The 41,102-nt window shown below is 55.6% G+C and carries 41 protein-coding genes; 10 read left to right on the top strand and 31 right to left on the bottom strand.

The annotated features are described in order from the left end of the window. Positions 1–48: 48 nt before the first annotated feature. Positions 49–381, bottom strand: coding sequence for a hypothetical protein (locus CW354_RS12385; protein ID WP_104830365.1), 333 nt, complete (start codon positions 379–381; stop codon positions 49–51). Here CW354_RS12385 and tnpB point away from each other — a divergent pair. Continuing rightward, positions 380–736 (top strand): IS66 family insertion sequence element accessory protein TnpB, encoded by a 357-nt coding sequence (gene tnpB, locus CW354_RS12380; protein ID WP_104829984.1) that lies wholly within the window; start codon positions 380–382, stop codon positions 734–736. The two genes, CW354_RS12385 and tnpB, sit on opposite strands and share 2 nt — an antisense overlap. 52 nt (positions 737–788) lie before the next feature. Then, a complete protein-coding gene (tnpC, locus tag CW354_RS12375) occupies positions 789–2,423 on the top strand; it encodes an IS66 family transposase (protein WP_104828937.1) in 1,635 nt (544 codons plus the stop codon). Between the two features lie 141 nt (positions 2,424–2,564). Here the strand turns inward: tnpC and CW354_RS12370 are convergent, their stop codons facing one another. The 7 genes from CW354_RS12370 to CW354_RS12340 form a co-directional block, all read right to left on the bottom strand. Beyond that, the gene (locus CW354_RS12370; protein WP_104830411.1) at positions 2,565–2,891 is read right to left on the bottom strand and encodes a non-heme iron oxygenase ferredoxin subunit; all 327 of its coding nucleotides are present in this window, start codon (positions 2,889–2,891) and stop codon (positions 2,565–2,567) included. A gap of 3 nt (positions 2,892–2,894) precedes the next feature. After that, on the bottom strand, positions 2,895–3,290 hold the full coding sequence (locus CW354_RS24080; protein WP_104830414.1) for a 2Fe-2S iron-sulfur cluster-binding protein: 396 nt from the start codon (positions 3,288–3,290) through the stop codon (positions 2,895–2,897). Positions 3,291–3,379: 89 nt separating this feature from the next. Continuing rightward, positions 3,380–4,300 (bottom strand): catechol 2,3-dioxygenase, encoded by a 921-nt coding sequence (locus tag CW354_RS12360; RefSeq protein WP_104830410.1) that lies wholly within the window; start codon positions 4,298–4,300, stop codon positions 3,380–3,382. A gap of 1 nt (position 4,301) precedes the next feature. Continuing rightward, on the bottom strand, positions 4,302–4,715 hold the full coding sequence (locus tag CW354_RS12355; protein WP_165793687.1) for a Zn-ribbon domain-containing OB-fold protein: 414 nt from the start codon (positions 4,713–4,715) through the stop codon (positions 4,302–4,304). Next, on the bottom strand, positions 4,712–5,905 hold the full coding sequence (locus CW354_RS12350) for a thiolase family protein (protein ID WP_133162297.1): 1,194 nt from the start codon (positions 5,903–5,905) through the stop codon (positions 4,712–4,714). The genes CW354_RS12355 and CW354_RS12350 overlap by 4 nt, the downstream gene beginning before the upstream one ends. A gap of 55 nt (positions 5,906–5,960) precedes the next feature. After that, positions 5,961–6,449, bottom strand: a complete 489-nt coding sequence (locus CW354_RS12345; protein WP_104830407.1) for an aromatic-ring-hydroxylating dioxygenase subunit beta — start codon at positions 6,447–6,449, stop codon at positions 5,961–5,963. 65 nt (positions 6,450–6,514) lie between these two features. Beyond that, positions 6,515–7,777, bottom strand: coding sequence for an aromatic ring-hydroxylating oxygenase subunit alpha (locus CW354_RS12340; RefSeq protein WP_104830406.1), 1,263 nt, complete (start codon positions 7,775–7,777; stop codon positions 6,515–6,517). A 212-nt stretch (positions 7,778–7,989) separates the two neighbouring features. Between CW354_RS12340 and CW354_RS12335 the strand changes: the two genes are divergently transcribed. The 5 genes from CW354_RS12335 (at position 7,990) to CW354_RS12315 (ending at position 15,034) form a co-directional block, all read left to right on the top strand. Next, positions 7,990–9,030, top strand: a complete 1,041-nt coding sequence (locus CW354_RS12335; RefSeq protein WP_104830405.1) for a LysR family transcriptional regulator — start codon at positions 7,990–7,992, stop codon at positions 9,028–9,030. Beyond that, the gene (locus CW354_RS12330) at positions 9,031–9,798 is read left to right on the top strand and encodes an SDR family NAD(P)-dependent oxidoreductase (protein WP_104830404.1); all 768 of its coding nucleotides are present in this window, start codon (positions 9,031–9,033) and stop codon (positions 9,796–9,798) included. 257 nt (positions 9,799–10,055) lie between these two features. After that, a complete protein-coding gene (locus CW354_RS12325) occupies positions 10,056–12,326 on the top strand; it encodes a TonB-dependent receptor (protein ID WP_165793686.1) in 2,271 nt (756 codons plus the stop codon). Between the two features lie 88 nt (positions 12,327–12,414). Next, entirely contained in the window at positions 12,415–13,989 is a 1,575-nt protein-coding gene (locus CW354_RS12320) for a class I adenylate-forming enzyme family protein (RefSeq protein WP_104830402.1), read from the top strand. Between the two features lie 130 nt (positions 13,990–14,119). After that, complete coding sequence (locus CW354_RS12315; protein ID WP_104830401.1) at positions 14,120–15,034, top strand: alpha/beta fold hydrolase; 915 nt, start codon at positions 14,120–14,122, stop codon at positions 15,032–15,034. 12 nt (positions 15,035–15,046) lie between these two features. Here the strand turns inward: CW354_RS12315 and CW354_RS12310 are convergent, their stop codons facing one another. From CW354_RS12310 to CW354_RS12285, 6 genes are all read right to left on the bottom strand, one after another. Continuing rightward, positions 15,047–16,252, bottom strand: a complete 1,206-nt coding sequence (locus tag CW354_RS12310) for an acetyl-CoA acetyltransferase (protein WP_104830400.1) — start codon at positions 16,250–16,252, stop codon at positions 15,047–15,049. Next, positions 16,249–17,742 carry a 3-oxoacyl-[acyl-carrier-protein] synthase III C-terminal domain-containing protein gene (locus tag CW354_RS12305; RefSeq protein ID WP_104830399.1) on the bottom strand — a complete coding sequence of 498 codons (1,494 nt, stop codon included), beginning with the start codon at positions 17,740–17,742 and terminating at the stop codon, positions 16,249–16,251. The genes CW354_RS12310 and CW354_RS12305 overlap by 4 nt, the downstream gene beginning before the upstream one ends. Before the next feature lie 42 nt (positions 17,743–17,784). Then, complete coding sequence (locus CW354_RS12300; RefSeq protein ID WP_165793684.1) at positions 17,785–18,219, bottom strand: MaoC/PaaZ C-terminal domain-containing protein; 435 nt, start codon at positions 18,217–18,219, stop codon at positions 17,785–17,787. Positions 18,220–18,235: 16 nt separating this feature from the next. Beyond that, a complete protein-coding gene (locus CW354_RS12295; protein WP_104830397.1) occupies positions 18,236–18,679 on the bottom strand; it encodes a MaoC family dehydratase N-terminal domain-containing protein in 444 nt (147 codons plus the stop codon). Between the two features lie 15 nt (positions 18,680–18,694). Beyond that, positions 18,695–19,594 carry an SDR family oxidoreductase gene (locus CW354_RS12290; protein ID WP_243396396.1) on the bottom strand — a complete coding sequence of 300 codons (900 nt, stop codon included), beginning with the start codon at positions 19,592–19,594 and terminating at the stop codon, positions 18,695–18,697. Between the two features lie 99 nt (positions 19,595–19,693). After that, complete coding sequence (locus CW354_RS12285) at positions 19,694–21,955, bottom strand: TonB-dependent receptor (protein ID WP_104830395.1); 2,262 nt, start codon at positions 21,953–21,955, stop codon at positions 19,694–19,696. A gap of 264 nt (positions 21,956–22,219) precedes the next feature. Between CW354_RS12285 and CW354_RS12280 the strand changes: the two genes are divergently transcribed. Continuing rightward, positions 22,220–23,869 carry a class I adenylate-forming enzyme family protein gene (locus CW354_RS12280; protein ID WP_104830394.1) on the top strand — a complete coding sequence of 550 codons (1,650 nt, stop codon included), beginning with the start codon at positions 22,220–22,222 and terminating at the stop codon, positions 23,867–23,869. Between the two features lie 58 nt (positions 23,870–23,927). Next, positions 23,928–25,088, top strand: coding sequence for an acyl-CoA dehydrogenase family protein (locus CW354_RS12275; RefSeq protein WP_104830393.1), 1,161 nt, complete (start codon positions 23,928–23,930; stop codon positions 25,086–25,088). Between the two features lie 39 nt (positions 25,089–25,127). On the opposite strand, the gene CW354_RS12270 is transcribed toward CW354_RS12275, so the two are convergent. From CW354_RS12270 to CW354_RS24075, 16 genes are all read right to left on the bottom strand, one after another. After that, complete coding sequence (locus CW354_RS12270; protein WP_104830392.1) at positions 25,128–26,297, bottom strand: CaiB/BaiF CoA transferase family protein; 1,170 nt, start codon at positions 26,295–26,297, stop codon at positions 25,128–25,130. An 87-nt stretch (positions 26,298–26,384) separates the two neighbouring features. Then, on the bottom strand, positions 26,385–27,617 hold the full coding sequence (locus CW354_RS12265; RefSeq protein WP_104830391.1) for an NAD(P)/FAD-dependent oxidoreductase: 1,233 nt from the start codon (positions 27,615–27,617) through the stop codon (positions 26,385–26,387). Positions 27,618–27,717: 100 nt separating this feature from the next. Then, complete coding sequence (locus CW354_RS12260) at positions 27,718–28,848, bottom strand: bifunctional 2-methylcitrate synthase/citrate synthase (RefSeq protein WP_104830390.1); 1,131 nt, start codon at positions 28,846–28,848, stop codon at positions 27,718–27,720. A 207-nt stretch (positions 28,849–29,055) separates the two neighbouring features. Then, positions 29,056–29,880 carry an alpha/beta fold hydrolase gene (locus CW354_RS12255; RefSeq protein WP_104830389.1) on the bottom strand — a complete coding sequence of 275 codons (825 nt, stop codon included), beginning with the start codon at positions 29,878–29,880 and terminating at the stop codon, positions 29,056–29,058. A gap of 4 nt (positions 29,881–29,884) precedes the next feature. Next, positions 29,885–30,145 carry a 2-hydroxymuconate tautomerase family protein gene (locus CW354_RS12250; RefSeq protein ID WP_243396398.1) on the bottom strand — a complete coding sequence of 87 codons (261 nt, stop codon included), beginning with the start codon at positions 30,143–30,145 and terminating at the stop codon, positions 29,885–29,887. Then, a complete protein-coding gene (locus CW354_RS12245) occupies positions 30,111–30,881 on the bottom strand; it encodes a 2-keto-4-pentenoate hydratase (RefSeq protein ID WP_104830387.1) in 771 nt (256 codons plus the stop codon). Before CW354_RS12245 ends, CW354_RS12250 begins: the two co-directional genes overlap by 35 nt. Next, complete coding sequence (dmpG, locus tag CW354_RS12240) at positions 30,882–31,925, bottom strand: 4-hydroxy-2-oxovalerate aldolase (protein WP_104830413.1); 1,044 nt, start codon at positions 31,923–31,925, stop codon at positions 30,882–30,884. 5 nt (positions 31,926–31,930) lie between these two features. Continuing rightward, the gene (locus CW354_RS12235) at positions 31,931–32,872 is read right to left on the bottom strand and encodes an acetaldehyde dehydrogenase (acetylating) (protein WP_104830386.1); all 942 of its coding nucleotides are present in this window, start codon (positions 32,870–32,872) and stop codon (positions 31,931–31,933) included. 17 nt (positions 32,873–32,889) lie between these two features. After that, the gene (locus CW354_RS12230; RefSeq protein WP_104830385.1) at positions 32,890–33,672 is read right to left on the bottom strand and encodes a 2-keto-4-pentenoate hydratase; all 783 of its coding nucleotides are present in this window, start codon (positions 33,670–33,672) and stop codon (positions 32,890–32,892) included. A gap of 13 nt (positions 33,673–33,685) precedes the next feature. Continuing rightward, entirely contained in the window at positions 33,686–35,155 is a 1,470-nt protein-coding gene (locus CW354_RS12225) for a 2-hydroxymuconic semialdehyde dehydrogenase (RefSeq protein ID WP_104830384.1), read from the bottom strand. 24 nt (positions 35,156–35,179) lie between these two features. After that, positions 35,180–35,611, bottom strand: a complete 432-nt coding sequence (locus tag CW354_RS12220; protein WP_104830383.1) for a GlcG/HbpS family heme-binding protein — start codon at positions 35,609–35,611, stop codon at positions 35,180–35,182. A gap of 30 nt (positions 35,612–35,641) precedes the next feature. Then, on the bottom strand, positions 35,642–36,586 hold the full coding sequence (locus tag CW354_RS12215) for a catechol 2,3-dioxygenase (protein ID WP_104830382.1): 945 nt from the start codon (positions 36,584–36,586) through the stop codon (positions 35,642–35,644). Positions 36,587–36,616: 30 nt separating this feature from the next. Next, positions 36,617–36,934, bottom strand: a complete 318-nt coding sequence (locus CW354_RS12210) for a 2Fe-2S iron-sulfur cluster-binding protein (RefSeq protein WP_104830381.1) — start codon at positions 36,932–36,934, stop codon at positions 36,617–36,619. Positions 36,935–36,997: 63 nt separating this feature from the next. After that, positions 36,998–38,257: an aromatic ring-hydroxylating dioxygenase subunit alpha gene (locus tag CW354_RS12205; protein WP_104830412.1), complete on the bottom strand. Its 1,260-nt coding sequence runs from the start codon at positions 38,255–38,257 to the stop codon at positions 36,998–37,000. A 14-nt stretch (positions 38,258–38,271) separates the two neighbouring features. Then, on the bottom strand, positions 38,272–38,754 hold the full coding sequence (locus CW354_RS12200; protein WP_165793683.1) for an aromatic-ring-hydroxylating dioxygenase subunit beta: 483 nt from the start codon (positions 38,752–38,754) through the stop codon (positions 38,272–38,274). Then, positions 38,744–39,088, bottom strand: coding sequence for a non-heme iron oxygenase ferredoxin subunit (locus CW354_RS24075; protein ID WP_104830379.1), 345 nt, complete (start codon positions 39,086–39,088; stop codon positions 38,744–38,746). The genes CW354_RS12200 and CW354_RS24075 overlap by 11 nt, the downstream gene beginning before the upstream one ends. A 746-nt stretch (positions 39,089–39,834) precedes the next feature. Here CW354_RS24075 and CW354_RS12190 point away from each other — a divergent pair. Further along, the gene (locus tag CW354_RS12190; protein ID WP_104830378.1) at positions 39,835–40,680 is read left to right on the top strand and encodes an IclR family transcriptional regulator; all 846 of its coding nucleotides are present in this window, start codon (positions 39,835–39,837) and stop codon (positions 40,678–40,680) included. A gap of 30 nt (positions 40,681–40,710) precedes the next feature. Here the strand turns inward: CW354_RS12190 and CW354_RS12185 are convergent, their stop codons facing one another. Then, positions 40,711–40,941 carry a hypothetical protein gene (locus CW354_RS12185; RefSeq protein ID WP_104830377.1) on the bottom strand — a complete coding sequence of 77 codons (231 nt, stop codon included), beginning with the start codon at positions 40,939–40,941 and terminating at the stop codon, positions 40,711–40,713. Between the last annotated feature and the right edge of the window lie 161 nt (positions 40,942–41,102).

Here is a 41,102-nt window from a genome sequence, read left to right as displayed (position 1 = left end):
GTAAGCGACGCCCGGACCCCACCTGTTCTTGACGGTCGGCGTGGGCCATCATTGTCTCATTGATGAATTTCCGCTTTGAGGCATTTGATTTTGACCAGTGATAGAACGCATTCCGACCATGAGCGGAATCCCGAACGTGACCATCGCCGCCGCGCGCGGCGTGAAGATTTTGTTGAGGTCGTTGTGGATGATGACGCCGGCGACCAGCCGCGGGGCGAAGATCGTTATCGTTCGGGGCGTGCGCGCCGTTTTGACCGTGATAACAGCTCGCCGATTGAGATAGAGGTCGGCGGGGCGACGGTGCGGGTTCTCCCGCGGACGGACCGGGTGCTGTTGAATATCGTGCTCGATGCGCTGCGCGGGCGGCGCTGACCAGCCCATGATCAACGGACATGCGCCGAAGCGCTTTTATCTCTATGCGAAGCCGGTCGACTTCCGCAAAGGCCATCAGGGCCTGTCGGTGATCGTCCAGGAAATCACCAAGATTGATCTGTTCTCCGGCGCGGCGTTCATCTTCCGGCCGAAAAACGCACACGCGGTGAAGATTTTGACCTGGGACAGCTCCGGGCTCGTGCTTGTGCATAAAAAGATCGAAGACCGGTCGTTTCGCTGGCCGCCGATTAATGACGGCGTGATGTCGCTGTCGCCGGTTCAGTTCAGCGCGCTTGTGGAAGGCATTGACTGGAGAAAAGTGCATACGGCGCGCCGAACGAGAAAGCCTAAAATTATCGCTTGAGTTTATCAAAAACTTGTTGGGAAAGAAAGCGAAACAGCGCACATTAATGTGCATGGATTTTCGCCTTGATCAGCTTCCTGACGATGCAGATGCGCTGAAGGCGATCATCGCTGCGCTGACGGTCGAAGCGCAGGCCGAAAAGGAAAAACTCACATCGGAAATCGCCGATCGCGACTGCAGCCTTGCGGAACGCGACGAAGAGATCGCCGGCCTGAAACATCGCGTCCAGTCACTGCAGGAATTAAACGACCGGCTCGACCATCATGTGCGGGTCCTCAATCGCGCCCAATATGGACGGCGTTCCGAAAAGCTCGACGCCGATCAGCTGGCGCTGCTGCTTGAAGACACCGCACAGGCGATCGGCGAAATCCAACAGGCGCAGGAAGCGTTTGAGCCGGCGCTCGCCGAAAAGCGGGCGCGCAAGGCCAATCTCGGCGCCTTGCCGGCGAGCCTGCCTCGTGAAGACCAGGTCATCGAGCCGGTAGCGAACGTCTGCGCCGATTGCGGCTGCGCCCTGCACGTCATCGGCGAAGACGTCTCCGAGCGGCTCGACATCGTGCCGCAAAGGCTGCGAGTGATCCGCACCCGCCGCCCGCGCTATGGCTGCCGCAAATGCGAGAACGCGCTGGTCCAGGCGCCGGCGGCGCCGCATATCATCAGAAGCGGCCTGCCGACGGAGCGGTTGATCGCTAATGTGGTGGTCTCAAAGTTCGGCGATTATCTTCCCGCCTACAGGCAAGCCGATATTTTTGCGAGGAGCGGCGTCGATCTTGACCGGTCGACGCTGTGCAACTGGATCGGGCGCGCGGCTTATGAAGTGCAGCCCGTCTATGATCGCCTCGTTATGGACATCAAGCAGTCCGAGCCGCTCTTTTGCGACGAAACGCCGATGCCGGTGCTTGCGCCCGGCAATGGCGAGGTGAAGAAAGGCCAGCTTTGGGCGCTGGCGCGCGATCCGCGGCCTTACGCTGGCGATGAGCCGCCTGCAGTCGCCTATTTTTATAAGCCGGGCCGCTGCAAGGGGAGCGCGGCTGAAGTGCTCGAAGGCGTGAGCGGCGCCGTGCAGGTCGACGGGCTTAGTTCTTACAAGGCGGTCGCCAACGACACTCAAAAGAACAGCCCTATCGCGCTGTCATTTTGCATGGCGCATTTGCGCCGCCGGTTCTTCGACGAGATCAAGGACGGATACGGATCGATCGCCAAGGAAGCGGTCCAGAAAATAGCCAGGATCTATGAGGTCGAAGACCCGATACGCGGCAAGCCGCCAAATCACCGGCGCGATGTGCGACAGGAAAAGGCCAAGCCCCTGATGGAAGAGTTCCATAAATGGCTGAAGGCGCAAAGCGAGATTCTGTCCCAGCGTTCAACGCTGATGGAGGATATCAATTACGCCTTCAATCATTGGGAAGGCCTGATGCGCTATCTCGATGACGGCAGGCTCGAAATCGACTCGAATTTTGTCGAGCGTTCGATTCGTCCGATTGCAATATTGCGCAAAAACAGCCTGTTCGCCGGCAACGCCGAGGGCGCTCACAGCTGGGCCCGGTTCGCCTCGCTCCTGACAACGTGCAAACTCAATGATGTCAATCCGGAAGACTATCTCACCGACATCTTCACCAAAATCGCCAACGGCTGGCCGCAGGCCCGCATCGACGAACTCTTGCCGTTCGCATACGCTGCAAAATAATTTACAATGTCAAAGAGCCAAGCGCGCAGATCATAGCACGCGTCAATCACCGCGTAACCGTGGGGTCCGCGCACCGCTTACGAGCTCACCTCCCGCACCATCCTCGAATGGCCATTGAAGACCACTTGACCGGCTGCGTCGTTAAGCTGAATGATTCGGCATCTCAATGCACACAATTCCATCGATAACTTGCACGGGATATGTCGTCAGAGGTTTTGAACACGGCAAATTCACCGCCTCTCCGGTTTTAATTGAAAAAGAACCACCATGGAACGGACATTCTATCTCGTCTCCATCCTGAAAACCCTCGGTGAGATCTGCATCTCCATGCGTGCAAGTACGGTCAGTAACGTATATTTCGTCATTGATGCGATAAACCGCAAGCGGGGGAATATTATCTAACTCAACTGACACAGGAACTCCCTCAACGACTTCCGACTCCGCACACAAACGCAACATTGTCTTCATTTTTTATCCTTTTGATCTCGCGAACTTTTTTTGCACACCTCCACACGTTTCACTGTTCTGGCAATTCCGAGCAGGCTGCTCTTGGCGTCTTATTTCTTGCGCATTCTCACCGAGCGGTGCCAACTTCACTCTCAGATCGGAACGTGGATAAATGCAGCAGGCAAGCGCGTAGTTTTCTAGTTCGTCCGCAGCAGAAACTTTCGCACGACTCATTTTTGCTCGCACAACCTCGCCGTTGAGAATTTTTACCCGACAGACCCCGCATCCGCCCCTTCGGCAGCCTATCGGAATCTCTTTGCGCCCCGCCCGCTCCAAGGCGAATAACACGTTAGAGTCAGCCGGACATGCGAAAGGGGATGCATCCTCCACACGAATCTGAAACGTCGCGGAGCTCTCCATTTCCACCGCATAATTACCAGTCATTCGAAGTATTATTTCCATTTGTGCCGACCAGTGTCCGTCGCCTAAGTTGAACGATGGTGCTGAACTCACGTCAGCACAGATGTGAAGCGGGCGTGAACTTCCTTTTCATAATAGAATATGGCTTTCCCCAACTGATCCACCGTCCATTCCCGAACGGGATTGTCAGGATAGTGTTGATAACCTCCAGCAAAACATTCATTGCGGTTCCCTGACGGGTCGAAAAAGTAGACCGTTTGACCGCGCGTAATTCCATGACGGGTCGGCCCAATATCAAGTGAAATATTCCGCTGAGCGATCAAATCGCACGCATGCCCCACATCATTCCATGACTCCACAAGGAAAGAAGCATGATGTAGTTTCGCGTCAACGGGGCCTGCCAAGAATGCGATATCATGCGCCTTGTTTGAGCAGGTAAGAAAAATAGCGACGGGATTTCCTTCGGGATCAATTGCACGCTCAGTGACGACAAAATCGAGAGCTTTTTCGAAAATTTCCGCAGAAGCCGCAATATCCACGCCCAGAACGGCACAGTGGTCGAATCGTGAGATGCGCATGCCACGCGGCTCTTCCCGCCAGATGTCCGGATTTTTCGTCATTGGTCCGTTATCGGATAGCTCCATCTCCGCATAAAGATCTATCACGTGACCGGTGGGAACCGAAAAACGAACGCGTCGCCCAACGCCGCAATGCTCGCCAGCGGCTATATCGTCTGTTTTGACCCCCATTTCATTCAAGCGTTTAGCGAAATCGGCCAGAGCGGCGTCGCTAATGATCTTGAACCCAAGAACATCAAGCCCTGGCTCTTCCGCTTGTCTGAGCACGACTGAATGCCGGTCGAATTCGTCATACGCTCTCAAATAAGCAAAATCATCTTTTTGCCTCACGAGGTCCAACCCCAGATTATCGCGGTAATGAACAATAGCTTCGTCAAGGTCCATAACGCGAATCTGAACGAAACCGGGCCTCAAAACTCCTGTTACGGCCATTTCAATTCTCCTTTTTCCGGCCTGTATCATCGACCACGGCAAACCTTAGCGCCGGACATTGCGCTGGCGTACTCAACCAAACGGCTTCAACTATATTGCCGACCTGCAGTCTATCGCTACCGTCCACCACGGAAACGATCCGAGGCCCTTCCTCAAGTGCAATTATCGCAACGTTGTAAGGCGGCGTCTCGTTCTCGCTGAATGCTCGGTGGTAAACCACAAAGCTGTGAACCATACCACGTCCCGACGCTTTTATGGCCGTTAACTCGCCGGACCAGCACTCCGAGCAGAACAGTGCGCCTGGGGAAAGAACAATGCCGCATGCGTTACATTTCTTTATCCGCAACTCGCTCCGGGCGATTCCATCCCAGAAGGAAATATCCTTATCATCACGAAATGCATCTTTTTTAGTCAACGGGTCTTCTCCGGACTCAGAATTAGGCATGCATGATAATCCATTCGCCCGCCCTGCGCCGTGACGAGCGACCACCCATTTTTTTCAACCTGCCGATCACCGGCGCGACTGGCAGCCTGGAGATAACCTTCTGAGACCTGCGTCATGCCCTGGAGATAATATCCAGAAAGTTGACCGCCACCGGTATTAACCGGCAAACGCCCACCTGGCGCCAAGGCGCCATCCGCAACAAAATCCTTGCCCTCCCCGCGCCCGCAGAACCCATAGCCCTCAAGGCCAAGCAACGTGGTTACCGTAAATGCATCATAGATTTGGGCATGATCAATATCACGCGCGGAAACTCCCGCCATTTGATAGGCTTTTTCCGCCGCGACCGAGGCCGGGGTTTCGGTCTCGTTTTCGTAATCGGCATAGGCGAGATAGCCGCGGTGTGCTTGGCCCATGCCCCAGATATAGGCTGCGCCATTTTGTTCACCGCCTTCGCCGTCCGGGGCAGAAACGATGACGGCGCCGGCGCCGTTCACCGGAAACGCACAGTCAAACATACGCAGCGGATCGGCGATCATTTTAGAATTAAGATAGTCGCCCATTGACATCGGTTTGGTCAGGAAGGCAAGCGGACTGCGCTGCGCCCATTGACGCGCCGTGATCGCTACTTCTCCGAACGTCTCGGCGCCAGCCCCGAATAGCTCCATATAGCGCCGCATTGCCAGACCGTAGGCGCCCACTGCGCCGTAAAGACCGTACTGGCGCTCCCAACCAGAAACATTCGTCAACGACAAATCTATAGCATAGGCATCGCCTCCTCTGCGCTTTGGCAAAATCGGCGTATCGGCAAAAACGCAAACAACATTTTTCGCCATCCCATGCGCGACTGCCATCGCCGCATACTGGATCATCTGAACGCCGCATGCCGCTTGCGATGCGAGGACGTTGCCAAACGTCAGGCTGCGAAATCCAAGATCGTCAAACAGCCGCAATGGCAGGTCATCTGACGGGTTCGTATCGCTCCGGTTGATTAGAACGCCATCAATATCCCCTTTTCGGAGACCAGCGTCCGCTACAGCCGCGATGATCGCCTGGCATGCCAATTCTTTTTGCGATCTCCGATATTCGCGCGACATCTCGCCGAAACCGAGGCCGCAAATCTTTGCGATCGGCTTCCTTGTTTTTATTCTCTTCGGTGCCATTGCAATTCGGCTGATTATATCGATTTATTAATGCTTCACTCAAAAAAATTAGGAGTTAAATCAAAAAAGCCAGCGCCGGCACTGCTTCATTGGAGTTGATAAGGTTAACGCGCTTTCGGGAGATTTTCAGACCTCCGTCGACGCGGCGCAAAACATGCTCCGTCCTTCCTATCCACCAATGCAGGTCCTTAGTTGATTGAATCTGCAATTCGCCAAGCATGAACGCTGAGCAAACTTTATATTCGTTATCAGTTAAGCGCTCCACTTCAATGTTCGAGATTAACCGCGTCATTGGCGACGGCGGCACTTGAGCATGCCGAACGCCCGTCTTTAGCATACGAATTCTTGTAGATACACGCGAACGATTGTCGTAAAGAAGTGAGAGTTGAGATTCCGGATCCGGATCATCGCGATTGATAGGAACCCAATACTCCATATCATCAGTCAACAGGCTTTCCCATTCATCATACTGAGCATTATCTGCAAATCGAGCCTCCCGGAATAAGAGCTCGCAGACATCTCGATATTCCTCATCGGTAACCATAATCTACCTCGTATCCAAACTGCTATAATTCAGATGTATCCGTGACTTTTGCCGGCGGGCGCAGGCTAGGCAGTCATTACTTCCCTGTACCGGCTCCAGAACGCACGATTAGTGACTTCGTCGGTTACATGCGATTCCATCAAACCCATGCCGTCTTTGTTCTCCCGACCCATGCCCCTTCGAAGGTCAATCTCCATGGGTACTCCCTCGAATGCCGCTTGCTGTCGCTCGGTGATCACACCGTCGTCCGGAAGAAAAAACGACGAAGGGCCTAAAGCAGCCTCGCAAAGTCGGATTATGCGTGTGTTCATCTCGTCGGAGACACCCTCAAGGAGCATCGGCGTGTGGCGCTGCACGGTTTCGCCAACTTGGTCGACTTCGTAATAGACGATATTGGTTTCTGCTAAAAACAGGTTGGGAAAGATTAAAGCGTGCGGCGGCCCATCGTGAATGATTCGCGACGCCCGATTGTCGCCATAAGCCTCGCGAAGCTGGTCGCAATACTTAATTGCGAATGGCTTCATGGGCTTTTTATCGCTGTAACCAAGCCACTCTAGGTCGCTTGAAAACCCCGCCGCGAGAAACAGTTCCGAATGCCCGTTGCCCCAATCGACAGCCGTTGTCTTCAGCTCGTCCTCGCCGGCCAAGACCGCTTCATTATAGCGCGACTCGATAGAACGAGCGAGCGAAGCGTGAACATAATTCACATGGTAGCCGTCAATATTGTTTTCGCATTGAAGTTTCCAGTTGGTTTTGTACAGAAATTTCGCCCAGCCCGCATTTAATCGGATCTCTCCCACTGGAGAACACTCTACCGCGCGATCAATCAGGCTCGCGCCCTCGCCAAGATAATCCCTAAAATTGATCGGGTTTGGGTTTAATGTTGCGAAGATAAAGCCCCTGTAATTTCCGACAGTCGCCTTTGGCAGACATTTGTGATCGAGACCTCTCGAACCAGCTCCATAAGGAACCGACTTTAAATCTCCATCCAGTCCGAACACCCAACCGTGGTACCAACAGGTAATTGCGCCGCGGACATTTCCTTTTTCTTCTTGACACAGAAGAGTGCCGCGATGCGTGCATTTGTTCGATATAACATTCACTTCGCCGTCGCGATTACGGACAACAAGATATGGTTCCCTGCCGATGCTGCGCCGAACGTAATCGCCGGGTTTCGGCACCTCCGATTCATGCGCGACGAAACTCCAACCTTCATGAAAAATCTTCTTTATCTCGTCTTCGAAAATTCTTTCGTCGTTGTATACACGGCTGTTAATAATTCCATTATTAACAATCGTTGAATAGTCAATCGCGCTTTGAGCTGTCATCGCAATTTCCTTTCGCGCTTCCTCGCCAATATCCCGAGGTCATTTAAACTGACCGACGCCACTCTCCGCCAAACTAATGCCTGTGCGCAATGTTATTGGCGTGCCTGAGCGATGGTTCGAAACATCTTTTCGCTATCGAGCACACCCAATTTCCTTGACGCCGTCACCCTCAAAGCCATAGACATCATAGGGCTTGGCAAGAGTAAACAACTGTGTCGAAGATAAATGATATCGCCGCATTAAATATCAGAGGGTTGGACCTCAACCTCTTGAGAGTTTTCGACGCTGTCATGCGTATGGGTAACGTGTCACGGGCCGCTGAAGAACTTGGCGTGACGCAGTCGTCGGCCAGCGGGCAGCTCGGAAAGCTCCGCGACACTCTGGGCGATCCCCTTTTTGTGCGCGAAAGCCACGGAGTGGCACCAACGCCGTTTTCGGAGAGTCTATATCCCTACATCCGCGACGCGCTTGATACGATCGAGCGAGGCCTGAAAGATGTCCGAGAATTTGATCCTTATACGGATAAGCGCACGTTCACAATTATCATGACGGACATTGGGGAGACGACAATACTTCCGTCGATCATTCGCGCTTTTTCACGCTTCGGTCCGTCAATATCGTTTCGGGCAATTAATCTCCCGACTCATGAAACGCCAGACGCTCTGAAAAGCGGCCTTGCGGAACTCGCCATCGCATACATGCCTTATCTGGATGTAGGATTCTTTCAGCGCAAGCTTTTTTCGACGGATTACATCTGCCTGGCGCGGAAGGACCATCCCGAGAGAGCCGAAGGCGTTTCAATGGCGGCGTTCAAAGGAGCCGGTCACGTTGTCGCGGAGGCGCGAGGCACAGGCCATTTCTACCTACTTGAACAGAATTTCGAAGCACTCGGCATCGAGCGCAAGATAAAAGTCCGAGTGCCCAATTTCATGTCTATCCCTCACATCGTTTCCAATACGGATTTGCTGGCGACAGTGCCGCGCGCGTTCGGCGTCGCCCTAAAGGACGGCCCGGCCGGCGTTCGCGGCTACGAGCATCCAATAAAGTTGCCGTCAATCGAAGTAAAAATGCTTTGGCATGAGCGGTTTCATAAAGACCCTGCGCACCGATGGTTGCGGGAGCAAATTTTCTCCATCGTTCAGGATATTCAGTGGGAAGAAGGCGTAGAGAAGTTCATGAGGGCCGACAAAAACAACCAGGTACGGCGACACCGCTTGAAGAATGCGGCCCGGGAGAGGGACAAAAGAACTTAGATGGCGACGAGGATTGAAAAAACAGGTCGGGCCGCTATCGTTACGGGATCGTCGCGCGGCATTGGAAACGCCATCGCAAATCAGCTGGCGAGCGCAGGCTACAACGTGATGATTTCTTCCAGGCGCGCCGCCGCCTGCGAAGCCGCCGCCAATCAGATAAACAAGGCGCAAGGCCGAGTTGTCGCGGTTCCATTCGAGGCCGATATTGCTGAAAAACAGGCGTTGCAAAACCTCGTAGAGGCCGCAGTCGCAGCCTTCGGACGTCTCGACTGTCTCGTCTGCAATGCCGCCTCGTCGCCCTATTTTGGTCCGCTGCGCGACGCTCCCGACAAGGACTTCGAGGCGCTGCTAAAAAGTAACATTCTCTCTGCGCACTGGCTCACCCGTTCATCGGCCCCGCATATGGAGCGTATCGGCGGCGGCTCGATCATCTACATCGCTTCAATTGGCGGAATGCGCGCCTATGATAACATTGGCGCCTATTCCGTGTCCAAAGCGGCGATGCTCCAGTTGGCGCGAAACTACGCTCGTGAACTGGGCCCAAGCAATATCAGAGTCAATGCAATTTCGCCTGGCGTGATCGAAACCGATTTTTCGAAGTCGACGATCGCCAATCCAAAACTAAAGGCCGCTTTTGAACGTGAAACTTTTGTCGGACGCCTTGGCCTGCCTGAGGACATCGCGCCGATGGTGGTGTTTCTCGCTAGCCCAGGCTCTTCTTTTTTGACTGGTCAAAATATCATTATTGATGGCGGTGCATCGGTTTAACTCCCGCAATTCGCAATTATGGCCGGGTGGTATTTGCTGCGCCGCAGCGAATATTCCTCAAGCACCAGGATGCCGTCATACGCGCGGTCATGTTCCAGCCCGTCAGACGATATGTCCGTCCAATGGTATTCATCTTATAGATATCAGTTATTTTGATTAACGCCTTGAGAAATTAATGTCATCCGAACCACCATCCAGCGCACGCGAACAATATAATTCAAGCAGGCCTCTGGGAGGATACGATGGCAAATCGGTATATGGACATTAGCGTGCATCGTCGACGCTTGGGACTTGCTTTGGCCGGGTCAATTTTCGCTTACAATGCGGGGATCAGCCTCACGCCAGCGCACGCACAAGCGACAGACGCACTCCGTGATTCGATCGTTGTTACGGCGACAAAGAAATCGGAAGCCGAGGACGTGCAAGATGTGCCGCTTGCAGTAACCGCGTACGGCGAAACGCAGTTGGACGCCTATTTCGTCAAGGACATATCAGATATTAGTTTCAGCCAACCGAATGTGACTTTGGAGAACATCAATTCTGTCGGCGGCGCCCTGAACTTCTCAATTCGCGGCCTGGGATCAAATAGCTCGATTCCGTCAATCGATCCTGCGGTCGGTGTGTTTGTCGACGGCGTGTATCTCGGCATTACGACAGGCGCGACATTCGACACTTTCGACCTTGAGGGCATAGAAATCCTTCGCGGGCCTCAGGGCGTATTGTTTGGCCGCAACGTGACCGGCGGCGCTGTGTTGATCAATACGAAGCGCCCTTCAGACGAATTCGAAATCAAAGCGAAAGCCCAATGGGAAACAGGCCTCAACCAAATTTACCAGGCAGCCATTTCCGGACCGGTCATTCCCGGCGTGTTGAATGCGAAAATTTCTGGCATGTTCAATGACGACCAGGGCTGGTTCACCAATCTCGCCACTGGAGAGAAGTTTAACCCAGGCCAGTCATTTTCAATCCGGCCTTCAATAGAGCTGACGCTCGGCGATTCCTTCGATCTTTACGTCCGCTATGAACATGGCGAAACGGAAGACGGCCATGGCGTTGGACAAAATCGTGCGCTTTACGATCGCGACACATTCGATCTTGAAATCGGCAATCCGGGTTTCCTGAACCAGGAATGGGACATGGTGACCGCCGAAGCAAATCTGGATGTCGCTTTCGGCGATGGCACGATCACCAATATCTTCGGATGGCGCAGATTCGATTCCCGTTCAATTTTCGACCCGGACAGCACCGCCGTCGATTATTTCAAATTTGGCGAATACACTGAGCAAGATCAAATCAGTAACGAACTGCGATTTGCTGGAACGTTTGCCGACGTCGTCGAGCTGACTCTCGGGCTTTACTATTTCAGTCAGGACGTTCTTTATGAGGAAGTCCGGTTTCTTTTTCAGGACCCGATACTTGCGCCGGGACAAGCAATGGGAACGATCCCGGGGCCCCTTTCGTTTTACGGCGGCGGAATCCAGGATCATCAGACCTATGGCGTATTCGGCCAAGTCGATGTCGCCCTAACGCCGAGCCTGTCCCTTCTTTTAGGGTTGCGGTATTCCTATGAGGAAAAGAGCGTCGACATCGCAACGATCGTACCGGGGCCGCCGTCGCCGAATGATTTCGATATCCCTCCGGGCGCGTGCAACCTCCCGGCGGGAGATTGCCTATTCAACGTCAACGCCGATCCCGCCTTCGATCCCGAAGAAGACTTCTCTGCTTTAAGCCCAAAGATTGGTTTCCAGTGGAATTTTCATGAGGATGCGCAAACGTATTTTCACTGGTCGCGCGGCAATCGGTCGGGCGGTTACAATCTGCGCAACACATCGCCTGTGGCCCTGCCCGGCCCGTTCGATCAGGAAACAATCGATGCGTTCGAATTGGGTCTGAAGGCGCAAACCCTCTCGGGCCGCGCCACCGTGAACGCTGCGGTCTACTGGAATGCCGTAGAGGACATGCAACGCGAAGTTATTTTCCCCGATCCTGTCAGCGGTCTGATCCAGATCATCGCAAACACTGCGGACGCACGCATTCGTGGATTTGAAATCGACGGACAGTTCTTCATTACAGATAACTTCGTTCTTACCGGATTTGCCGGTCACACGGACGCGAAATACACCGAGGTGCTGTTTGATATCACCCAGGACGGGTCGGTTGATGACGTTGATCTTAATCTGGAACTGCCTCGCGCACCGAAGTGGACGTACGGTGTGGGCGCTATCATGGATCTTCCGGTAAGCGACATTGGCAATGCGACGGCGCGAATGAACTTTAATCATCGTGATAGATCATACTATTCGGATAACAATGTCGGCGTTCTGAGCCCCGGGGATATTTTGAGCGCCTCCATAAGCTTTTCTCCAAATAATGAGAATATTCGCTTCTCTGTATACGGCAAGAATCTGCTTAACGACGTGACGGAAGGTTCTGAAAATCCGCTTGCGTTCCCGCCGGGCCAGCTAGGCACCTATGCTGGTTTAAACAAGGGGCGCGTGATCGGAGGCGAAGTATTGGTTTCTTTCTAGAATAGTCAGTCGCGCCGATTTCTCTGGATTATTTTCATGCCGCTGCTCAGTAAGCGACATCGCGGGTGGCTGCCGCTCAACTACGGAAATGCGAATGCTACGAGATAATTTACGCCGATGCGCAGAACATTACCCGGATAAGATCGCCTATTATCAGGGCGAACGCACCATTACATGGTCGGAGATATATCGCCGGTCCCTCGCCCTGGCCGGCGCTCTTCAGGCGCGCGGCGTCAAACCGGGCGACCGCGTTGCTATTCTGGCTAAAGAGTGCATCGAGATATATGAGCACTTCTTCGCCTGCATGATTATAGGCGCAGTCCGCGTGGGCGTAAACTGGCGGTACAGTGCGCGTGAAATGCTCCACGTCCTCAAAAACAGCGGCGTCACGGTCTGTGTCGTGCAGGACAAGTGCTGGCCGTTGATCGAGTCTCGCAGCGACGAGTTGACTGCATTGTCCATTGACGTCATCGGGCTCGGCGACGATCATGGCTTCGACGTGGATTACGAGTTCCTTATTGAAAATGCGCCGGATTTCACGACGACTGAGTTCGCCGAAAACGCGCCTCTTTTGCACACATACACATCCGGCGCCACGGCGCATCCCAAAGCCGTCATCCTGTCTCATAAGGCAATCCTTACTGAAATCACTTACGCGCCGCACTATTACGGCATATCCGCGAACGACCGATATTACATGCCTGCGCAATCGGCGTGGGTCGCCGTTGCCGGCGGCATATTTGGCCTTGCTGCCGGTTCAGGAACAATTATTCCGACGGATGTTTTCGACGTTGCAAGTTGCGTTGAGGACATCAACAGGCACAAAGCTACGGTTGCGCTGCTTGTTCCAGCAATGATACCGACGGTGCTCGATTATCTTCAGGAAAACGACCTCGCGCTCCCTTCTCTGCGAACGATTGCTTATGGATCTGCCCCGGCGGCGCCGACGTTAATCCGGCGAACTGTCGATACCCTGGGCGTCAATCTCGTTCAACTTTACGGGATGACAGAGTGCGTCGCCTGGGCATGCTTTCTCCAACCGGACGACCATAAAAGGGCCCTCGCCGGCGAGGAACACATTTTGCGTTCGTCTGGCCGGTTTGCGGCGTTCGTCGACTACAAAATCTGCAACGACAAAGGCGAGGCGCTTCCCACGGGCGAGGCGGGCGTTATCTACCTCAAAAGCGATACGATCATGAGCGGCTACCTCAACCAGCCGGAAGAAACGGCGGACGTGTTGAACGCCGATGGCTGGTTGAAAACAAACGACATTGGACGCGTTGACGAGAACGGATATGTATATCTTCTTGACCGCCGTAACTTTCTTATCAACACTGGCGGCGTAAATGTCTTTCCCGCGCAGATTGAGGCGGTGCTCGCGGAAAATGAAATTGTTGCTGAATCGTCCGTCGTTGGCGTTCCCCATCCGCGCTGGGGCGAAGCCGTTGTCGCCGCTGTTGTATTGCGAAAGGGGATTCAATTCGGCAATGCGGAATGTATCGAGAAACTGAACGCCCATTGTTTAAAAAACCTCAGCAAGCAGGAATGCCCGAAATACTTTACGTTCATGGATGAATTGCCGCGCACCATCACTGGCAAATTGCAAAAACGCGATCTCAAAACATATATTTCCGACAATGTCGCGTTGCCTTGGAATGAATAATTCCGCTACAGAGTCGCTGTAGGAGCTCTGACTTGATGTTGATTGCCTTCACCCTAGACGCGTTACGACTTCTTGCGATGAATTTGTTGCAGATTGGGCATTCCTGGTGGGATAGACGGAACCCTCGCCGATGACGCATGATCAGGAAGAGAGCAAATTAGAAACCATCGCCATTACCTCATTTGACGGGTGCACGCTCGTCGCCAACCAATTCGGCTGGGCGGATAACGGCGCGATCATTCTTTCGCCCGGCGGGGGTCAAACGCGGCACGCTTGGTCAGCCGCCGCGTCCGCCTTCGCCAGAGAAGGTTATTTTGTTCTCTGCGCCGATCTGCGCGGACACGGAGACAGCGACCGCGCGCCGGACAGGACCTATTCCTATACTGATTATGCCCGGGACGCGCTCGTTCTCAGCGACTGGGTGGAAGGCCGAATCGGGGTCAAGCCGCATTTTATCGGCGCATCGCTTGGCGGCGTTGCCGCGCTCGTGGCTGCGGGCAAAATCCGTCAGGAAGCGTTTGCTTCCCTTACCCTGGTCGACGTCGCCCCGAAAATCAGCGAGCATGGGTTTGGATCAATTCGAAACTTTATGCTCGAAAGCGCAAGACGCGGATTTGAAAACGTAAGCGAAGCCGCCGCATTCCTTTCGACACACTTCCCGCGACCAAACACGGAAACCCGCTCGCCAAGCGGTTCCGGCGGGCTCCAAAAAAATTTGCGTCAAGGTGAAGACGGGCGTTGGCGTTGGCATTGGGATCCGGCTTTTGTCGAAACGCTTTATCTTGAGCCCGAAGAATTTGAGCGCGAACTGACTGAAGCGGCGACGAATCTGATAATTCCCGTTCATTTCATGCGCGGCGGTGAAAGCGAACTTGTCACGCAAGAGGCCGCGAGGCATTTCTGCAATATTGCGCCTCATATCCATTATACGGAGATAAAAGGCGCGCGGCACATGGTGACAGGCGATCAGAATGACATTTTTCTCGAAGCAGCGCTTGACTATCTTACCCGTCCGAACCTTGACCGCGCCCGCGCCGAAAAGTAATTAGCGCTTCCTTCAAACGCCGGGCAGCCCGAATATTCCAATACCGCTTACATTTTCGTGTGGAAAGCCGCCGAGATTATGGGTCAACCCTAGCACCGGATTGCTCAATTGCCGCTCGCCGGCCCTGCCGAGCAATTGCGTATAAATTTCATACGCCATCCGCAGCCCCGAAGCGCCGATCGGATGACCAAAACACTTCAATCCGCCGTCAACCTGGCATGGAATACCTCCGTCACGGTCGTAAAAACCGTCCAGCACATCGGCGGGCGCAGACCCCTCTTCTGAAAGGAAAAGATCTTCCATGGTCACAAGCTCTGTGATGGAAAAACAATCATGCACCTCGATCAGGCTGAGCGCGTCGCGCGGACTTTCAATGCCTGCTTCAGAATATGCGCGTTTGGCGGCGCTGCGCGTCGTGATGATGGTGGCCCCGTCCCACGAAGAATGCGAGGCCTCAACCCCATTCGACACAGCAAGCTGCAGCGCCTTGACCATTACGGTTTCCTGCTTTTTTCCAAGGCTTGCCGCCACGTCTGGCGTTGTGACAATTGCACAGGCTGCGCCGTCGCTGACTCCACAGCAATCAAAAAGCCCAAGTGGCGCGGCGATCATCGGCGCTTTCATGATTGTGTCGATATCAACCCGCCGGCGAAGATGCGCCTTCGGATTGACTGCGCCATTCTCGTGGCTTTTCCATGAAACATGGGCCATGGCGCGTTTCAGGTCGGCGGCGTTGACCTGGTGCTTTGCGCCATAGGCAGCAGCAAGCTGCGCAAAACCGCCGGGCGCGCTCATGGACGGCGCAAACAGGCTCGCGCGCGGTCCAAAATCGAATTCAGGCAAACCGCCAAAACCGGTATCCTTCAGTTTTTCAACGCCAATCGCCAGCGCAATGCGCGCGGCGCCCGACGCGACAGCATAGACAGCGCCGCGCAACGCCTCCGTTCCGGTGGCGCAGGCGTTCTCCACTCTCGTCACTGGTATATTTTGCAACCGCAAAGCGACCGATGCCGGCGTCGCCGTCGGCCCCATGCCGAGTTCCGGCATGGCATGACCAAGCCACGCCGCATCAATCTCGCTCGTTTCAATCCCGGCGTCCGCCCTGGCCTCGATGAAGGCTTCAAGCATAAGGTCCTGCGCGTCGCAATCGAAGCGCTCGCCAAACTTGCTGCACCCCATGCCGATGATGGCGACCTTATCGCGAATCCCGCTTGTCACTTTTTCTCTCCATTGTACGGCGTGACGCAGGTCCTTGCCTTCCAGCTATAGCGATGATACTTTCGATACGGATCGAAATCTTGAATGCGGTAGACCATACTTACTTCGCTGCCGACTGGCGGTTCATCCAGAGCGCTGGTAAAGTTCATGATCATGCGTGCACCGCTTTCGAATTCCACCATGCCGTAACGGTTCGGCGGATTGCGCGAAAATCCGAGCCAGTCCGTCGTGACCGTTTTTACTATCGCCGATTCCTGCGCCAGCGCGTGGTCCGTTTGCTCACCTTCATGGCCGCAATTCGGATTGACACAATTTTTAGCTTTCGGAAACTGAACCGTTCCACATTTTTCGCACTTTCCGGCGATTAGCCGTGCAACTTCATTAGCATGGCGATAGGCGGCGCTGAGGGCAGTTTTTCGGTCGGTTTCCGCTCGCGGCCCGAAGTCCGGATCCAATTGTCCATTGAAGGACAAATACCGGATGAACGGCAAATCAATCTGATGATCGCTTTGGGCCAGAGCGCGAACGCCGTGCCGAACGCCAACCGATTCGATCAAGGGCGTTGTTTCCAACACCATGGCTTCGCAGCCCTGGCCGAAACCCGCTATGAGAATTTTCTCGCCGGCGCCGGCGGCGCAAAGCGTATCGGCAAGCATAAGAAGAGGGTGGGCGGCGCCGGCTTCTCCCATAACATCCTGAAAGTCGTCGCGCACGGCGTCATCGCGAATGTCGATTGCTTTCGCCAGTCCCGCCGCAACGCCTCGGATTGTTGAGGAAAAAATGAAATGGTCGATATCCTCAGCAGAAATGCCTGCCGCTTCCATTACGCTAGTGAGGACCGGCGGTGCGATTTTTCGATACCCCTCGTCCCGAATCCACCGCTCCTCCCAGCCATATTCATATGCCTCATTCGCGCGGCGATAATGATCGACGAAATCTACCGTTGAAACCTTATGCGCTACGACGCGCGCGATGACGTTTTCATTTCCAAACAAGAATGCCGCCGCTGCGTCAGCGCTTGTCATCTCTACTAAGCTGCCAGGCCGTCCACGCCGACGGTCGGCGGCGACGCACAAAACCTGGCGCGACGCGCCGTCAACCGCGCACAGACGTTCCGCGACACGAAATGCAGACACGCCGGCGCGCTGCGTACTGGCAATATCAACTGCCTGAACGGAGTCGGACAAGCCGGCGGCAGGGGCGACAACGGAAGCATTTAACCGATCGGTAAACGGAAACGTGGTCGAAGCGGCGACAATGGCGGATATCTCGCCGAGCGCTTGCGCATCATTGCAATGACGCACAGCCTCAACCGCCATCGTAATCACATCCTCGTCAAAATCGCAGATCGCGCGAACGCCGCTCCCGTACGCGTTCAACGCCGGATTAATCCATCCGACTTCATTCGCCAGCGCTTTTCGCTGCAAGCGCATTGACGGAATGTAGACCCCGAAGGAGGTGATTCCCGTAGTTTCGTCACCTTTAACCATAATCGTAGTCCATACTCCGATGCATCTTGCAAGCGCCGCCTGCTAAGCGGCGCCGACAACAATATCAATTTCGCCAGTCGCCACCACCACGTCATCTTGGCGCGTTGCCGCAAGCGCGCAAGTCAAGATCGTTGCACCGTCACGCGATTGCTTATCCGTTACCTTGCCGGTGCAAACAAGATTGTCACCCACATTTGTCATGGTCCGGAACTGGGTTTTAATCCGGCGAACGGCACCCGCCGGCGCATACTCAGTTCCGATTTTTGCAAGATATCCCATAACGAACATTCCGTGCACAATGACGTCGGGCAGTCCCGCCTTGTGTTTTGCAAAGTCGATATCGGTATGAATCGGATTGAGATCCGACGAACCCGCTGCATATAAGGCAATGGCGTGGCGCGAGATCGGACCCGTTTGAAGAGCGGGCAGCGTATCGCCTACCTTTAACGATCCGAGTTTCTGCGTCTGCTCATTCATTTTGTTGCATCCTAAATCAGCGGTTCCGGATGACGAAGGTGCACCGATCGATGCCGGCAAATCGGCCCTTTTCATCGTGATACTGAATTTCTGTAACGACGAACTCAAGCGCGCCATCCTTCTTATCGAAAATGTCGACGACTTTCTTCACGCCTCGCAAGATTTCACCGGCGCATAGGGCGCGTTCCAGAATGAACTCCTGCTCGCCATGCAACAATTTCGCCAGATCGATGCCGAGTTTGTCGAAAAGACCGTAGGTCAGATCGTCCCGCGTGCCAAGGCGAATCAAATAGGTCGGCAGAGCAACAATGGACGAGTAGCCCTCAGCACGCGCGACGGACTCGTCGCTATAGATGGAGTTTTTCTCGCCGAGCGCCTTGGCGAACAGCTCCATCTGTCCCTTTTCGAGAGTGGCGTCGAATGGCTCCATTTCGAAGCCGATGAACGAACGATCGATCATAATTATGCGCCGTCGTTATCGTGCAGCGACGGCCGCACCCATGGCTTCGCCGAATGGCGCAAACGCCTCGGCGATATTCCGTGGATGTGTCGCATCGGAAAAATCTGAAATCGCATCAATATTTTTGGCGATATCGTCAGGCGTTATCTCTCCTTTGAGAGCGGCGCCGCGGCTTCGTTCCCATCGCAGCTTGCCAAACCAGCCGGCGCCCGCTTCGAAAAGCCCTCCTGACTGCGAGCTTTCCTCGCTGCAAAGATAACCGACCAACGGACTGACATATTCCGGGCGCAATGCGGCGGTCTGTTCCCTGCTGATAACGGTGTCAGTGAGCCGCGACGCGGCGGCGGGCGCAACCGTATTGACGAGAATGTTCCGCTTTTGCCCCTCGATCGCTAGGGCTTGCGTCATGCCATGCAGCGCCAATTTCGCGGAACTATAATTGACCTGTCCGAAATTCCCGTAAATGCCGGCCGCAGACGCAGTATTCACGATCCGTCCAAAGTTCTGTTCGCGCAAAAGCGGCCATGCCGCCCGGTTGACCATGAAGGCGCCATTTAAATGCACGTTGATTATATCAAACCAGTCGCTTTCGCTCATTTTATGAAATGATGTATCGCGCAGGAAACCGGCGTTGTTTACCACGATGTCAATGCGCCCAAACGCATCCATAGCGGTCTCCACGAGACGCGCACCATCCTCAACAGAGTCGGCGTTTGCCACCGCTTCGCCACCTAAACTCTTAATCTCATCAACTACTGCGTCGGCGGGCGACTTGTCCGCGCCTTCGCCCTTTGCGGTCGTGCCGTAATCATTGACAACGACACGCGCGCCAAGCCTGGCGAACATCAGCGCGTGCGACTTTCCCAGACCATTGCCAGCGCCAGTGATCAGTACGACTTTTCCTTCAAACGACACGAAGTTCAATCTCCTAAATTTTACCTAAGCGACCGGCGCCGCGAAGCAGGTTCGCGACGCAAGGTCTTGCTTTTAGCTTTCTTCTTAAGCTTCGACTGCCTACAACGCCACCTTTACGGAAGCTCCCAATACGCGCCCCTTGTTTAAGGGCGAATGACTGCCGTTCGTGGACCCTGGCGGGAACGGCGTCTGTGAGTCCGAACCCTCCGTATTCTCATCGAGCATATTATCTCCGTAAATCGTGAAGCGCACCCCGCCGCTATTTGTCGTGAACGACAAGGATGCATCCAGCATATCCGCACCACTCAGGATTCCGCGATTATTGTCTGTAAACGCCTGACTGTCGCGATGATTGAAATTAGCGCGCGCCGTCAAAAATCCCGCGCTGCCAATGTCATGGTCATAAACGAATCCCAAATTGTAAGTCAGCTCGGGAACGCGGGGAATCGCAAGCGCCAGATCGGCCTGATCTACCACCCCGTCACCGCTGATATCAAAGAGTAGGTCGGTATACTCTGCATCTAGGTGGCCGACTGATGCGTTCAGAACCAGCCCTTCCACAGGCGAATATTGCGCTTCAAATTCAAACCCGAATATTTCCGCATCCGCAGTATTGGTGATGATCTGAATCGTCCCCAGAACCGGGTCTGACAAGAGCACCTCGCGTTGCATATCGGAAATGTTGGTATGAAATATCGCGGCATTGAATATTGCACCGGGTAGCGGCTCCGACTTGAAGCCGAGTTCGAAGCTGTCTATCTGCTCCTCATCAATCGGACCGGGGGACGCCGTCGGAACGGTGTTGCGCAAGTTGTAACCGCCGGACCTAAAACCGCGGCTCCAGTGGCCATAAAGGCGGGCATTATCCGCCAGCGAATACCTTAAGCCGATCTTCGGAGACAGATTGCTCCAGTCCTCCTCGGAATCGAATGTAGGATCAGCGTTCAGATTGAAAACGCAATCGTTTGCATGGATATTGCAGGCTCCGGCGGGTATGGTCCACAAATCCGGCGAGGCAGGCCCTGGCACGATCGTTGCCAACTGCGCTGACTTTTCCTCGCGGCTCCATCGCAAACCAAGGTCCAGCGTCAAGGCGGAAGTAAGTTCAATAGCGGCTTGACCAAACACGCCGAGGACCTGATGGTCCTGGGTTCCACCGCCGTAAAAGGAAAACGGTCCGGGCACTGCCCCGACTGCCTGCGCCGGAGCGAGGCTTGGATCCTGGAACAAAAAGCGCGTTTCCTGATACTTCAGTTCCTGATCGAACCAGAACCCCCCAAGCGTGAAATTGATGCGATCAAAGAACCGGCCTGAATATCGAAGTTCGTTGCTAAACTGTTCCTGCTCGGTGATTTCCCCGAAAAGCAACAGATTCAAGGTTGTGGCGTCAAAATCGCTTTGCGATGCTGAGCTATATTGACGCCAGCCAAAGATATTCGTGATCACGCCATCGCCGAATGGGACGTCGATATTGGCCTCCGCGCTCACCTGGTCCCATTCATGGTCCATGAAACCGGGTTCGTCCGTCGTTACGCGGCCGGTACCCCGCTCGAACAGGGCTCTGTTCTGCGCGATCGTACCATCGCCCTCGGATTCGCCGTGCTCATAGCGCAGGATAAACTCGGCATTGTCGCCAGGCGTGAATTCGATGACCGGGCGGACGACGATCGTTTCGACTTCGCCAAGTTTAGAACCATCCAGATCATTCGTCCAATATCCTTCGTCATTTTTGTAATAGGCGGCGATTTTCGCCTTCAAAACGCCCGGAACAATTGGGCCGGAGACGGACGCCTGGTACACTTGGTTCAAGCCGGTTTCCCACGAGCCCTGCGCGCTTGCCTCGAACTCATCCGTCGGGCGTTTCGTCCGGATTAACACCGCGCCGCCCGTAACATTGCGGCCGAAAAGAACCCCTTGCGGGCCCCGCAAGATTTCAACGGCTTCCAGATCAAACGTATCGAAGAGCAAACCGGCGGTCGTGCCGAGATAAACCCCATCGACAAAAACGCCTACCGTAGGGTCAATCGAAGGAATTGAGCTGTTTATGCCCAAACCGCGGATGGAGAAATTCGCCGTCCCTTGTATGGATCCGACATCTTCCAGAGATACATTGGGCTGGCTGTAACTAAGCGTTTCGAGATCGCTCACCCGCAACGCTTCAAGCTGTTCTGCGCCATACGCTGAAATCGAAATTGGCGCTTCTTGTTCTGCGACGCCTCCGGCCTGCTTTGTAGCCGTGACGATGATTTGATCCGTCAATGCGTCCGAAGCGCGTTGCGCATGCGCCGTCGCCGCGAACGCGATTGTCGAAACCGATACCGACGTCAGAAACAGCGCCGCATTTTTATTATGCCAAGACATGACTACCCTCCCGATTATCTTTTTTCTTTGCGCGCTTCGCTGGGTCACCGCTCTTTTTTACAATTGCGGCGATGGCAGCATCGCACTTTGTTGCGCCGCACAATGATAATTAATCACAATACGGCGCCCCTCAATAACAATGCGCATATCAAGCAGCAGAGGAATATACCTTTACCGATAGGTGATATCAGGTTTTCGTATATCCAATTTGTCTGTGAGTAACTATCAATGAGTCCGTACCCAGCTTGAAGAAGATAGACTGCAATGGGAGAAACGATGGTGAACAACAGCATGCTGGACGGTCCACGAGGAACACTCAATAGAATTGCGGAATCGCAAAGGTTGATGGTCCACGGCCAGGATGTCGCCTGGATGCTGGACCGCTGGGCGGCGCGAACCCCCAATAAAACATTCCTCATTTGGGAACCATTCGACGGTGATCCAAAACGCTGGACATATATGGGGATGAAGGAAGACGCCGACCGGTTTGCCGCGGCGCTTCTTGAACGTGGCATATCGTCAGGCGACAGATTGCTGGTTCACATGGAAAACTGCCCGGAGTTCCTAATAACGATTTTCGCCTGCGCAAGAATCGGCGTCGTCGCCGTGACAACAAACACCCGATCCGTTGCGCGCGATATTGAATATTATGTCGATGCGGCCGACATTACCGCCGCAATCACCCAGCCCGCATTTGCGTCGATGATCGCTGATTCGGCGCCCGGCCTGAACTTCATAATTGTCACCGAGGATGATTCTGGTGCCGCTACGCCTGAATTTAACTCCTCTGATTACATCCCGTTTGACGCCTGCCTGTCACCGCGGCCAGCGCCGCCGAGACGTGCGCCGGACGCCAGCGCCGATTTTCTCATTCAATTCACATCCGGCACGACATCGCGACCGAAACCAGTGCTACTCACCCACGGAAACTTTATCTGGGGCGCACAAATGAATGCGCGTAATTTTCTTGTTTCAAGCGAAGATACAGCCCTTGTTTTTTCTCCCCTCTTCCACATCAACGCCGTTTCATACTCCACCATGACAACCTTATGGGTTGGCGGTACGATCGTACTGCAACCGCGCCTTTCCGTTTCCCGCTTTTGGGACGTATCAATACGGAATAAATGCACGTGGACGTTTGTGATTCCATTTTTAGTTTATCCGCTGTTGCAGCGCGAATCGCCGACAAATCATCACTACCGCTTTTGGATGATTGGTGGCTACTCGACGCCGCTCCGCAAAAAATTTGGCATTGACGTTGTTTGCGCTTGGGGCATGACTGAAACGATCACGCAAGGCATAATTTCAAACTTTCACCAGCCGCCTCCCGAGGGATCCATCGGCCGGGCGGCGCCATGCTACGATATCGAGGTGCGCGACGAAAAAGGTAATCCGGTCGGACCGGGCGAACAGGGAACGCTTTTTGTTCGGGGCGTTCCCGGCGTCTCTCTGTTTAAGGAGTATTTCAACGACTCGGAAGCAACCCGCGACGTTGTTGATGAGGAAGGCTGGCTCAAAACCGGCGACATGATATCAATCGACCAAGAAGGTTATCTCTATTTCCTGGGACGCGACAAAGACATGCTGAAAGTCGGCGCGGAGAACGTCGCATCGTCGGAGATCGAAACTGTTATCATGAAAACCGGGCTCGTCGAAGAATGCGCCGTTGTCGGCCGCAAACATTATATGCTTGACGAAGTGCCGGTTGTTTTTGTTATCGCAAAACCTGGCGATCAGGATGATATTCGCGATGGAATCATCGCCGCATGCAAGCGAGATCTAGCGGACTTCAAAGTCGTTAAGGAAGTCATTTTCGTTGACGATTTTCCGCGTGCAACCCTCGATAAGATCGTCAAACCGAAACTGCGCAAGCAGTTGACGCCTATCGGGCCAGACAACGATTACTGCAAATAACACTGGACGCTAAGGGTTGCACCATCCCTTCGGACAATTTAAACTTAAGGCTGACAACATGCGTCACTTCACCGATGAGCAAGTATCATTTCGCTCTTCCTTCCGTCGCTTTCTCGAACGGGAAGTAGCGCCCAACATGGAATCGTATCGACACGATGGCATCGTGGATCGCGAAGTTTACCGCAAGGCGGGCGAGAACGGCTTCCTTCTGATCTGGGCTGATGAGGACTTTGGCGGCGTCGGCGATTCAGATTTCCGCTATGAACAAATCATTATGGAGGAAGTGGCGCGCGCGGACTGTGGTGAATGGTTTCCGACGCTGCACAGCCGAATGGTCGGGCCATATCTGAAACGGTTTGGATCGCCGGAACAGCAAAAGCGTTTCCTGCCGAAATGCGTTTCCGGCGAATCCATTCTGGCCATCGCCATGACCGAGCCGGATGCCGGAAGCGATTTGTCAGGGATACGCAGCACCATTGACGACAAGGGCGACCATTTCCTACTCAATGGGTCCAAGATCTATATCTCGAACGGGATCAACGCCGATCTCGTTATTGTGGCGGCAAAATTGGGCGACGCTGACGATCGCCACTCCATGGCGCTGCTCTGCGTGGAGCGTGGCATGGAAGGTTTTCGGCGCGGCCGAAACCTCGAAAAAATGGGACTCGTCGCCCAGGACACGGCCGAGCTTTTTTTTGACAATGTGAAAGTGCCGAAAGAAAATGTTCTGGGAGATCCGACAAAAGGATTTCACTATCTGATGCAGGGTCTGGTGGAGGAACGCCTGATCGGGTCCGTCAGCTATATGTGTAACGCACACCGGGCTTTTGACCTGACAAGAAATTATGTGATGGACCGCAAGGCGTTCGGCAAACGCATTGCAGACATGCAAAATACGCAATTCAAGCTCGCCGAATTGCATGCCCAGCTACAGGCGGTTCAATGCTATCTCGACAATTGTGTTGCGAAGCACAATGCCGGCGAATTATCGCCACCAGAAGCTGCAGCGCTGAAGCTGGTGACCAGTGAACTCGAGTGGCGGGTCGTCGACGAAGGGGTCCAGCTACACGGCGGCGCCGGCTACATGCGCGAGTTTGAAATCTGCCGTCGGTTTACAGACGCCCGCATCAACAGAATTCTTGCGGGCAGTTCTGAAATCATGAAGCTGATTATTGGGCGCGATATTTTTTCCGAGAATTATAAACCGTTCCTCGCCTGACATCGCGGCGCCGGCATGCTCGTTGAAAGGCGCCTCCCGTTACGATTGAACTGCGGCTCCGCTTTCTATCAGTCTGTTAATTTCTTCATCCGAAACGCCCCACGCCGACAGAACGGACCGAGTGTCTGCGCCGAGGATGCGCGGCCCGTGATTAATCGCGCCCGGCGTGCGCGAAAAACGCGGCGCTGGCGACGGTTGAACAAGATCATCCGTGCGCGCAAACGTGCCGCGATGCGCATTGTGCGGTGCACCCGGCGCTTCGGCGAGCGTATGGACTGCCGCAAAACAAGCCTCGGCGCCCTCGAACGCCTGCTCCCACTCCGCGCGCGTTCGCGTGGCGAAAATCGCGTCCAGCCGATCAATCATCTCCGGCCAGTTGGCGGGATTATTAGGCGATGCAAACAGTGCTTCGTCGGACAGACCAAGCACGCCGATAAAGTTGAAATAGAATTTCGGTTCTATGGCACCGACGCACACGAATCTGTCGTCGCTTGTCTTGTATACCCGATAGAACGGCGCGCCCCCGTCGACAAGGTTCGCCTCGCGCCGGTCACGCCATAGACCGGCGTTGAACATTGAGTAAGTGAGCGCCATGTTCACCGCTGCACCGTCGATCATGGCCGCATCGACAATCTGACCCTTACCGGACCGGTTTGCTTCAAACAGCGCACAGACGAGGCCGAAGGCTAGCAACATGCCCCCGCCAGCGAAGTCGCCAACCAGATTTAACGGCGGAACCGGGCGTTCCGCAGGGCCCGTAGCATGCAAGGCGCCCGTCAGCGCGATGTAATTGATGTCGTGTCCGGCTGTCTGGGCGAGCGGCCCGTCCTGACCCCAACCGGTAATTCGACCATAGACGAGCGCTTCATTCGCCGCCATACATTGCGAAGGTCCAAGTCCGAGCCGTTCCATAACGCCGGGCCGGAACCCTTCAATTAGTCCGTCCGCGCGCCGGCACAAATCGAGAATGACATCGACCGCCGCTGAATTTTTAAGATCAAGCGCGACCGAACGTCGGTTACGATTCAATATGTTCTTGTCATAATCAAGCGGAGGGGATTCATCGCTGGCTTGCGTGCGATCGATGCGGATCACCTCGGCGCCCATATCAGCCAGCATCATGGCGCAGAAAGGCCCCGGAGCAAGACTTGCAATCTCGATAATTCGGACGCCCTTCAAAGGCCCGGATACACCCTCGTCTACAGCCATTTGCAGCCCCTATTTGTCCATTTTGCGCAATTTGCAAAGAATTCTTACGCCATAGTTTATTCACGCAGCTTGAAGACGCCCAATTTTCTATCCGTTTCGGGCGGGGGGTTTGAAGAGGGGCGCGGCGGGGTCTGCGAGCGTTTTCAGATCGCACGCGCCGCCGGTCGCGACGAGGCGGCGGCCTTGGGCGTAGTCGCGGGTGGCGTTGACGCAGTCGAGGGCGATGACGCGGCCGTCTTTCAGATAGACGACGGAGAAGGACCGACTGTCGGGATCGCCGCGCAGCACCGCCGCGTCATGGCCGGTCGAAAGACCGGCGGTCTGCAGTTTTAGATCATACTGATCGGACCAGAACCAGGGAACCGCGTCATAGGGCTTTGGATCGCCGGCGATCGACGCGGCGGCGGCCGACGCCTGATCATGAGCGTTCTGCACCGATTCAAGGCGGATGACCGCGCCGCCGGCATAGCGGTTGGCGTGGGCGGCGCAATCGCCGGCGGCGTAGATGTCCGGCAGGCTGGTGCGGCAAAATTCATCGACCTTCACCCCGCCGAGCGCGCCCTCGGCGCCGGCCGCGATCAGCGGCTCGACGTCCGGGGCGATGCCGATCCCGACGATCACGAGGTCCGCCGGCAGCGCCTCGCCGCCGGCGAGGCAGACCCCGGCGGGGCGCCCGCCCTTCTCGACGATCGCTTCAATCTCTGCGCCGAGCCGGATGTCGACGCCCCGGCCGCGATGCTCGCGCTCATAAAAGGCCGACAGATCGGGTCCCGCCACCCGCGACAGCAGCCGCTCCTGGGCTTCAAGCACGCAGACGCGCTTGCCCATGCCGACCAGCACCGACGCCGCTTCGAGACCGATATACCCGCCGCCTATGATGACAATGTCCTTTGCGCCGTCGAGCCCGGCGCGGATCGCATCCACATCCGCACGCGTACGGATGACATGGATTCCGGCGAGGTCGCCGCCGGGCGCAGGCAGCCGCCGCGGCGTTCCGCCCGCCGCCCAGATCATCTTGCCGTAACTAATCCTCTCGCCATTCTCGCAGCGCGCTTCATGAGCCGCAGGATCGACCGCCACAATCTTCCGCCCCGGGAGGCAATCGATATTCAGCTCAGCCCACGCCTCCTTCGGGCGCATTATCATGCGCTCAAACGGCTCCCCGCCGGCGAGATAGGTCTTGGATAGGGGCGGACGCTCATAGGGAGGATCAGCCTCCGCCCCCGCCAGCGCAACCGCGCCGGCATATCCAAGCTTGCGCAGCATCAACGCCGCCTGCGCCCCGGCATGGCCAGCGCCGATGATCAAAACGTCGATCATTGTCTTTTCCACTTAAGTCGTTAGATCCTTTTACACAATCGAATATGCGAGAAGTTCATTTACACTTTGCACCAACGCACCGATATCTTGGCAACATTCATCATACCCTGTTGATTTGGCGTTGCCCGACGCCCACATAGTTTGACAAGGGTCGGATCAGCTTGTTGTTGGCGAGTTGCTCCATCACATGGGCCGCCCATCCTGTGATCCGGCTCATAACGAAAATCGGCGTGAACATCGGAATTTCAAAACCCATGAGATAATAGGCCGGTCCCGCCGGGAAATCGAGATTCGGGTAGATGCCCTTTTCCGCCACCATGGTGTCGTCAAGTATGCGGCTCATCTCCCAATAGTTTTTAGCCTCCGCGGTTCCGATCACATCGACCATTTTCTTGAAGGCTTCGGTCATGGTCGGCACCCGGCTGTCGCCGGACCTGTACACACGGTGACCGAAGCCCATTATCTTCTTCTTGGTGGCGAGCGCGTCGAGCATCCAGGCTTTCGCCGCCTCGGGCGATCCCACCTCTTTCAGCATATGCATCACCGCCTCGTTGGCGCCGCCATGAAGCGGGCCCTTCAAGGAGCCGATGGCGCCAGTGACCGCCGAGTAAATGTCAGAAGTCGATGACGCGATGGTGCGCGCCGTGAAGGTCGAGGCGTTGAAGGAGTGTTCGGCATAGAGCGTCATCGAAATTTCAAAACATTTGATGACCTCGGACGCCGGAATCTTTCCGAAGCACATATGAAAGAAATTTTCGGAAAAGGCGAGATCTTTCTTTGGGGCGATCGGCTCCTTGCCGTTCCTGAAACGGAAATCCGCAGCGACGATTTCGGGGATGCGCGCATACATGCGGATGGATTTTTCCATCAGCCCTTCGGGCGAAGAATCCTCCGTCGTTTCGTCTTCCTGACCGAGAAAGGACAAGGCCGTGCGCAGCGTGTCCATGGGATGCGCTTTCTTGTTGAACTTCTCCATCACAGTAAGAAGGTCCCCGGAAATCCCGCGTTCTTTTTTTTCGACGGTGTTGAACGCCTCGAACTGCGCGGCGTTCGGCAGCTCGCCGTTCCATATGAGATAGGCGACTTCCTCGAACCGGCATTGCGCCGCAAGATCCTGAACCTTGTAGCCGCGATAGGTCAGCGAATTGATCTCCGGCATCACTTTCGAAATCGCCGTATCGTCCGCAAGCACCCCTGCAAGGCCGTAACTGACATTAACCATATTACTCATTTCCGCTGGGATAACTCGAACCTCATTTTCCCAGTTTACCGACTGGATGAGCTGATGTGGCGCAGTGTGGATGAATTATCGCAACTCGCGCCTCCGCTTGAGAACTTAGGATAAATGTATTTTAGGGCGTTTCTAAACAATTGAACGTGCTCCATCTCACTGCGCTCATGTACGACAAGAGAGTAGTTGAAATAAGTCAACGTGCTGTCACTCCCGCACGAGGAAATCCGACACCAGGAGATTGAACCGGTCCTTGTGCTCGATCTGGGTCCAGTGGCCGCATTTGCCGAACAGGTGGACTTCGGACGTCTTGATCAGATCGAACAGGCGCAGGCTGTTGCTCATGGGCAGGACGCGGTCCTCCCGCCCATGCAGAATCAGCGTCGGACAGGCGATTTTCGCAATCTCGTCTTCCGGCGTCGCAAGCGCCGTGATGTGCTGTTGGCGCGGCGCCGGGAACATGGCGCTGAAGGCCTCATGAAAGCCCGGCTGGATGCTCGCCCGGTAGCGCATTTCGGCAAGCTCGTCGGAGACGAGCGAGTTGTCATAGGCGAAAATGTCGAGCATCTTGCGCATCGCCTCTACCGACGGTTCATAGCCCCATACCTTGTCGAGCGCTTCGGTCAGTTCGAATTCAAGACCGGCCGCGCCCATCAGCACCATGCGCCGGATGCGGTCGGGATGATGCACGGCCATGGAGAGCGCGAGCGCGCCGCCGAAGGAGTTGCCGATGATGTCGAATTCCCGAAGATCGAGGGCGTCAGCGAAGTCCATCAAATGACCGCGCCAGCGCTCCATCGTATAAACGCCGTCCGCCGGCCGTTCGGTGTAGCCGAAACCCAGCATGTCCGGCGCGATCGCGCGCATGCTTTCCGAAAGCGCCGGCAGATTGAGACGCCAATTCGCCCAGGCCGTAACGCCGGGGCCCGAACCGTGAATCAGGATCACCGGACGCCCCTCGCCCAAGTCATGATAATTGGTTTTGACGCCGCCGGCGTCGACGGACTTGCCGATTTCTGGATTGTCGCTCATTTTTCTATCCTTTTCCGTCGCCGCCGCACTCAGCCCTTGCGCGTTCTTCGGCTTTCGACACGCCTGCGGCGGCAAAATGTTCAGGCGGCACCTCGCGGATGATCACGCGCACAGACTGTATTGGCGCGTCGATCGCACGGACCGCCGCATCGGTCAGCTCCCGGATCAACGCAGCCTTCTTTTCCCGGCTGCGTCCTTCCAGCATGGTCACCTCTATGATCGGCACCGCCTCACGCCTCCACTGTGATGGAAACGCCGCCGAGATGCTGGACCTCGAGGCTGAGTGTTTCCCCGACGCTCGCGGGATGCGCCGCCGTCGCTCCGCCGGCCATGACGATATGACCAGGCTCCAGCGCCTCGCCCCATTCCGCCGTCATGCGCGCGGCGGCGACGAGCGAGCGCACAGGATGGCCGAGGATCGCTGCGGACGAGCCGATCTCTTTAGGCCGTCCGTTGACGGACAGCACCATGCCGAGATTGGAACAGTCGATCTGCGCAGACCGCCACGCGCCAATAACGAGGCCCGCAGACGAGGTATTGTCGGCGATCACGTCCGGCAGGGCGAACTTGAAATTCTCATAGCGGCTGTCGATCACCTCCAGCGCCGGCGCTATCGCCTCAACCGCCGACATCGCCTCCAGCGCGGAAACCTTTCCCGACAGGCGCTTCTTCAGAAGGAATACGATTTCCGGCTCAAGACGCGGATGCACGAAAGCCGACTTCTTCAGGCCCCCGCCTTCCTCCAGCAGCATGGCGTCGGTAAGCCGGCCCCAGGCCGCCTCGTTTACGCCGACCTGGACCATCTTGGCCCTGCTTGTCAGCCCCATCTTGACGCCGATGCGTTTTTCGCCCCGGGCGATCCGCCGCGCCACCGACAGGGCCTGGATCGCATAAGCATCCGAAACCGATAAATTAGGATGGTCTTTCGTCAACTGCGGGATCGCCCGCGCTTCGCGCTGCGCCTCGTCAACGACGACCGCCAGCTCCTCAAGCCCCGCCATTTACGCCGCCCCCGCCCGGTCGCGCTCTTTCAGGATATCGAGCGCGACATCAACGATCATGTCCTCCTGGCCGCCGACCATGCCGCGCCGTCCTAGCTCGACCAGGATTTCGCGCACATCGACGCCGTATTCTTCGGCGGCTTTCTCCGCATGGCGAAGGAAGCTCGAATAAACGCCGGCGTAACCGAGCATCAAGGTCTCCCGGTCGACCCTCACCGGGCGGTCCTGAAGCGGCCGCACAAGATCTTCCGCCGCGTCCATCAGCTTGAACACGTCGCAGCCAGTGTTCCAGCCCTTGCGGTCGGCCGCCGCGACGAACACTTCCAGCGGCGCGTTGCCCGCCCCCGCGCCCATACCGGCCAGTGACGCATCCACCCGCCGGGCCCCCTTCTGCACCGCGACGATCGAATTGGCGACGCCGAGCGAGAGATTGTGATGGGCGTGCACGCCGCGCTCGGTCTCGTCTTTCAGCACCTTATTGTAGGCGTCGAAACGTGCGGCATAACCGTCCATGTCGAGGGCGCCGCCGGAATCGGTCACATAAACGCATTGCGCGCCGTAACTTTCCATCAGCAACGCCTGTTCGGCGAGCTTTTCCGGCTCGACCATATGGCTCATCATCAAAAAGCCGACCGTATCCATGCCGAGATCGCGCGCCGCGCCGATATGCTGGCGGGCGACGTCGGCTTCCGTGCAATGGGTCGCAACCCGCACCGAGCGCACGCCGAGACCGTAAGCCCGCTTCAAATCGGTGATCGTACAGATGCCCGGCAGGATCAGCGTCGTCACCACGGCCCGGTCGACAGCGTCGGCCACGGCCTCGATCCACTCCCAGTCCGTATGGGCGCCAAACCCGTAATTGAAGCTCGATCCGCGAATGCCGTCGCCATGGGCGATCTCGATCGCGTCGACCCCCGCCTCGTCCAGCGCCCTGGCGATCTTCGCCACATGACCGACGCCATATAGATGACGGATCGCATGCATGCCGTCGCGCAGGGTCACGTCCTGCACATAGATTTTTTCCTTCGTCGGATCCTTGATCAGTCCGCTCACGCCGCCGCCTCCGCCAGGTGTTTCACCATGCGTTCGCCGATGGTCAGTCCCGCCGAGGTCATGATATCGAGATTGCCCGCATAGGCCGGCAGGTAATGGGCCGCCCCCTCCACTTCCAGGAACACCGTCACCTTAACGCCCTCATATTCTCCGAGCTCGGGTATTTTCAGTTTGCGATTGCCGCCGAAACGCTCAAACTGCACTTTCTGTTTCAGCCGGTAGCCGGGGACATAGTCCTGGACCGCCGCCACCATGTCCTTGACCGACTTCTCGATCGCTTTTTCTTCGCCGCCCACGGAGAATGCGTAAACCGTGTCGCGCATGATCAGCGGCGGCTCGGCCGGATTGAGGATGATAATCGCCTTGCCATGCTCGGCGCCGCCTAGCACTTCAACGCCCTTCGCCGTCGTCTCGGTGAACTCGTCTATATTCGCCCGCGTGCCCGGCCCCGCCGACTTCGAGGCGACCGACGCCACGATCTCCGCATAGGGAACGCGCTCTGACACCCGCCGCACCGCATGGACGATCGGGATCGTCGCCTGACCGCCACAGGTCACCATATTAACGTTTTGCTTGTCGAGATGTTCCTCGGCATTGACCACCGGGATGCAATATGGACCAATCGCCGCCGGCGTCAGGTCCACCATCCGCTTGCCGTCGCGCTTGCAAAGCTCGTTGTGATAATGGTGGGCTTTCGCCGAGGTCGCATCGAACACCACTTCGATATCTTTCCACACAGGCATTCTGACGAGACCGTCCATGCCCTCATGAGTCGCCGCAACGCCCAGTCTCCCCGCCCGCGCCAGACCGTCCGAGTCCGGATCAATGCCCACCATGGCGCCCATCTCCAGGACATCCGACGTCCGCATCACCTTGATCATCAGATCCGTGCCGATATTGCCCGACCCGACAATCGCGCATTTCACCTTGCCCGCCATTCAACTCGCCTTTCCCGTCATTCCGTAAAAAACGCCGTCACGGAACCGAGCCCGTTGACCCGCGCCATCACCGCATCGCCCGCTTCGACCCCCGCCATCGGACCGAGCGCGCCCGTCAGCACAATATCGCCCTTGCCAAGGGGGCGGCCCTCCCTCGCCATGACCTTGGCCAGCCACACACACGCCGTCACCGGACTGCCCAAACACGCCACGCCGGCCCCGACCGAGATCGGCTCGCCGCGCCGCTCCATCACCATCCCGCACAGGCGCAAATCGATCTCCGACAGACGCCGCGGCGCGTCGCCAAGCACGAACACCCCGCTCGAAGCGTTGTCGGCGATCGTGTCGTGAATGCGGATATCCCAGCCTCTCACCCGGCTGCCGACGATCTCGATCGCCGCCACCGCATAATCAACCGACGCCACGATATCCGCCGATGTCAGCGTTTCCGCATTGAGATCGTCGCCCATGATGAAGGCGATCTCCGCCTCTACCTTCGGCTGCATAACCGCTGTCACAGAGATCTCCGTCCCGAGCGGCATGGCCATGTCGTCGAACAGCATCCCGTAATCGGGCTGATCGACGCCGAGCTGGGCCTGCACCGCTTTCGCCGTCAGCCCGGTCTTGCGGCCAACGAGCCGGCGCCCCTCGCCGAGCCGGCGCTCCGTGTTGATCTCCTGAACGCGGTACGCCGCTTCAATCCCGAGCCCCCCAATCAAATCGCGCACCGGCGCGCAAGGCTCGCCCGACCTGGACGCCTCCCACAACCGGTCCGCCGCAGTCCATATGCTGTCCGTCATCAAAAAAGCCTGTTCACAACTTCACGCAGATATTCTCAAGTTCAGTGTAAAATTCGAGCGAATGCACGCCGCCCTCACGGCCGACGCCGGACGCCTTGGCGCCGCCAAAAGGCGTGCGCAGGTCCCGCAGGAACCAGCTGTTCACCCAGCAGACGCCTACATCAAGTTGTCGCGCTACGCGGTGTGCGCGCGCAAGATTATCAGTCCACAAAGAAGCGGCAAGGCCGTAATAAGTGTTATTGGCGCGCGCGATAACCTCGTCCTCTTCGTCAAAAGGCAGGAGCGCACAACAGGGACCGAAAATCTCCTCCACGACGACCCGAGATTCATCGGCAAGCTCCGTCCAGATGGTCGGTTCGATAAAAAACCCGTTCTTCTCCGAGCCGCTCATCGCCGGCACGCCGCCGCCGGTGACGACCGTCGCGCCCTCCTCCGCCGCCAGCTTGTAATAGGACAGCACTTTTTCCCGGTGTTCAGCGCTGATCAGCGGCCCGAGGCTCACACCCTCGCCAAAAGGTCCGCCGATTTTCAGTTTTTCCGCACCCGCCCTCAGCCGCGCCGCAAACTCATTGAAAACGGGACGCTCCACATAAACACGCTCTGTGCCAAGACAGACCTGCCCGCAATTCGCGAAGACCGACCGCATCGTTCCCTCGATCGCTTTGTCCAGATCGGCGTCCGCGAAGACAATCGCCGGGTTCTTGCCGCCCAGCTCCAGCGAAACGGGCCGCACGCCTGTTCCCGCCGCTTTCATGATCGCCTCGCCGGTGCGCGTCTCTCCGGTGAACGTGACGCCGTCGACGCCTGGATGGGAAGTCAATAACTCCCCCGCCGAACCCGGCCCGAACCCGTGAACGACGTTATATACGCCCTTCGGCACGCCCGCCTTGTTCATCACCTCGCCAAGCAGCGTCGCGGTCGCCGGCGTTTCCTCCGACGGCTTGACAACGACCGTGTTCCCGCAGGCCAGCGCCGGACCCACCTTCCATGTCATCAACAAGAGCGGAAAATTCCACGGACATATAACCGCAATCACGCCGCGTGGCTTGCGAAGAGAATAATTGATCGCGCCCGCGCCGTCCGGCGTCGCCATCTCGAACACCTCGCCCGAAACCGTCCGGATAGTATCGGCGAACATCTTGAAATTCGCTGCGCCGCGAGGAATATCGATATGGCGAGCCAGCGACCTTGGTTTGCCGGTGTCGATGATCTCGGCTTCCAGAAAATCGTCAAAGCGCGCGTTGATTTCGTCCGCCACTGATATAAGAAGATCGGTGCGGTCGGCAATGCTCAACGCCCCCCACGGGCCGGTGAGCGCCGATCTCGCCGCCGACACCGCCGCATCCACTTCCGTTTCGCCTGCTTCGTGAGCGACGGCGTAAATCTCGCCTGTCGCCGGCGCCGCCACCGGAAACGTCTTCCCCGATGCGCTCGGCCGATAGGCCCCGTCGATGAAATGAAAAAATTCCCGGCGCTCAGACATAAGACACGACCTTATTCCTTTTCCTCACGATATGTCCGCCAGATGCGATTCTATCGCTGCGATGCCGGCTTTAGCGCATTCAATGTCCTCGTCCTCGGAACCGCCGGATACGCCAATCGCGCCGATGATCTCGCCTTCAAACTTAATCGGGACGCCGCCCCCGAAAAGCGCCGCGCCCGAAAGCGATCGCAGGCCCTGAAGAACCGCATCATTGTCTTTCACCATCGCATAGAGCGCGCCCGACTCCATTCGGAAACCCGCCGCCGTCGCCGCCTTGTTTATCGCTATTTCCGTAGAGAGAATAAATGCGTCCGCCGACCGAAGAAACGCCGTCAGCCGAGCTGATCCATCAACCACCGCCGCCGCAACCGGCGCGCCAATCCGCGACCCATGCGCTACAGCCGCCTCAACAGCAATATGCGCCGCGCCACAAGAAATCTCGCGGCGGGTTTTCATGATTATATTGCTCATAATCAAATCAGCGCATCACGTATATACCGACGTGAAGGAATCGTGCGCTTCACCCGTATGATAGAAAATCCCGCGCCACAGGTTTTCTTCCGTCCAGGTGATCGGCGGCATATCCGGCTGGGCGAGATAACCGAGCCCCGCGAATGTTTCATTCCGGTTTCCTGACGGATCAAAGAAATAAATCGTTTCTCCGCGTGTAATGCCATGACGCGTAGGCGTAACATCTATTTTCACCCTATTCTTCGCCATCACATCGGCGGCCTTGAGCACGTCAGACCACCCGTCGAGAAAAAATGAGGCGTGATGAATGCCGCAGGTCGGGGCCGGAAGAAATGCAATATCGTGCGGCGTCGATGTGCGGAAAAGAAACGCTACCGCCTGTATATCCGCATCCGGGCCGACGAGCACCTGTTCGCTAAGATAAAATCCCAGCGCTTCGCGCAATAAGCGGCAGTTGTCAGCAACTGTATTGACCCCTTTTTCCGGGTCGAAAGGACATTGAAGCGCTACGTGATCAAGCCAGTGGGCTCCCGCCCCTTTCAATCCGTCAGGCCATGGGTCAGGATTCTGGTCGCCGACCGCCTTGCCGACACGTTCTTTATCCGCATACAGATACATTTCATGACCGCTAGGAAGCGAGAAACGCAACGATCTGCCGCAAAAAGGCAAATGGCTCGCGGGCTCCAGCAAAGCGTCAACCCCATGCTCCGCCAGACGATCCTTGAACAAATCGAGATCGGAATCGTATTCAACCTTATACGCGACGTGATTCATGCCTGCCCTGTCCGACGGCGAAAGCATCACGCTGTACTTGTCCCATTCGTCCCAGCCTTTGAGATAGAATGCGCCGGAATCGTCGCTTCCCTGAACGAGCAGACCGAGCACATCCCTATAATGCCTCAGCGCCGCATCCATATCCATAACGCGAAGGTTCACGTGACCAATTCGCATAACGCCCATAGCTTCACCTTTCGCGTCTGCCAGCTGTTCTCAGATCAGCCCGTATTTCCTGAGAGGCCTGTCCAACCTTTCAAGCGGTTCTATTGTCAATGGCGAGAGCGGCAACGCCCTGCAGGCAAGATAAATATTGTCCCGCTCTTCCGCCTCACTTATCTTCGCGCGGCTCATGGAATCCGCCCTGACCTGACCTTCCACAACTCGGATCTTGCAAACCCCGCAGCCGCCGCCATGGCAGCCGGACGGAATGCCTTTAACGCCTAGTTGCATCATCGCTTTCAATATCGGCTGTTCAGCGGGACAAAAAAACTCCGAGCCAACCGTCAACAACTCAATCCGATATCCCGACATTCTCAATCCTCCGACTACGCACCGATAACAATCGCGCGTGACTTAATTCCATGTGGGGCCGACCTAGATTCGCATAAGTTCCCTATAGTGCTGCCAAAAACCAATAATCGCCCCTTCTGTGATAAGGTGATCTGCACTTTCCGCTTTTCCGCCACCCATTGCGATGAACGAGCTGTCGCCGCTTCCGTGGGTAATCGCCCTGTTAACGAGTTCAACAGCCTCTCCATCTTCCATAGAAATTAACCCGCCGGGGCCGATCAAATTATTTTGCTTGATCCGAATTCTTCGCATTTCATCATCGTCGTCTTCATATCCAAACATTGTCCAGACAAGTTCAAATTCGTTTGGCGAATATGTTACAATTTGGCGCACCGCAAGGGTATTTGAAATTTGCTGAACGACAAGGTTGGGAAAGATCGAAAGGATGACAAGTGAAATATCATCATCAAAATCGCGCTTTCCTTTTAGAAGCGATGGATCCTGCAGCACAAACTTTGAGTTAAACGATCGTTGGTCGCTGTAAGCGTCCTCATCGTCATCTTCTGATGACGTTCCCTGACTTGCGACAAGCAACGAATGCCGCCCCAATTCATCCATAACGCAACTGCCAACCTGTGTAGAGCGATAAAGTCCGAAAGTCGCATGAAACAGATGGAGTAAGCTTGCATGATAGGGATCGCGTACATTTTCAGCGTACAGCTTCCAGTTGCCGTGGATTCGCTGCCGCTCATCGCCAAGCACCTCGATTTCTCTATTAAAGATTCTCTTTATCGCGCCGACCATACGAGCGCCCAGGTACTTTTCCAGATCCGGCGTATCTGATCGGAAAGTAGCAAAAATAAGCCCATTGACTATTTGTACGCGTATCTTTTTTAGACCGTGTTCAGCCATCGAGAAATCGCTGGGCATCCCCCCTTTCCCGCGCATCCCCCGCCTAAAAGGTACACTCGTCAAGTTTCCGTCGAGATCGTATGCCCATGAGTGATACACGCACTCAAGATAAGAGGTGTTGCCGCGCAGTTTCCGACAAACAGCAGCCCCCCGATGCGCGCACCGATTGACAAGCACATTCACGCCGCCTTCGCCATTGCGGATAACAATAACCGGAACATCGCCGATAAAGGTGGACTTAAAGTCTCCTCGATTCGGAATTTCCGCTTCCAGCGCAACAAAGGACCACGAGGGCCCACGAAAAATATTCTTTTGCTCTTCTCGATAAATGTTCTCGTCCATGAACACGCTATATGGCACACGGTACCCACCCTCGGAATCATCAGGCCAATTGATGCCGTTATCATTGAATCCACTTTTGGCGCCAATCATTGTTATGCACTCCATTAAATTGGGGTCACGATCTGGGTACGAATGCTATTGGTATCGAAAATCACGATTCGCTCCACGAACTTCAGCTGGCCGTCAATTCTCACCAGCCTGTCCTGATAACGGCCAGCGCTGAAAATGTGAGATATGCCGCTTTGAAGCGTCGATATCACCAGATAGTTAGTCTGCGTGGCTATTTCGTTTTCACTTTTCGAAAGAATTAATGGTATGCTGATAATATGTCGATACATATGCTCTGCAAAAATATTTGCCTCACGCAATGACACAATTCGATCAACGAGCATGTTTTTGCTGTCGCATTCCATGGCTGAAATTGGCAGCTTGCGATCATGGTTTTCCCTTGATTGGATCTTATAAAAACACTGTTCGACAAAAAACTCCGGCCATTTTTCAAGTCTATCATTGTCAATACAGGCAGCGTATTGCGAAAATAACAATGAAATTTCCGCCTGTAATTGCGCATCAGATTCAAAAGTCATTTTCATCAACTCTCTGTGCTCTGGCTCGCCTGATAAATACCTGGCCATTTTCCAATATAGGTTCATACGTGGGGATACGCTCTGAACAGGGGAGGGAGACAGGCTCACCAGACCGAATACAGAAGGCGCCGCCATGCAGCGGGCACTCGATTACATCCCCCTCCTGGTATCCGTCACTCAAAAGAGCGTTGCCATGCGTGCAAAGATTACCAGTAACGAAAACCTCGTTGGCGACCCGGAAAACCGCCAGAGCAATAAATCCGACCGGATTCACCGCGCAAGGAAACCCCTCGGCTACATCATCGACCGAACAGAGTCGTATTTTGTCCTCCATAAAGAACGTCCTCGTCCATGCATCGAGAGCAGCATTTAACCCGAGTTATCGGGTAAAATGCTGCTTTTTTCGCTGGCTCGAGTTTAGCATTGTATGTTTTCTATTGTCAAATGCATTGTCTAGTGGGGAATTCAAGGTGGGCGACCAGTCTGCGGAAAAGCCTCGCTGAAACACTCGACCGATGACTCGATGTTTGCGTTGGATCGACAGGAGGTTTCATGCGCGGACGGGTTAACGTTCAGGGCGGGATGAGGTCCTACATGATGAGTTCTTATATTTCGCCGGAGAGCCGGATTCCGGCGGGTCATCTGCGACCTGCGCTGGGCCGACTTGACATGTTCTCGTCCCCGTGAAGAGTGGTTTGCGATCCGCGCCGCCTCGCTCTGTGACGACCCGTCATAGACCGTCGCCAGCGCCAGCAACCGCTGGGCCTGCGAAGCGTCCTTCGTTCGCCGCGCGAGACGCCGCAGCGCATTCCCATCAAGATCATCCCGAAGACCAACCGCATGCCGTCCCAGGAAGAACCTCCATCGTTCACCATTTTGAATCGGCATTCACGAGCGACGTGAAGCCCGAATGGGCCACGATCAATGCTAATTGTGTCATAAGGGTCTTGCGCGGCGTGGCCGGCTTGTGATTTTTTTCTGGCACCGCTGGCATGGAGAGGCACCGATGTGGGCTATGGCGAATTGCGGACGTTACGACCGCAGCAAGCGTCGCTATCCGAGCGATCCGACGGACGAGGAATGGGCGATCGACGAGCCGATGATTCCGGCCGCCAAGACGTACTTGTATTGAAACAATCAATGATACTTGACAACAAGAATAATTCGGAACGACGCGGCATCCAATCAATCGAAAGAGGCCTTGAGATCATTCAGGCTTTGCAGAAATCCGACGGCCCCATGTCGCTAAAAAACTTGGCAGCCGCTTCGAGACTTCCAGCGAGTAATTGCCATCGATATTGCGTTAGTTTTGTTAAGATGGGGTATTTGAAGCAAGATGCTCGTTCCGGTCATTACGATTTAGGCTATCGTTTGCTGGAAGCCGGATTAGCCGTAATGCGCCGGACTGATGCCATCTCGATTGCTTCCGAATCTCTTGAAAATCTGGTGGAAGAAACGGGCCAAACCGGCCTGCTCTCAATCTGGTGTGAACGAGGACCAACGATAATCCGCTGGATCGCTGGCAGCGCAGCAGTGAGGACGTCTATCACGACAGGGTCCTTATTGCCGCTTACAACTTCGGCTACGGGACAAGTGTTCCTTTCTTATCTCCCGCAACATGAAACGAAACTTCTGCTAGACGCAGAAGAAAAACAACTTGCGGACTACAAACAACTCTGCGAAAAAATTCGCAAGGCTGGGGTCGCCCGAGTTTCAGGTACGCACATACCCGGTTTGAGCGCCGCTGCGGCCCCCATTCTTGATACATTTGGCGTAGCAACATCCGCCTTGACAATAATTGCCGCAAGGAAAGCGGTAACTGCCGAAACTGTAGACCTGCTGATTCAGTATGCGCGTCACGCTTCCTGGAAATTGGGTTGGAGTGATAAAATAGAACAGTCGCTCGACCGTCCCCCTCGTCCGTGAGATTCTCGATTTTTCATGAGTTTTCCTCAATTACGTCGTCCTCATGTAGTTCGGTGCCAGCACCGAACGCACGAGATTGATCAGGGCGGCGATGACGCCCAAAACAGCTGCCAAAATTCGACGCAAAAAAGCCTTCAGCCACGCGGCGATACGTTTGAAGTTGTAGCCGGCGGCGGCGGCGAGGTATCCATCCGGTGAGTACCGCGGGGGCGCCGAGATGGGAACGCGTTGAAGGGAGCAACGTTGAATTTTGCGGAACATATCGCAACTGTGGACGGCGCTGAGGACAGGTTGGGGGAGGCCGGCCGCGCACGCTGATAGCGCAGCGTACGCCGGCGGGGCGCGCGATCGTGTTTACTGTAATACGGGTACGGAAGGTTCAGGCGGCTTGAGCGGCTTCAGCGTCGCGGCGCCAGTTCCAC

This window comes from Hyphococcus luteus, assembly GCF_002943565.1.
Taxonomy (GTDB): Bacteria; Pseudomonadota; Alphaproteobacteria; order Caulobacterales; family Parvularculaceae; genus Hyphococcus; species Hyphococcus luteus.
Note: the sequence above shows the minus strand (reverse complement) of the source record. Positions and strands in the feature narration are given on the sequence as shown.

Coding starts and splice junctions, on each gene's coding strand:
- tnpB (WP_104829984.1), top strand. CDS start 380: ATGATCAACGGACATGCGCCGAAGCGCTTTTATCTCTATGCGAAGCCG.
- CW354_RS12385 (WP_104830365.1), bottom strand. CDS start 381: ATGGGCTGGTCAGCGCCGCCCGCGCAGCGCATCGAGCACGATATTCAA.
- tnpC (WP_104828937.1), top strand. CDS start 789: ATGGATTTTCGCCTTGATCAGCTTCCTGACGATGCAGATGCGCTGAAG.
- CW354_RS12370 (WP_104830411.1), bottom strand. CDS start 2,891: ATGAAGACAATGTTGCGTTTGTGTGCGGAGTCGGAAGTCGTTGAGGGA.
- CW354_RS24080 (WP_104830414.1), bottom strand. CDS start 3,290: ATGGAGAGCTCCGCGACGTTTCAGATTCGTGTGGAGGATGCATCCCCT.
- CW354_RS12360 (WP_104830410.1), bottom strand. CDS start 4,300: ATGGCCGTAACAGGAGTTTTGAGGCCCGGTTTCGTTCAGATTCGCGTT.
- CW354_RS12350 (WP_133162297.1), bottom strand. CDS start 5,905: ATGGCACCGAAGAGAATAAAAACAAGGAAGCCGATCGCAAAGATTTGC.
- CW354_RS12345 (WP_104830407.1), bottom strand. CDS start 6,449: ATGGTTACCGATGAGGAATATCGAGATGTCTGCGAGCTCTTATTCCGG.
- CW354_RS12340 (WP_104830406.1), bottom strand. CDS start 7,777: ATGACAGCTCAAAGCGCGATTGACTATTCAACGATTGTTAATAATGGA.
- CW354_RS12330 (WP_104830404.1), top strand. CDS start 9,031: ATGGCGACGAGGATTGAAAAAACAGGTCGGGCCGCTATCGTTACGGGA.
- CW354_RS12325 (WP_165793686.1), top strand. CDS start 10,056: ATGGACATTAGCGTGCATCGTCGACGCTTGGGACTTGCTTTGGCCGGG.
- CW354_RS12320 (WP_104830402.1), top strand. CDS start 12,415: ATGCGAATGCTACGAGATAATTTACGCCGATGCGCAGAACATTACCCG.
- CW354_RS12315 (WP_104830401.1), top strand. CDS start 14,120: ATGACGCATGATCAGGAAGAGAGCAAATTAGAAACCATCGCCATTACC.
- CW354_RS12305 (WP_104830399.1), bottom strand. CDS start 17,742: ATGGTTAAAGGTGACGAAACTACGGGAATCACCTCCTTCGGGGTCTAC.
- CW354_RS12300 (WP_165793684.1), bottom strand. CDS start 18,219: ATGAATGAGCAGACGCAGAAACTCGGATCGTTAAAGGTAGGCGATACG.
- CW354_RS12295 (WP_104830397.1), bottom strand. CDS start 18,679: ATGATCGATCGTTCGTTCATCGGCTTCGAAATGGAGCCATTCGACGCC.
- CW354_RS12285 (WP_104830395.1), bottom strand. CDS start 21,955: ATGTCTTGGCATAATAAAAATGCGGCGCTGTTTCTGACGTCGGTATCG.
- CW354_RS12280 (WP_104830394.1), top strand. CDS start 22,220: ATGGGAGAAACGATGGTGAACAACAGCATGCTGGACGGTCCACGAGGA.
- CW354_RS12275 (WP_104830393.1), top strand. CDS start 23,928: ATGCGTCACTTCACCGATGAGCAAGTATCATTTCGCTCTTCCTTCCGT.
- CW354_RS12270 (WP_104830392.1), bottom strand. CDS start 26,297: ATGGCTGTAGACGAGGGTGTATCCGGGCCTTTGAAGGGCGTCCGAATT.
- CW354_RS12265 (WP_104830391.1), bottom strand. CDS start 27,617: ATGATCGACGTTTTGATCATCGGCGCTGGCCATGCCGGGGCGCAGGCG.
- CW354_RS12260 (WP_104830390.1), bottom strand. CDS start 28,848: ATGAGTAATATGGTTAATGTCAGTTACGGCCTTGCAGGGGTGCTTGCG.
- CW354_RS12255 (WP_104830389.1), bottom strand. CDS start 29,880: ATGAGCGACAATCCAGAAATCGGCAAGTCCGTCGACGCCGGCGGCGTC.
- CW354_RS12245 (WP_104830387.1), bottom strand. CDS start 30,881: ATGGCGGGGCTTGAGGAGCTGGCGGTCGTCGTTGACGAGGCGCAGCGC.
- CW354_RS12235 (WP_104830386.1), bottom strand. CDS start 32,872: ATGGCGGGCAAGGTGAAATGCGCGATTGTCGGGTCGGGCAATATCGGC.
- CW354_RS12230 (WP_104830385.1), bottom strand. CDS start 33,672: ATGACGGACAGCATATGGACTGCGGCGGACCGGTTGTGGGAGGCGTCC.
- CW354_RS12225 (WP_104830384.1), bottom strand. CDS start 35,155: ATGTCTGAGCGCCGGGAATTTTTTCATTTCATCGACGGGGCCTATCGG.
- CW354_RS12220 (WP_104830383.1), bottom strand. CDS start 35,611: ATGAAAACCCGCCGCGAGATTTCTTGTGGCGCGGCGCATATTGCTGTT.
- CW354_RS12215 (WP_104830382.1), bottom strand. CDS start 36,586: ATGGGCGTTATGCGAATTGGTCACGTGAACCTTCGCGTTATGGATATG.
- CW354_RS12210 (WP_104830381.1), bottom strand. CDS start 36,934: ATGTCGGGATATCGGATTGAGTTGTTGACGGTTGGCTCGGAGTTTTTT.
- CW354_RS12205 (WP_104830412.1), bottom strand. CDS start 38,257: ATGATTGGCGCCAAAAGTGGATTCAATGATAACGGCATCAATTGGCCT.
- CW354_RS12200 (WP_165793683.1), bottom strand. CDS start 38,754: ATGACTTTTGAATCTGATGCGCAATTACAGGCGGAAATTTCATTGTTA.
- CW354_RS24075 (WP_104830379.1), bottom strand. CDS start 39,088: ATGGAGGACAAAATACGACTCTGTTCGGTCGATGATGTAGCCGAGGGG.
- CW354_RS12190 (WP_104830378.1), top strand. CDS start 39,835: ATGGGCGATCGACGAGCCGATGATTCCGGCCGCCAAGACGTACTTGTA.
- CW354_RS12185 (WP_104830377.1), bottom strand. CDS start 40,941: ATGTTCCGCAAAATTCAACGTTGCTCCCTTCAACGCGTTCCCATCTCG.